Genomic DNA, 57,457 nt, shown 5'->3' with positions numbered 1-57,457 from the left:
CCGTTCGTGAGGAGTACCAGTGCTCAAAGGCTTCAAAGACTTCCTGATGCGCGGCAACGTCGTCGACCTGGCCGTCGCCGTGGTCATCGGGTCCGCGTTCACCACGATCGTCACCGCGTTCACCAACGGCCTGATCAAGCCGCTGATCAGCACGATCGGCGGCACGGAAGCCGCGAAGGGCCTCGGCTACCAGATCTTCGCCAACAACCAGGCCACGTTCCTCGACTTCGGCAGCGTGATCAACGCGGCGATCAACTTCGTGCTGGTCGCGGCGGTCGTCTACTTCGTGATCGTGTTGCCGGTGAAGAAGGTCCAGGAGCGGCGCAAGCGCGGCCAGGAACCGGGCCCGTCGGAGCCGACGGACGTCGAGCTGCTCATCGAGATCCGCGACCTGCTGCGGGCCCAGGCCCGCCGCGACTGACCCCGTCAGCGGTCGTGGTGCGGCGGCCGGTTCTCCCGGTACCAGTCGTCCGGGAGCCCGGTGCGCCGCTCGGGGTCGCGTTCGTCCGAGGTGGTCTCGGGCAGGACGTCCCCGAAGATCTCATCGACCCGGCGGCGTCGCTCGCTGCTGGCCTGGGGGTCGCGTTCATGGCCCGGCATGCCCCCAGTCTCCCACGCCGGTTGTTTGACAACTCCAGAGCGAACGCCAATGGCGGCGCCTCGAGCGGCTCGCGCTCGCCGAACACACCAAGCCCGGCGATCAGCCAGCCACCGCGATCTACTCCTCGCGGTACGGCAACCCGTGCCCGGCCCGGTCAGCTCGCCTCAGGCCCCAGGCATGTCTCAGGCCGGGAGCGACAAAATCGTCACCCCCGGCCCGAGCGGAGAAGGATCAGACCTCTTCGAGGCCGGAAAGCTCGTCGATGACGTGCGGCACCAGCGACGTAAGCGTCGCCATCCCGTCGCGGACCGCGGACCGCGACCCGGCGAGGTTGACCACGAGCGTGCTGCCCGACACCCCGGCGAGCCCGCGCGAGATCCCGGCGTCCACCGCGCCGGCGGCCAGCCCGGACGCGCGGATCGCCTCGCTGATGCCCGGGATGGGGCGGTCGAGCACGCCTGCGGTGGCGTCCGGCGTGCGGTCACGCGGCAGCACCCCGGTGCCGCCGACGGTGATCACCAGGTCGGCGCCGCCGATCACGGCGGTGTTGAGCGCGTTGCGGATACCCGCGGTCTCGGCCTCGACGACCACGACACCGTCGACGATGAAGCCCGCTTCTTCGAGCAGCTCCGTGACCAGCGGGCCGCTGGTGTCCTCGTGCTCGCCGTGCGCCACGCGATCGTCCACGATGACCACGAGGGCCCGGCCCAGCCGTTGTGCACTCCGTTCCATGGCGCCCACCGTAGTCGGTTTCGGGCGTACGGCGGCGGGAGGTGCCGGGTGAGTTCTGACGATTCCGTGACGTGACGGCGCGAGCCCCGGCAGGCCCGATCCCACGCCCCTAGCGTGTCCGGTGTGCGCGTACTGGTCACCGGCGGAGCCGGGTTCATCGGGTCACACATCGCCGATCTGCTGGCCGACGGGGGTGACGAGGTCGTGGTGCTGGACAACCTGATCCCCACGGCCCACGGCTCCCGCACGCCGCCGTCGTACACGGGCAGGCACCGGTTCCTGCGCGGCGACGTCACGGACACCGAAATCGTCGCGGAACTGCTGGACGGCGTCGACGCGGTGTGCCACCAGGCGGCGGTGGTGGGGCACGGGATCGACCCGTCGGACGCGCCGTCGTACGCCCTGCACAACGACTACGGCACGGCGGTGCTCCTGGCCGGGATGCACGCGGCGGGCGTACGGAAGCTGGTGCTGGCGTCGTCGATGGTCGTCTACGGCGAAGGCCGCTACTCCTGTCCGGACCACGGGGTGGTGCCCCCGCCGCCGCGTCGCGCGTCCGATGTGGACGCCGGGCGCTTCGAGCCGCGGTGCCCCTCGTGCGGCACCGAGCTGAGCTGGCAGCTCGTGCCCGAGGACGCGCCGCTCAACCCCCGCAGCACCTACGCGGCGACGAAGCTCGCGCAGGAGCACCTGGCGGGCGCCTGGGCCCGCCAGACGGGCGGCAGCGTGTGGGCGATGCGCTACCACAACGTCTACGGCCCCCGGATGCCTCAGAACACCCCGTACGCGGGGGTGGCGTCGCTGTTCCGCTCGGCCCTGGAGCGCGGCGAGGCACCCCAGGTCCTCGAGGACGGCGGCCAGCAGCGCGACTTCGTCCACGTCCACGACGTCGCCAGGGCGAACGTCCTGGCCATCCGGACGGCCGGCCCGGCGGGCGACATCACCCCGGTGAACGTCTGCTCCGGCACCCCGCACACGGTGGGCGAGCTGGCTTCGGAGCTTCGCCCACGCGTGCGACGGCCCGGCACCCCGGGTGGTCGGCGGCGCCCGCCCGGCGGACGTGCGTCACGTGGTGGCCGACCCCGCCCGCGCCCGCGAACTCCTGGGCTTCACGGCGGAAATCGGCTTCGAGAAAGGGATCGCCGACTTCGCGACAGCGGAGTTGCGCGCCCCGGTCTGAGCTCAGGCGCCGAACGCTCGCGCGACCGTGAGGCTGTCTTCGTAGACGTGGTACCGCGTGATCACGCCACTGTCGACGGTGAGGTGGAGTGCGCAGCGCGCGGCGTACGCCCGGCCGGTGGCCTTCACCGTGTTGCGGATGTCGCCCAGCACCACGGCGTCCCGGCCGTCGACCAGGATCTTCGGCGTCACCCCGCCCCGCTCCCCGTGGAAGGCGGCCAGCGCGCGGAAGTGGTCGGCGACGTCGGCGCGCGTCGACCGCGCGCGGATCCACGGCACCGCCGGGTCGCCCGCGTCCGGCCAGTCGAGCTGCCAGTCGACGCTCTCCGCGAACAGGTCGGCGATCCGGTCCGGGTCGCCGTCGGTCAACCGGGCGAGGAACTCGGCCACGACCACCCGGGTGCTCGCCTCCGCCCCGGTGAACTGGTAGTCCCGCCGGATCCGGCCGTCCTGGTCGAGCAGCACGAAGACGGTGCCGCTCCACACCGGAAGGCCGCCCGTCGCGGGAACCATGTGGGTGGTGAAGGTGACCGCGTCGTGGTGGCTCACGACCTCGCCCGCCGCGACGAAGGCGAACTCCCCCGTCGCGACGAACTGGTCGTGCGCGGCGGTGATCCGCGCCTGGATGGCCTCGTGGCCGCGGTGTTCGGCGCTCTCGGTGTACTCGACACCGTCGTCGGCCCACAGCTCGGTGACGGCCCGGCGCCGCGCGGCCGGGTCCGGTTCGTTCCACACCGCCACGTAGCGGTCCAGCAAGGTTTCGGTCATGGCCGGACGCTAACGCCGGTTCCCTGACACCTGCTGTCAGTGGATCCCGGCAGACTCACGGCATGCGTGCGACCCGGCTGGTGTCCCTGCTGTTGCTGCTGCAGTCCCGGGACCGGATGACCGCCCGGGAGCTGGCGGACGCCCTGAAGGTCTCGGTCCGGACGATCTACCGGGACGTCGACTCGCTCGGCGCCGCGGGCGTGCCGGTGTACGGCGAGCCCGGGCACGAAGGCGGTTACCGATTGCTCGACGGCTACCGGACCCGGCTCACCGGACTGACGGCGGCCGAGGCCGAAGCGTTGTTCCTCACCGGGCTCCCCGCCGCGGCGGCTCAGCTGGGCCTGGCCGCCGAGACGACCACCGCGCAGCTCAAGCTGATGGCCGCGTTGCCCGCCGAACTCCGCGAGCGCGCCGGGCGCGTGGCCGACCGGTTCCACCTCGACCTTCCGCCGTGGTACCTCGGCGCCGAGCGCACGCCCCACCTGGCGCCGATCGCGGCCGCCACGTGGGACCAGCACGCCCTGCGGATCCGCTACCTGCGCTGGGCGGAGCCGCACGAGATCACCCGCACCGTGCACCCGCACGGGCTGGTCCTCAAGGCCGGGAACTGGTACCTCGTGGCGCGCGGCGACGGGCGGTTCCGCACCTACCGGGTCTCGCGGATCCTCGACGTGGACGTCCTCCCCCAGGCCTTCGACCGCGCCGAAGGGTTCGACCTGGCCGCCCACTGGGCGGACTACCTCGCCCACTTCGACCAGCGCCGGCACCGGGAGACCGCGGTGCTCCGGCTGTCCCGGCGCGGCCTCGAGCGGCTGCCCCGGCTGCTCGAACCGGCCGTCGTCGCGGCCCGGAAGACGACCTCCGGACCGGACGCGGCGGGCTGGACCGAGGTCGAGATCCCGATCGAGTCGGTCGAGGCGGCCGTGCCCGAACTGCTCAAGTTCGGCGGTGACGTCGAAGTCGTCGCCCCCGAGGCCCTCCGAGCGGAGGTGATCACCGCACTGAAGGCGATGAACCGCACCTACGGCGGCTAGGACATCGCCAGCGGCAGGCGGACCTCGAACCGGCACCCCGGCCCGTGGTTGTGCACCCCGATCCGCCCGCGGTGCGCCTCGACCAGCCCCTTGGCGATGGCCAGCCCGAGGCCGCCCCCGCTGGTCGTCCCCTCGCGCTCCGGGGTCCGCGCCTGCGTCCCGCGGAAGGCGACGTCGAAGACGCGGTTGATCTCATCGTCCGGGATGCCGCCGCAGGAGTCGTCGACGGCGAGCAGGGCTTCGTCGCCGTCGACACCGATCTGGACGGCGACCGTGCCGTCCGGCGGGGTGTGGCGGATCGCGTTGGACACCAGGTTCCGGACGATCCGGGCCAGTTCCGGGTCGCTGCCGGTGACCACCGGCCACGTCGACGCGTTGGCGAGCACCCGGACCCGCTTCCGCTCGGCGACCGGGGCCTGGGCCGCGACGGCGTCGCTGACGACGTCCCGCAACGGCACCGCGGACATGGTCAGCTCGAGGGCACCCGCGGTGATGCGCGACAGCTCGAACAGGTCGCCGACCATCGCGGACAGCCGCTTGGTCTCACCGCCGATGCGCTGGGCGTAGTCGGCGACCTCGTCTCGTTCGGACACCACGCCGTCGGCGAGCGCTTCGGCCATCGCCTGGATTCCGGCCAGCGGGCTGCGCAGGTCGTGGCTGATCCAGGCGACCAGCTCGCGCCGGGACGCCTCGGCCGCGCGTTCCCGCTCGCGCGCCTCCCGCTCCCAGACGCTGCGGCGCGCGATGGCCCGGCCGAGGATGATCGCCGCGGGCACCGTGACCACCGCGACGAGCAGGCAGACCAGCAGCATCGTGGTCAGCGCCGGGGTGAACATGAACCCGCTGACGCCCAGGACGCCCACCAGCGTGGCGAGCACCGGGATCAGCACCAGCACCGTGAGCGTGGTGGCCAGCGAGCCGCGGCGCAGGACGTACAGCACCACGCCGCCCAGCGCCGCGACCGGCAGCGAGAACAGCAGCGCGAACGGCAGGATGTGCCAGAGGTGCGTCAGCATCTCCGAAAAGGACTCGCCAGAGCCGATCACGGCTGCTCCCGGTCGTAGCGGTAGCCGACGCCCCACACGGTCGCCACCCGGGTCGGCTTGGCCGGATCGCGCTCGATCTTCTCGCGCAACCGTCGCACGTGGACGGTCACCGTGGACTGGTCGCCGAAGTCCCAGCCCCACACCTTCTCGAGCAGGTCGGCGCGCGAGTAGGCGACGCCGGGGTGGGCGAGGAAAAACGCCAGCAGGTCGAACTCCCGGCTCGTGAGCGGCAGTTCGCGGCCGCCGAGGGTCGCGGTGCGGGCGGTCATCTGCAGGCGCAGGTCCCCGTCGGCGAGCTCGGCCGCGGCCGGCTCCGGGCGGGGCATCCGCGCGCGGCGCAGCACGGAGGCGACGCGGAGGGCGAGCTCCTTGGGGCTGAAGGGTTTCGTGACGTAGTCGTCGGCGCCCAGCTGGAGCCCGGCGATCCGGTTCTCCTCCTCGCCGAGGGCGGTGAGCATGACGATCGGCACCTGGCTGACCTGGCGCAGCCGCTTGCACACCTCGAGGCCGTTGATCCCCGGCATCATGACGTCGAGGACCACGAGGTCCGGCTCGTGGGCGGCGAACTTGGCCAGCCCCTCGGCACCGTCGCCGGCCATGTCGACGGTGAACCCGGCGACCTCGAGGTAGCGGCGGACGACGTCGCGGACCGTCTCGTCGTCGTCGACCACGAGCACACGCCCGGCCTGATCGTTCATCACGTCTCCCTCACCAGCCGGTCAGCAGCAGGTGGTTGACCGCCAGTGCCGTGCCCGCCTGCGCGGCGAGCCACCACCGGCGCCCCGGCCGCGGCAGCAGGGCCGTCAGCGGCAGCAACCACACCCCGAACGGTAGCCAGATCCGTTCGGTCTCGGCCTTCGACAGGCCCGAGAGGTCGGCGAAGAGGATGGTCAGCAGGGCCGCGACGCCGAGGAGCAGCACCGGATCGGCGAACACCGTGCGGCGTGGAGGCAGGAAGGCGTCGGCGAGGCCGCGCCGCAGGGCGGCCACCACCGCGGGGCCGAGGGCGACGGTGACCGCGGCCAGGTCCGCCCAGACCCAGTACGAGTAGGGCCGGACCAAGGCGACGCCCTGGTAGTAGCGCTCGACGACGAGGTGGTAGCCGTCGAGCCACCAGAACCCCGTCCAGGCGAACACCCCGACGACGGCCAGCGCCGCGGCGATCGCCAGCGCCGCCGCCCGCCACTGCTTGCCCAGCACCGCCACGGCCACGGCGAGCAGGCCGAGCAGCACCAGGCCGTAGGACAGGAAGATGCCGAAGCCGAGCAGCACCCCGGCGGCCAGCCCGGCCGGGACGGCGTACCGGCGGCTGCCGGCGAACCCCTTCGCGGACAGGGCGAGCAGGGCCAGCCCGGTGGCGGTCACCCCGGCGAACAGGCCGTCCGCCGACACGCCGATCCACACCGCACCGGGGGTGAGGACGGCGAAGGGCAGCACCGCGCGAGCCGCGTCGGCCCGGCCGAGCAGGGCCACCGTGGCGGGCACGGCCACGGCGACCAGGCTGCCCACGAGCACGACGGCGGTCGCGGCCCACGCGCCGCCGTGCAGGCCGAGCCGGTCCAGCCAGACGAAGACGAGCGTCGCGCCCGGCGGGTGCCCGGACACGTGCGTCGTCCAGGAGTTCGGCTGGAAGTCGAGGATCCGCGAGGAGAACTCGCGCAGCATCCGGGGGATGTCCGTGATCCCGGGGACCTCGTGGAGGTACTCCTGCGGAATGGTGAGGTGCCCGGCGAACCCGCGGGACCAGCCGTCCACCATCGCGAGTGAGAAGATCCAGGCGAGCGAGGCCAGGTAACCGGCGGCGAGCGCGCGGCGCCACGGCAGGCGGACGGCCAGCGCCGGGCCCTGGACCACCACCGCGACGGCGATCAGCACGGCGAACACCGAGCCCGGGCCGACGTGCGGCAGCCAGTCGGCGAACAGCGGCGGCGAGTTGACGAAGATGACCACGCCGGAGTTCGGCCGGTTGTAGTACAGGCCGACCGCGGTGGCCGCGGCCACGAGCACCGCGGCCACCGCGACGGCGAGGAGATCGGCCCGGTTGGTGCGGCGCGCGGGCCGATCGAGTGCCGGGTGCTCGGGTTCGCGGGCAGGCGGCTCGGCGAGCCGGGCTGCCGGGTTCGGCTCGCTCATCGCTGCCAACCATAAGCCCGCGCGCGGGCTCGCGCGCCCCCGGAGCGGGAGCCGTAACGTCGCGGTAAGAACTCCTCACTCGTCATGATTCAGTAAGGAGCGCAAGGGTTTTCCACAGTCCAAGACGGACTTACGGTCGGCGCCGTGACTGATACAGGAGTGGACGTCGTCCTCCCTTGCCTCGACGAAGCGGGGGCGCTCCCCGGTGTGCTGGCCGGCCTGCCGCCGGGTTACCGCGCGATCGTGGTCGACAACGGCTCGGCCGACGGCTCGCCCGAAGTGGCGGCCTCGCTCGGCGCGAAGGTCGTCCACGAACCGCGTCGCGGCTACGGCGCGGCCGTGCACGCGGGGCTGGAAGCCGCCACCGCGGACATCGTGTGCTTCGCCGACGCCGACGGTTCCCTGGACCTCGGCGACCTGCCGCGGCTGGTGACCGCGGTCGAGGACGGCGCCGACCTGGCCGTCGGGCGGCGGGTGCCGACCGGGCCCGGCGTGTGGCCGTGGCACGCGCGAGCGGGCAACGTCGTGCTCGCGCAGCTGCTGCGAAGCCGCGGGCTGCCGGTGCGCGACATCGCGCCCCTGCGCGCCGCGGACCGCCGGGCGCTGCTCGGCCTCGGCGTCGCCGACCGGGCGTTCGGCTACCCGCTCGAGCTGCTGATCAAGGCGCAGCGTGCCGGGTGGCGGGTCCGCGAGTTCGACGTCCGCTACGGCGAACGCGCCAAGGGCACGAAGTCGAAGGTGTCCGGCTCGATGCGGGGCACGCTGCGCGCGGTCCGCGACTTCGGGCGGGTGCTGGCGCGATGACGAACCCGTTCATCCTGCTGGTCGTGGCCAAGGCGCCGGTGCCGGGACTCGCCAAGACCCGGCTCTGCCCGCCGGCGTCACCGGCCCAGGCGGCGGAGATCGCCGCGGCGGCGCTGCTCGACACGCTCGACGCCGTCTGCGCGGTGCCCGGCGCCGCGCCCGTCGTCGCGATGACCGGCGACCTCGGCGCCGCCGCCCGGTCCGCCGAGATCGGCCGCGCGCTGCGCCGCGTCACCGTGATCGCCCAGCGTGGCTGGGACTTCGGCGCCCGGCTGGCGAACGCCCACGCGGACGCCGCCGCCGTCCACGCCGGTCTCCCGGTCCTGCAGATCGGTATGGACACTCCGCAGGTCACGCCGTCGTCCCTCGCCTCGGCGGCCGCGCCGGTCGTGCACGGCGGGCAGGACGCGGTCCTCGGCCCGGCCCTCGACGGCGGCTGGTGGGCGCTGGGCCTCGCCGACCCGAGGCACGCGCAGGTCCTCGCGGGGGTCCCGATGTCCCGCGACGACACCGGCGAGCGCACGCTGCGGGCGCTCACCGCGTGCGGGCTGCGGCCACGGCGCACTCTTGAACTGTCCGATGTGGACACGATGGCCGACGCCCGGGTCGTGGCGGCGACGTGCCCTCGCGGCCGGTTCGCCCGCGCCGTCGCGGCGGTCGACGGACGGGCGGTCGCGTGATGACGGCCCCGGCGACCACCGGCCACGAGTTCGACCACGGCCTGCTCGGCCACCGGTGCTGGCTCGAACTGGCGACCGGTGAACGGATCGAGCTGCCGGTCGAGCGGTGGAGCAAGCCGTCCGACGGTGACGAAGTTCTGCTCGGCGCCTGCACCGGCCCGACGATCGACATCGGCTGCGGCCCGGGCCGGCTCACCGCGGCGCTGGCCGAGCGCGGCGTCCTCGCGCTGGGCGTGGACACCTCTCGCACAGCCGTCGCCCTGACCCACCGACGCGGCGGAAATGCGTTGCACCGCAACGTCTTCAACCGCCTTCCCGGCGAAGGTCGGTGGCGGCACGCGCTGCTCGCCGACGGCAACATCGGCATCGGCGGTGACCCGGCGGCGCTCCTGCGCCGCACCGCGCAGCTGATCGCCGCCGACGGCGACGTCCTCGTCGAGCTCGAGCCGCCCGGCCACGGCCTGCGGCACGAGCGCGTCCGGCTGCGCCCCGGCCACGCCGACGTCGCCTGGTTCGGCTGGGCGTGGGTCGGCGTGGACGCGATCGCCGAAGTCGCCGTGCGGGCCGGGCTGCGCGTCGACTGGACCACCCGGCACGGTCACCGCTGGTTCGCGCGATTGGAGCGGTCGTGAAGCTGCCCGTCCCTGATGAGAAACAGTTCACGGCACCGGCGCACAACGAGCGCGTGACGTCGAAGATCGGGCTCGCGCTCGCGGTGACGTTCACGACGTGCTTCGTGACCGGCCTGATCAGCCACCTGATCCAGCACCCGCCGTCGTGGTTCTTCTGGCCCAGCCGTCCGGTCGGGCTCTACCGCGTCACGCAGGGGCTGCACGTGATCTCCGGCGTGGCGTCGATCCCGTTGCTGCTGGCGAAGCTGTGGAGCGTCTACCCGAAGCTGTTCGGCAGGCCGCTGGTCCGGTCGCTGCCGCACGCCGTGGAGCGGCTCTCGATCCTGGTGCTTTCGGGTTCGGCGTTCTTCGAGCTGACGACGGGGTTGCTGAACGTCGCGCAGAACTACCCGTGGGGCTTCTACTTCCCGCAGGTGCACTACGCGGTGGCGTGGCTGGCGATCGGGTCGATCCTGGTGCACGTCGCGGTGAAGCTGCCGATCATCCGCCGGGCACTGACCCGAGTAACCGCCGAGGAAGAACCACCACCGGCGGCGGGCCTGTCCCGGCGCGGGTTCCTGCTGACGACGGGGCTCACGACGGGCGTGGCGGTCGTCGCGACGGCCGGGGCGACGGTCCCGTTCCTGCGCGGCGTGTCGGGCCTGGCGTGGAAGACGAGCAAGGGAACGCAGAACCTCCCGGTGAACCGCACGGCGGCGGCCGCGGGAGTCACGCAGTCGGCGCGGGCCGCATCGTGGCGCCTCGCGGTGGTGACCCCACGCGGCACGGCGACGTTCTCCTTGGACGAACTGCGCGCGCTCCCGCAGACGACGGCCGAGTTGCCGATCGCGTGCGTCGAGGGCTGGAGCCAGTCGGCGACGTGGCGCGGGATCTCACTGCCGACGCTGCTGAAAGCGACGGGCGCGCAACCGGGTACGACGGTTCGAGTGTCCTCTTTGGAGCGTTCGGGATTGTACGGCTCGAGCGTCCTGCCGGGCGAGCACACGGCCGACGAGCTGACGCTGCTGGCACTCGAGCTGAACGGCGAGGTGCTGGACATCGACCACGGCTTCCCGTGCCGGATCATCGCCCCGAACCGGCCGGGCGTGCTGCAGACGAAGTGGGTCACGAAGCTGGAGGCGCTGTGAAGACGGCCCGAGTGATCCTCGCGTTGCCGGGGTTGGCGGCACTGGCGTGGGGCGTGGTGCTGTTCGCCGAGTACGCGCTGCCGTTGCGCCCGGACGTGTACGGCACGATCGGCTGGATCATCGGCGGCCCGGTGCTGAACGACGGGGTGATCGCCCCGCTGACGGCGGTGCTCGGCCTCATCCTGGCGCGCGTCCTGCCGAAGCCGTGGCGAGCGCCGGTGGTGACGGGCACGGTGATCACGGGAGTGCTGGCGATAGTGGCGTTCCCGCTCCTGTGGCGCCCGTACGGAAACCCACCGATGCCCGGCCTCCACGACGGCAACCCAGCGCTCGGCCTGGGCCTCACGGTCGCGGCGGTTTGGCTGCTGGTGGTCCTGTGGGCGGTCGCGCTCCAGGTGGCCCGCAAGGGCGACCCAGCGGCCGCACCAGCCGACCGCTCCAGCACGCGGACGGCTCAGCCGAGCCCACCGGGCGGGCCGCAGGAGACCCAAACCGACTCGCCGAGCCGCCCGGCCGACCCGCGCGGTGGACAACCCGGCACCCAGGCCGCTCCACCCGCCACGCAGGCCAGCCCGGCGGCCGTCGAGCCGGTCTCCCAGCGGGAGACCCAAGCCGACTCGCCGGGCCCGCAGGCCGCCCCAGGCACGCAGGCCGACCCACCGGCCACGCGAGCCGACCACCCCGGCACGTAAGCACCCACCCGCACAAATGCGGCCACGCGCGACCGGCATCGAGTGCCTGGTCGCGCGTGGCCTTGTGGGTCCGGCCCCGAGATGCGGGGGTCGAGCCGATGCTGGTCTCGGCCGCGCCGAGGCGGCCGAGCGTCTTAAACCTCAGTTCGCCGGGACCGGCTGGCCGCCGAGGGTCACCTCGACCGTGCGGCCGTCCGACAGCGTGAACTTCGCCTTCTCGTCCGGGGCTCGCGTGCGGACCGCCGCCACCAGGGTGTCGGCCTTGTCGATCGTGCGGTCGTCGATCTTGGTGACGATGTCGCCCGCCTTCAGGCCGGCCTTCTCCGCCGGGCTGCCCGCGGTGATCGCGCCGAGCTCGGCGCCGCCCTGCGGGGCGTCCTTCACCTGGGCGCCGATGTACGTCTGGATCGCCTGGCCGGTCTTGATGATCGTGTCCGCGGTGCGGCGTGCCTGGTCGATCGGGATCGCGAACCCGATGCCGACGTTGCCGCTCTCGGAACCGCCCTGGCCCTGGCCGGACGCCGACTGCGGGCTGTAGATCGCCGAGTTGATGCCGATCACCTGGCCGGACATGTTCGCGAGCGGACCGCCCGAGTTGCCCGGGTTGATCGCCGCGTCGGTCTGGACCGCGTCCATCACCGTCTCCTGGCCGCCCTGGCCGCCGCCCGCGCGCACCGGCCGGTGCAGCGAGCTGACGATGCCCGACGTGACCGTGCCCGCCAGCTCGAACGGCGAGCCGATGGCGACGACCGACTGGCCGACGCGCAGGTCGTCGGACCGGCCGAGCTCCACCGGGGTCAGGTTGCTGGCGCCGTCGACCTTGACCACGGCGATGTCCGTCGTCGGGTCGCGGCCGATGATCTTCGCCGCGGCCTTCTTGCCGTCCTGGAACACCGCCTGGATCTGGCCGCCGTTCGCGGCGACCTCGACGACGTGGTTGTTGGTCAGGATGTAGCCGTCGGTGCTGATGACGAACCCGGAGCCTTCGCCCGCGCCCTGCTGCCCGGCCACCTGCAGCTCGACGACGCTCGGCGACAGCTTCTGCGCGACCGCCTCGACCGAACCCGCCGGCGCGTTGCCGGTCTGCTGGGCCGGCTTCGGCGCGTCGAGCGCGTTGCCGACCGGACCGGACGACCCGCCGGTCAGGTAGCCCACCGTGCCGCCGGCAATCCCGCCGACCAGCAGCGCGACCAGCGCGACGCCGGCGAGCAGCTTGCCGCCGGAGCGCTTCGCCGGCGGAGGGGGCGGGGCGTACCCGGGCTGCGCGTACGGGTTCGGCGGCGGGTAGACGCTCTGCTGCTGGGTCTGGCCGGCCGTGGCGCCCTGCGCGGACCAGGGGTTCGGCGTCGCGTAGGACGGATCGGCCCCGGTCACCGCGTGGTAGGTCGGCTCCGGCGCCGAGTACTGCGGCGTGCCGCCGGACTCGGGCGCGGCGGCCTGCTCACCGTACGGGCTCCCCGCCCAGCCGCCCGGCCTGCCGGATTCGGGCTGGCGCGGCGCCGCGGGGTCGTGCGCGCTGGGGTCGTTCTCGGTCATGTCATCACCTTGCGGGACGGTCCTGAGAGGTTCCTGAGCCGAACCTGTGCATCGGAGATGAGTATGGCCGCTCAGCCCGCGGCGCGGAGCCGTTCCGCGATCTGCTCGGGCGTCGCGTCGTTGACCCACACCGCCATGCCCGATTCGGACCCAGCCAGGTACTTTAGCTTGTCCTTCGCGCGCAGCACGGAGAACAGTTCCAGGTGGAGCCAGCCGAGGTCGCGGTCGCGGTGCACCGGCGCCTGGTGCCACGCCGCGATGTAGGGCAGCGGCCGGTCGTACAGGGCGTCGCAGCGGCGCAGGACGTCGAGGTAGACGTCGGCGAAGTCGTCGCGCTCGGCGTCGGTCAGCGCGGGGATGTCCGGGACCTGCCGGTGCGGCACGACGTGCACCTCGATCGGCCAGCGGGCCGCCGGCGGCACGTACGCCGTCCAGTGCTCGCCGGACGCCACCACGCGCGCGCCGGACTTCCGCTCCGCGGCCAGCACGTCGCCGAGCACCGGGCGGCCGTGTTCGGCCTGGTAGGCGCGGGCGACGTCGAGCATGCGCTCGGTCTTCGGCGTGACGAACGGGTAGCCGTAGATCTGCCCGTGCGGGTGCGACAGCGTGACGCCGATCTCCTCGCCGCGGTTCTCGAACGGGAAAACCTGCTCGACACCGGGCACTTCGGACAGTCCGGCCGTGCGGTCCGCCCAGGCGTCCACCACGGCACGCACCTGCTTCGCGCTCAGCCGCGAAAAAGCGCCGTCGTGGTCGCTGGTGAAGCAGACGACCTCGCACCGACCGCGCCCGGGCCGCACCGGCACCAGCCCGAGACCATCCACAGTGGACGGTTCGCCGACGACATCCTCGGCGAAGGACGGGAAGCGGTTCTCGAAGACGACGACGTCGTAGTCGCTTTCGGGGATCTCACTCGGTTTGCCCGGCTTGCTCGGGCACAGCGGGCAGAGGTCGGCGGGCGGCTTGTAGGTGCGCGTCTGCCGGTGCGCGGCCATCGCGACCCATTCGCCGGTCAGCGGGTCGAGGCGGATCTCCGACGCCGCCGAGACCGGCGGCAGGTCGCGGGTGTCCTCGGCGACGCGCTCGGGCGCGCCGGGCTGGTCGAAATAGATGATCTCCCGGCCGTCGGCCAGGTGTCGTACGGTGCGCTTCACGCTTCTTGGGCCTCGTCCGTCTCCGCCGTCTCGGCGATCATGAGTTCTCCCGCCCGTTCGGCGAGGATTTCCTTGGCCTCGTCGGGGATCCCGTCGTCGGTGACGACGACGTCGGCCTCGTCCAGGTCGGCGATCGTGGAGATCCCGACCGTGCCCCACTTGGTGTGGTCGGCGAGCACGACCAGCTTTCGCCCGGCCTCGACCAGCGCGCGGTCGGTCTCGCTCTCGGTGAGGTTCGGCGTGGTGAACCCCGGTCCCTCGGCCATCCCGTGCACGCCGAGGAAGACGACGTCGAGGTGCAGCGACCGCAGGCTGTGCACGGCGACGGGCCCGACCAGCGCGTCGGACGGCGTGCGCACCCCGCCGGTGAGCACGACGGTGCGGTCCGGCTGCGTCGACCCGCGCAGGACGTCGGCGACCTGGATCGAGTTGGTGACGATGGTGAGCCCGGGGATGGCGTCGAGCGCGCGGGCGAGCGTCCACGTGGTGGTGCCGGCGGAGATGCCGATCGCGGTGCCGGGCCGGACGAGCGTCGCGGCGAGCTCGGCGATGGCTTCCTTCTGCGCGCGCTGGCGGACGGACTTGGCCTCGAACCCGGGTTCGTCGGTGCTCTTGCCGATGACGGAGGTGGCGCCGCCGTAGACCTTCTCGACGAGCCCGCGGCCGGCGAGGACGTCGAGGTCGCGGCGCACCGTCATGTCGGACACGCCCAGCCTGGTCACGAGATCACTGACCCGGACCGCGCCGGTCCGGCGTGCCTCTTCCAGGATCACCGCCTGTCGCTGACGCGCCAGCACCGTTCACTCCGTCCCCGTCGAGCCCCAACCACACAAAATCCTACACGATTCAACACGGGATTCGCAGGGCAGGCGAGGGTGAACTTTCGAAAGAGCAGGTCACGGCGCGATCGACGGAACCACGCCCCAGCCGAACACCACCACCACCGGCGGGGAGCGCGCAACCCACCTGAGGGCGATCAGCCGGGCGCCCCCGGCAACCGGATCGTCATCAGCGCGCCGCCTTCGGGCGCCCGTGACGCGTACACCGCGCCGCCGTGGCGCTCGGCCGCGTGCTTCACGATCGCCAGGCCGAGGCCCGATCCGGGCAGCGTCCGCGCCTCCGACGAGCGGTAGAACCGGTCGAACACCTTGGGCAGGTCCTCCTCGGCGATGCCCGGGCCGGCGTCGGCCACCTCGACCACCGCCGTGCCGTCGCCGAGCGGGTACAGGCGCACCCAGACCGTCGCGTCCGGCGGCGAGAACTTGACCGCGTTGTCCAGCAGGTTCAGCACCGCGCGTTCGAGCGAGCTGTTGTCGCCGGTGAGCACCCACGGCTGCAGCGAGACGTCGAAGTTGATCTCGCCCGCGCGGCGCCGCGCCCGGTCGAGCGCGCGCTCCACGACGTCCAGCAGCTCCACGCGCTCGAACCGCTCGCGCGGCTCGTCCTGGCGCGCGAGCTCGACCAGGTCGCCGATGAGCTGGGTGAGCTCGTCGAGCTGGCCGCTGATGTCGGCGACGATGTCGATCCGGTCTTCGTCCGGCAGCGGCGGCGCGCCCGGCTTGCTCGCGGCGAGCAGCAGCTCGAGGTTGGTGCGCAGCGACGTCAACGGCGTCCGCAGCTCGTGGCCGGCGTCCGCGACGAGCTGGCGCTGCCGCTCCTGCGAGTCCGCGACCGTGCCGAGCATGGTGTTGAAGCTCTGGGTGAGCCGCGCGAGCTCGTCGTCGCCGCTGACCGGGATCGGGCGCAGGTCGCCCGTCTTCGCGACGCGCTCGGCGGCCGAGGTCAGCCGGTCGACCGGGCGCAGGCCGGCGCGCGCGACCGCCGTGCCCGCCGCGGCCGCGACCAGGATGCCCGCCCCGCCGATCAGGAACAGCACCAGCGCGAGCTCGTTCAGCGTGCGCTTGGTCGGGCCCATCGACTGGGCCAGCACGATGGCCTCGCCGTGCGAGGTCGGCAGCGCGACCACGCGGCTGTCGGTGCGGAAGTCCGTCCGCAGCGACTCCGCCGAATCACCGTTCGCGACGGCCAGCTCGTCCGCCCCGAACGGCGGCGGCGAGCTCGACAGCGGGTACGTCATCACGGCGTGCTGGACGTCGGGCGCGGCGTCGAGCTGGCCGATCTGCAGGTCGGCGCTGGCGAGGAACGCACCGGGGACCTGCTGCAGCTGGGTGTGCACCTGCGGCGACTTGACCGCGGCCTGCGCGCGCGCCAGCAGGCTGTCGTCCAGCTGCTCGTAGAGGTTGCTGCGCACGACCATGTAGGCGCCGAGCGAAACCAGCGCCACGGCACCGGCGACACACGCGGCGGCGAGCAGCGTCACCCGGCCGCGCAGCGAGAACCGGCGCGTTCCCCACCGGGTCCCGCGGGGATCGCCGGGATCGGTCACGGCGGGGTTTCCCGCAGGACGTAGCCCACCCCCCGGACCGTGTGGATCAGCCTCGGCTCCCCCTCGGCCTCCGTCTTGCGGCGCAAGTAGCCGACGTAGACCTCCAGCGCGTTGCCCGACGTCGGGAAGTCGTAACCCCATACTTCCTCCAGGATCCGGCCCCGCGTGAGGACGTGCTTCGGGTAGGAGAGGAACAGTTCCAGCAGTGCGAACTCGGTCCGGGTCAGGCTGATCTCGCGTCCGCCTCGGCGGACCTCCCGCGTGCCGGGGTCGAGCGTCAGGTCCGCGAAGGACAGAACCTCCGAGGCCTGGCCGTTCTGGGCTTCCGGCGAGGCCCGGCGCAGCAGCGCCCGCAGCCGGGCGAGCAGCTCTTCCAGCGCGAACGGCTTCGGCAGGTAGTCGTCGGCGCCGGCGTCCAGACCGGACACCCGGTCGGAGACGGTGTCGCGGGCGGTGAGCACGAGGATCGGCAGGTCGTCGCCGGTGCTGCGCAGGCGGCGCGCGACCTCCAAGCCGTCGAGCCGCGGCATCATGACGTCGAGGACCATCGCGTCCGGCCGGTCGGCGATGATCGCCTCCAGCGCCTGCGCACCGTCGCTGGCCAGCTCGACCTGGTATCCGTTGAACTCCAGGGACCGGCGGAGCGACTCACGGACGGCGCGGTCGTCGTCCACCACAAGGATGCGCATGGCTGTAGTTTTACGCAGCGTGCTGAGACCCGCCTAAGAACACACACAGAACACACAAAGAGAATCCTCACTCCGGTGCCCGCGCGACCGGCGCGTTCCAGTGCCGCCAGAGCGCGACCATCCGCACGGCGACGACGACCGCGGCCGAGACGACGGTCACCGGCCCGGCGGGCAGTCGCAGAGCGTGACCGGCGGCGACGAGCACCGAGCCGGCCAGCGCGGCCACGGCGTAGATCTCCTTCCGCAGGACGAGCGGGATTTCCCGAAGCAGCAGATCGCGCACGGCGCCGCCGCCGATCCCGGTCGTCATGCCGATCAGACACGCGGCGTAGACGGTCGCGCCGGCGTTCAGCGCGATGGTCGTCCCGGCGGTGGCGAAGACGCCGAGCCCGAGCGCGTCGGCGAGCAGCACGCCGCGCCGCAGCCGGGCGACCTGCGGGTGGAAGGCGAAGACGACCAGGGCGGTCACCGCGCAGACGGCGAGGTAGGGCCAGTTCCGCAGCGTCGTCGGCGGGTGGATGCCGAGCAGGACGTCCCGGATGACCCCGCCGCCGAGCGCGGTGGTGAGCCCGACCACGACGACGCCGAAGACGTCGAGCCGAGCCCGCACGGCGGCGAGCGCCCCGGACGCCGCGAAGGCGACGAGCCCGAGGAACTCCAGCGCCGTGAGCAGCATGTTCTACTGGTCGAGCAGCCCGCCGCGGTAGGCCAGCAGCGCGGCCTGCACCCGGTTCGCCGCGCCGATCTTCGAGAGCACGGCGGAGACGTACCCCTTGACGGTGGCTTCGGACAGGTGGAGCCGCCCCCCGATCTCGGCGTTGCTGAGGCCTTGGCCGATGAGCGCGACGACCTCCCGTTCGCGTTCGGACAGTGAGGCGAGCAGCTTCCGCGCGGGCTGGGCGGCGCGCTGTTCGTCCCGATGCGACTGAACCATCCGAGCGGCGACCCCGGGATCGAGCACGGCCCCGCCGCGCGCGAGGTCCCGGACGGCCCGCAGGAGAGCGGCGGGGTCGATGTCCTTGAGGAGGAAGCCGTTGGCCCCGAGCCGCAGGGCGAGGCTGACGTACTCGTCGATGTCGAAGGTGGTCAGCATGGCGACGGTGGGCGGATCGGGCAGGGCGAGGATGGCCCGGAGGGCGCGGATGCCGTCATCGGGAGCCCGCATCTTGATGTCGAGCAGGGCGACGTCCGGGTGGTACCGCCGCGCGACCTCGACCGCGGATCTGCCATCGCTCGCCTCGCCCACGATCTCGATGTCCTGGGCCCCGGACATCATCGCGCGCAACCCCGAGCGCACCAGTTCCTCGTCGTCGGCGAACATGAGCTTGATCAACGAAGCCCTCCGCAACAGCCGGTGGAGGCGGCTCCCCGCATCCCGTTAACGAAGGTTACCTACTGTTGTTCAGCAGTTCGAAACCAGACACGACCAGGTGACCCACTGGTCCGTCCAGGTCAGGTGCGGTCCGCCGTCCGGCTGGGTGTATCCGCCATGTGGGAGGACGGTGAGAACCACTCACCTGGGTGACGACGAGAGTCGGGTTGTCCCAGGGCTCACCCACGACGTCGGCTCGCGCCTCGTTCCCACCAGTCGATTGTCTCGCCCTCGTCAGCCATGCGCCGGATGGTGTGCGCGGTGATCTCGACGTGCGAACCGGACAACTCGCAGAACGTCCACAGCTTCTGTGTCGCGCGGTGGTACTGGTGGATCACTTCGTCGACCTCGAAAGCGTCGAGTTCGCCGGCCCGATGGCGGTCGACCGCGTCCGCGACTCGCGCGACCAGCTCGGCGAGCCGCGCCTCGTGGTAAGCCGCCACAGCGTCACGAGCTGCCCGGCGTTCACTCTTCGGCCCCACAGCGGCACGATATCCGCCAGTACCGTGAATGCGTCAGTGGCGGCGCTTCTTGCTCTTCCCCTTACTGATGCGGGATCGGGTCACCCCACCGAGCGGATGCGCGTTGCGGGCGGGCCGAACCTGCTCGAACACTTCGGCCAGCTCGTCGAGTCCGACCCGATCCGGATGGCCCGACGCGGGGATCGCTTCCGCGAGGGGCGCGCGTTCGCCGTCCGGTATCTCCGACAGCGTCGAAGCCGTCGCTTCCAGTCCGGCGGTCTCGAGCAGGACGAGGAACTGCTCGGCCATGCAGAGCAGGCTTTCGCGCGGTTCGAGTTCTTCGAGCGCGAGGTTTCCCCGCTCGACCAGCAGCTGCGTCGCGATCGGACCCAAACCCGGGTCAGCGCGCAGGCCATCCAGCACAGAGTCGCCGTCCGGGAGGGAATCGACGAGGATCTGGAGCATCACGGACGCTCGCGTGCGGAACGGGCACCGGCGCACGGCGTCCAACAGGAGTGGCAGGCCCGCGTCCCGGCCACCGTGCACCGCCAGCCAGCCGCCGATCTCCACCGCGGCCGCGTCTTCAGTGAAATGCTCGGCGACCACGCCCAGCATGGCGGCGGGAGCGGCGGCAGCGAGCTCGCCCACCACTGGTGCGAACCGCCCTTCCCGCACCAGCCGCTCCCGGACCGCCCAGGTCGCCAGCGGCGTGAGGGCGACCCGGTCGAGCGACGACGCCTCGAGCGCGTCCCGCAAGCGGCCCTGGACTTCCGATGGGAGTTCGGGGTTCTCCGGCACCAGATCCATGGTGTACATCGGGTCGGCGGGCCCCGTGGTCAGCTCGGCCGCACCGAATTCGGCCAGCCTGGCGAGCAACCGGCGGAACTCACCCACGAATCCGTCCCGCCAGACCGGCTCGATCGACGGATCGAGGTCGACGTACGCACTTTCCACACAGGCCAGCCACGCAGTTTCGGCGAGCCGGACCACGGGTACCGGCTCCGGCATCCCGTAAACCGTGTTGAGCACGTCCGGCAGCACGAAGTCGAGACAGTCGTCGAGCAGCAGGGCGTAGCCGAGGCCCCAGCCGGTGTCCTTGACCAGCAGCCCCCGCTCGGGGAGCGCGTCGAAAGCCGCAGCCCACAACGCGAGGGCATCCTCCACCAGTCGCGTCGCCTTCGCTACGCGAACCAGCTTGCCCTTGACCACCCGCACGATTCGCGCGCGCTTGGCGAGTTCGAACAAAATGGCGAGGTTGGGCAGGTCGGCGCTGCTGCGGACGCGCTGCACCTCGCCACCGAGGTCCCGCTCGAGCTCGTCACCGGTGTCCAGCAAGGCGACGAGCTCCCGGGCGTCGGCGAGCTTCAGGGTGCCCGTGCCGGTCAGGGTCCGTCCGTCACCCACCCACTCGACGAACTTCCGCAGCTTGACCACGAGCGAGGAGCGCTCTGCGGCGTCCACGAGCTCCGCCGTGTCGGCAGGGCGACGGGCAGTTGCGGAAGCGCCTGCCCGGGCTGTTCGATCGCATGCCGAGCCGCGATGTCCGCGAGGAGTTCGGCGTCATAGGCGTGCTTCCCCTCCCGCACCTCGGCGAGGAAGGCGTTCATGGCGTCGGAGTCCGAAGGATCGACTCCGTTCCGGACAGCGGTCATCACCCAGTACTTGCCCACGCCGAAGTTGCGCTCATCGGCCATCGCGGCCGGAAACTCGGCCGACGCCTTCGCCACGGCGTCCTCGAGGTCGGGCAGCGGATCACCCATGGGGTCGGCCAGCTCGGTCTCGTGCAGGTACCGAAGGAACAACCGCAACGTGCCGGGCACGAGCACGGCGTCCTCAGCAGTGGCCGACAACGTGCGCGGCACATAGGAGAGAAGGAAGTCCCGGACCAGTGCGGCGGTCCAGTAGGCAAGCCGCCCGTCGACCGACGTGTGCCGGAACTGAAGTGCCGAGACGACGGCGTAGGGATCGCAATCCTGGGTGTCCGCCCAGGTGATGAAGCGCCGGACCAGGAGGTCTTGTCCAGCCTCGTAGCCCTCGTAGTCGTCCTCGGGGTAGTAAGTACGCACTCCGGCTCCGTCCTGTCAGCCCGCGGAAGAGGGTAGTGCCGGGAACCGGACCGCCCGCATCCGGCCACCGGCGCCTCATGCGTCCTTGTCACCACTGATAAACTACAATGAGTGACATAAAAGTCACTGAATGTGACTTATCTGCCCGAGTGCACGCGCCCAGACCCCGAATCTTCAGGCCTCACCACCCCGTCGCCGACTGTCGGGTAACCTATCCGGGATACGCAAGCCCTCGTAGCTCAGGGGATAGAGCACCGCTCTCCTAATGTAAGCGTCGCAGCCTCGAACCTCGGCCGTCGACGCAGGTCAGCGAGGTACGTCGGAGCCCCCTGGCCCCGCCATGACCCGAAACGTGACCCGAAATTTCAATATCATCGGGACATGAGCACGGCAGAGACGACGGCGGTATCGACCCGGGGGAAGCGCACTCGCGGTGGTCGGGGCGCCCGACGCAACCGGTCGCGCGGGTCCATCGATCGCCTGTCCAGCGGATCGCTGCGAGTGCGCGTCGACGCCGGAGTGGACCCGATCACCGGCAAGCGACACCGGCCGACCGTCATCGTCCCGCCGGGCCCCGACGACGAGCACCAGGCCGAAGTCGCCCTCACTCGCCTGCTCAACGAAGTCGACGAACAACGGCACCCGAAAACGAAAGTCGACATCGCCCATCTGGTGCTCAAGTATCAGGACGAGCGCGACGCTGCGCGCACTACCGTTGAAAAAGACGGCAGCCTGATCAACCGTCACGTTATTCCCTACATCGGCACCAAAAACGCCACCAAGGACGCGAGGAAAACGATCCGCGCACTCTATAAGGATTGCCAACGGTGCCGCCACCATTGCACGAACACGAATTGGATCGAGCACCGGACGCCTCGCAAACACGAGTGCGATGCCCGGTGCCGGAAACACCAGTGCAAGGGCCTCGCCAACAACACGGTCCGCAAGATCCACGCCATACTGTCCGGCGCGTACACCATGGCAATGGCGGAATGGGAATGGTGGTCGGTCAACCCGATCGACGGACTTGCGCCGCCGTCGTTCGAGAAAACCGACCCGGTCCCGCCGAGCACCACCGAAGCCGCAGCAATCGTGAACGAGGCATTCCGCCGGGAACTCGCCTGGGGCGTGCTCATCTTCATCGCCATGATCTCCGGCGCCCGCCGCGGCGAGGTCGTGGCACTGCGCCGTCGCCACCACGATCCGATCAAGAAGGTCCTGTACCTGCGGGAGGCCATCGCCCAGCTCGACGAAACCAACGAGCTCCTCGAGAAAGGCATCAAGAACGAGATCGCCCGCCACATCGTCCTGGACGACGCCTCGAACCAGCTGCTCATCGACTACTGGTCAGCGCTCGACACCGCAGCGTCCGAGGCCGGACACAACCTGGACGACGACGCGTTCTTCTTCTCGCTAATGCCGGACCACAGCACGCCGCTGCGGCCGCGTTCGGTCACTCAGCGCTACCGCCGGATGACCCGGGCCATGGGTCTCGACACCCAGCTCAAGTGCCTGCGGCACTTCAACGCCACGGAACTGATCGCCGCCGGCGTGGACATCCGGACCGTGGCCGGACGGCTCGGCCACAGCGGCGGCGGCAGCACGACCCTACGCTTCTACGCTGCCTGGGCCTCCGAGGCCCACCAGCGCGCAGCCGGCGACCTGGCCGCCCGACTCCCCGAACACCCCGCGTTGCTCGACCAGATCCAGCGAGCCAAGTCCGCGCCGGAGGCACCCTTCGAACGCGTCGCTGCGCGTATCCGCAGCCGCATCCTCGCGGGTGAGCTGGCGGACGGCTCGATCGCCCCCTCGATCAAGGAGATCGCCGCCACCTACGAGGTCGCCGTCGGCACTGCCCACCGCGCTGCGGACCTCCTCCGACAGTGGGGCATGCTTTCCGCAGGTGGAAGGGGCAAACGACCGCTGATCCTGCTCCCCGACCCACAACCGCCCACGGCCGAGCAGGCCGAGGACGAACAGCCTTTAGCCACAGCTGCGCTCGAACCAGTGCCACGTCCCCTCGACCTTGAACTGCTGCACCTCGGCAGGACGGTCAAGGCGTTCACCGCCGAAGCGGACCCCGCAGATGCCAGGCAGCTCGCCCGGCTCTTGCGAAGCTCGGTCAGGCGGCACACCGCCGGAGCCGACGCCGACATCGGCGACTTCGAGCTGATCGTCCGCAACTCAGGCGAGCCAGCTGTCGTCACGGTGTTCGCAAGCCTTTGACGTACGCTCAATCATGAAGCCACCGATCAGCTTCAGAAGGCCGGGTCCTCGGCATTTTGCCTGGTCAGAGTGCCCCCGGCAGGAATCGAACCTGCGACACCGGCTTTAGGAGAGCCGTGCTCTATCCCCTGAGCTACGAGGGCTAACTCCGAAATCCTAGCATTCGCAGATCGATCCGAGTCAGCATGTTCGATCACGTGCGCGACGAAACGCTCGTCCCGATCGATCGGTGCAGCCTGAACGTCGAACCCCGGCACTGCCTCCGTCGCGTCAGTCTCGAACGAGCACCACATGTAACCGCGGCGACCTACCCGACGATCTTCAGTCAGGCAGGGTCGCAGCAAGCCGAGCACCCTGGAACGTAGGCGGGCACACTCTCGGGGAGGTCGCTTTGTCGGAGCCTGGCTTGGACGGATCGGGCGAGGGTCGCCCTCAGGCGACGCGCATGCAGCACGCGATACGGCTCTTGGTGATCCTCGGATCGTGCGGGGAGGCCGTCGCGCCCGGGGACCCGGCCGGTGCCGTAAAGGTCGTCCGGAGTGAAATGCGCCTCCAAGCCCTCGACTTCTGGCTCCGGAATCCCGACTACCTCGCGGGCGAACTCGTGACCAAAGTCGAAGCCGGCGAGCTGGCGACCAGCTACCTGGACACCGCAGACCACCTGCTCAAATCTCCAGAGCCGGATCTGCGGTGGTACCCGATGCCCCGCTGGCACTTCGGAGCGTACGAAGCCATCGACGACGCGTTCGCCGTCCTCGACGCCTACGGACTCGCCCTGGTGAGCCGATTGGGCGGGGTCGTCAAGACGGCCAGGAGCCAGTTCTTCCTCACCACGAAGGGCCAGACCGCCGTGAACGACCTCGCCCACGAGCCGCATTTGTCTTGGTACACCGAGCAGGTGAAACTCGTCGCACTGGCCGCCGGGACCGACTCCGGCAGCGTGCTCAAGCAACGCCAGTACCGGCAGGCCGAATACGCGCGGACGAAGCTCGGCACGATCATCGCCCCTATCGCCGACGGGGTCGCCGCGAGGCTGAGGACACTCCGAACCGGAGTCGGCCCTGACAACGGCGGGAGTGAAGAATGAGCGCCCTCGGAGAAGCAATTCACGCCGACTTAGCCGCGAAAGACATCGTGATCGCCGGCGAGCGAGTCGATCAGATCCTGGCCGATGCCGGGATCGCAAGCGGCGCCACCACCGGCGTTCCGGTCCGGCTCAGGGTCCGCCGGATCCAGGTGTCGGGGACAAAACTCCTGCGGGGCGATCGAGACGACGAAGTCGCCGATGACTTGGCCAGTACCCCCGTTCCCTTTGACTTGACCTGGTCACCGTCGGACGGGATCAACGGCGTCGGGAGCGAGCGGAACCTCAGGGGCAAGTCGTCGGTGCTCCACTTCATCTCCTGGGCGCTCACCGGCCGTTGTCCCCTACAGCCCGACGTCCGGTCCTGGATTCGTTCCGCCGAAGTGGAGTTCCGGATCGACGACCTTCCGATCGTCGTCTCCTTCCAGACCACCGGCGGCGTCCCCGCCGGGACGGTGCGCCAGGTATCGAACGGTCGCAACACCACCCTGGCGGCTTTCGCCAACGAGACTGAGTTCGAATCCGCCATGGGCACGTTGATGCTCGAACGGCTACGCCTGGAGCCCATCGCGATGTGGGCCAACGAGCAGGAGATCTCGCACGCGTGGCCCGCTTACGCGTCCGCGTTGGCGGTCCACGCCGACCGTCTCGACCCGGTCGTCGGCAACGAGAGCGTCCTCGGGACGCGCATGCTGCAGATGTTCGTCGGCACCTCGTGGGCACCGGCGCGGGCGCAGGCCGCTACTGCACTGAAGGCCGCACAGTTCGAGCGCAAACGGAACGCAGGCAGGTCTGATGTTCTCCTCCAGGTCGCGGACACCTCGGTCGAAGCCGCCGAAGCACGAGTGGCCGAGGCTCGGGAGCTCGTCGCTTCGTTCGGCGACGCCGCGCCGGACGTGGACACCGTCTACGCGCTGGCGGCTGCGGCGAACGATCAGGCGCAGGCCACGCAGGAGCTGACTTTCCAGCTGCTGACCGCGCGATCAGCTGCGGCCCACGTCCACGACCAGCTCCGCACCGAGCAGCTGCGGCGCAACACCACCGTCGAAGACGCGCTCGCGCGACGCTTCTTCAACGCGATGACCCCGACTGTGTGCCCTCGATGTTCGGCCTCGGTGACGCAGGAGCGGCGCGACGCCGAAGGACACGATCACGCGTGCTCGCTGTGCGCCTCTCAGCTGGATCTGGACGCGTACACCGGCAACGTCGTGGTCGCCTCCGAACTGTCCGAAGACACGCGCGGTGATCTGGTCAGTGCGACAGCGGCTCTCTCGGAACGAGACGAAGCCGGCGGTGTCGGCAACGAACCGGCCGTCGATGTCCTCGATGCTCTGCGTCAAGCCGCGGACGAAGCCGATGCGGCAGTTGCACGGCTTGAGGAAGCAGTCGCCACCGCCGACCGAGACCGGCTCGCCGCCGAGGCCGCGGTCCAGAACAGCCGGAAAACTTTCGCGCAGGCTCGTGAGCGGCTCCAGGCCGAGATCGAGCTCGCGCGAGCCGAAGGCGCCCTCGAAAGCCACCGGCAGGCCCGGCACTCGATCCCTTCACCGCGCCCTGAGGACCCCGAAAAGCTTCTTGTCCTGGAAGCCGCGGATGCCATCACGGCGCGTTGGCTGAAGGGCGACCAAGATCCTCTGCTGGCCGAGGTCTCCCGAGAGATCACTGCAGCTCGCCCGCAAATTCGGCGCGGACAACATCACCAGCGTGTCCCTCAAGGGGAACGCGAACATGGACGTCCACAAAGGCGGCGCCCGCAGCGGGTACGGGGTGCTGACCAACGGCGAGAAGCTCCGGATCAAGCTGGCCACGGCAATCGCACTGATCTCCCACGGTCACAAGGCCGGCGTCGGCCGCCACCCCGGGCTGCTTTTCATCGACTCGCCCGCGGCCGAGGAGATCCCCGCAGGTGACCTGGAAACCATGCTGGCGGCGATGGCGGCGGTCGCCGAAGACACCAGCATGCAGGTGATCGTCGCCACGACCCACGGTCCGATGCTGACCGCTCTGCTGCCGCCGGGCAACACGCTGGTGGCGACAGGCGACAACTTCGTCTGGTGACGCCAGACTGCGAGATGCTGTCCGGCCTGGCGCCGGCAGGCAGGCCATGTTCGGGTTCCGGAAGGAGGAGCAGGTGACCGCGAATCCCGACGCGGAGTCGATCGAAGCGCGGTTGATCGGCTCTCTGACCGATACAGAACCACCGGCGAACCTTCTCCAGGAGCTTGGAGGCTGGCTCGCCATCGAGGCCGTCGCACCACGACTCGTCGACAGCCAGTTGCTGACGCCAGTGTTGGCCATGGTGAGCCGCGACATCGCGAACTCGGCTCCAGGGTCCGCGGAGGTCCAAGCAGCGGTTTCGGCTCTCGTGCAAGCCGTGACGGCGACGGAAGACCCGCTGCAGTTCGCACAAGGCCTCGACGAGTTCTGCGCCAATCAGCGGCTCCTGGCCTTCGGCGCCACTGATCTTGCCACCCGGTGCCTGGCGCTCGCCCATCCTCCCGAACCCGCGACCGGTCAAGCCGTTCCCACCGCCGCGCAGGTTTCCCGGCACGCGGATGCCCTGGAAACGTACGTCCGTCTGTCGATCTCGGGGCGCGCGTCGGAATACAAGCTGCTCGGGGTGCTCGAGGACGTCACCGCTCCGCAACCGCGCCGCTATGCCCAGGCAGTGCTCCGGTCGATCGGCGCGGCACACGACCACTGGAACGTCGACGACCGGATCATCGAGGTCATCGACGTGCTCTCCGGGGTCAAATCACCCGGGTCGCCCAGTGCACCGGACGACGTGACGCTTGCCCGCAACCGTGAGTACGGTGCGGAGATCGCCTCGGACGTCTCCTGGACCAGCGCGAACGTCGAACTGGTCCGAGGTTTTCGGTCGTCGACAGCGGCCGAAGCGAGCACGCATTTCGGCGCGGCGATCGAGGCGCTGAGCTTCGCGAGAACACACGACGAGCGGGGCGACGTCACGGTGCTTGACAGCGCGCTGCGGTTGCTTCGGTCGTTCATCGACGATCAGGTCGGACACGGAGCAGCAGCTCGGTCCGCAGCAGAATGGGACCTCGACCTACCGGAGATCGAGACCCTGGCTGACGACGTGCGACGGTTCGCTGTGGCCGGGCACGGGCTGAACCACTGGAGCGGTGATCGCAAGCAGCTGGTCTTCGCCGGTTGGGAACGCCTCATGACCGACCTCGCGTGGCTCCGCGCCAAACTCGATCGCGACAGCCTCTACGACGCCGCGGTCATCCTGGACGACCTGCTTCAGCTCTACTCGGCCTCCCACGCCTACGACCTCACCGACTACGAGGACGGCATCGAGGTCGTCCGCGACGTCGTCCGCCCCGCGATCGCAAGTGGCTTCGCTGCTCGCGCCGGCCTCATGCGGCACCTCCTCGATCACATCGATGCCCTCCGAGAGCGCGTCCGCACCGAGGACACCGAGGAGCACAGACTCCAGCTCGAAACCGCTCTCGCGCTCGAGGCCGCAGCTCGTGACAGTCTCGCGGCCGCGCAGGAGCCGCCGGGAAAAGGCCCAGAGCAGGCAGCGGCGTCGATGCCGCCCCTGCTCGCGGAACTCTTCGGGCGGTACGGCGCCGCTGAAGCGCTCAGCGGGCTTGACGCCGACGTACTGCGGAGCCTGAACACCGAGATCGCCGACCTGCGGGAGGCGCACGCGCTCGATCAGGAGCTCGTGATCACCGACGTCCGCAAAGCCATGCTCAACGCTCTCGCGCCGTGCGCCGACTTCAAGGGCGAGGTCGCCCACGGTGTGCGGACGGTGCTCGACCAGCTCATCCGGTTCGTCTCCCGCCGGATGAACACGCAGGAGTCCTCGGAGGAGTACCTCTTCAAGGCCGACGCCGACGAACACGACCTGCACAAGGACCTGTACGACTGGCTGTCCGGCGGGCAGCTGAGCGGCATCACGAACGTCGAAGTCCAAGAGGTCGGAGCGGGCCGCGTGGACATCCAGATCTCCTTTCCCGGCTTCCAGCTGTACTTGGAGCTGAAGGCCGACTCGACGATGGTGCCTGTCGCGCAGAAGAGCACGTATATCAAACAGACCGTCACCTACCAGGCGACCGGAGTCCGGATCGGGTTCTTGGTCGTGCTCAGGTTGGCTCCACCACGCGACAAAGGCCCGACACAGCACCTGCGCGAATACGTTAGCCACACGACACTCGAGATACCGGGCAGCGAAGACGAGCGGCACATCGTGATGCTAGAAATTCCCGGCGGACGAACCAAGCCGTCCCTCGTCCTCTGACCCAGCCCCGACAGATACCTCGACGAGGCGATCCGCGACCGACAGAGCTGGGCGACCGCTTACCTGGTGACTTCTCAGACCCTTCCACCGCGATATAACGAACGTTCAACGACCTCAGGCCGGCTGAGAACATCGAGAAGGTACAAGTACCCGAGCAGCGGCAAATCCTGCGGAATTTCACCGTTGTGATGCGCGAGCAACGTGTTCGTGATGCCGTTCCGGCCGCTCTTGTTGCTACCGAAGCCATGGGTCGCATTCCTGAGGACCTTGACGTACTCCGCCGCGGCCCGCTCCGGCTTCAACGAACCGACAACTTGACCGTTGTCGAGGATGTCGATCTCCGTCGCGCCGGACTGCTGTAGCAGGAAGAAGCCGTTTTGGAGTTCCGCGAGCGCGGCGACCGCTCGGCGCGCTGCTGGCAGGAGGATCTCCGCAGCCGCGAGTGGGATATCGCGCTCCAGCCGATCCAGGGTGTCGCGCGCGAACTGCAGGCCGCAGTGGGTCTCAAGGTTGCGGCTGGTCATCCTTTCCAGGGTGTCAAGAATAGAAAAGAAGATGACGTTGCGGGCAGTCGTGTCCCGGTGAGACGACAGGATCGACGTGACCCGCTTGAATAGCTGTTCGGCGGTGGAGGTGCCCTGGATGTGCTTGACCGGGACGTACCGTTGTTTCGAATCGCTGAAGACCGCCGGGTTCGTGAGGACGCCGAACAACGCGTTGAGCCGGGCGGCCCACCAGTCGAGCGCCTCTCGCGCGGCGCGAGGCTGGAAACTCGAAAACCTCGTGGCAACCAAAGGGGATTTCCCCGGCAGGAGGTGCAGCATCTCGGCGGCATCGCCCTTCGAACCGCTCAACGGGCTACCGATGCTGTACAGCATGGTGCCGACCTCGTGCGCCGTGTGGAACCCCCAGACCGCCGGCGACAGAGCACCCAGGAGCGGACCGAAGTAGAGGTCCAGGAAGACCACCCCGTTGATCAGCTCTTCCGATGCCGAGAAAACCAGGCTGCCGGTATTCGCTGCCGCCTTGGTGGGGCCGAGGTTGCCGGCGGCCAACGCCGGATCGTGTTCGATCCTGATCAGGAAACTGGCCAGCTTGATCCGATGGACCAGTTCCGCGCGCCGCCTCACCACATGCACACTGCTGTCGGGAAATGCGACCGCTGATGTCTCTTCCATCCTGAACGCTAAGAGCTCGGCGTAGATGTTCTCGGCGATCTGCGGGAGCTCGTGGTGACCCGCCAGAGACGTCTGCAGGCTGAAGAACGTGAACGCGTCAACCACCTCTCCGGTGGCCGAGGCCCGTTCGGCGCGCTTTTTCAGTTCATCCAGCTCACGCTGGGTGACCGGGCCGCGGAGGTTCGGCGCAGGGAAGGCTTCGAGGTCGGCGAAGCGCTGCCGAGCGACACCGGGCCCCGCGAGGTGGTGCACATCGAGCAGGCTGGGAGCCGTTCGGAAGTGCTTCTCGAAGGGGCGGACGCGCCAGGCGTTGCTGGCGGCTCCCGTACTGCGCGCGTGGAGCATCGCTGCCTTGAAGAATGCCTCCGGCGCGTTGTTCCAGAGCCATTGCGGGACCTCGACGATCGCCGAGTCGGGTACACCACTACTCATTCCGGGAGACTAGACGGGGCGGCCAGCGACTTCACCTCAATTGCACTTCGGCTTCGAAGTTGAGCGTCAATCCTGCCGGGTGCACCTCCCCGACAGCCGCCCGGTCGGGGCACGTTGTCCAGTGGGCACCGGCTCTGTGCGCAGACGAAGCGCATGAACCACCCCGCGCAGCCTAATGGTCACTATAGGTAGCAGTTGTGCCGTATGCCTCGCCCAGCAGAAGTCAAGACTCTGGAAGTCACACACTTAGGTGACGATCAACGCGATGCGGTGATTACCTGATACCGCCGCTCTGGTACGCCAGTTGCGGCACCGACCCCCGTAAGCGACCACGTCTCCTGTCAGGATGCGAACATGCTGCGCGAGTTCCACCTCACCGGCGACCCGGCCGCCGACAAGCTGCTCAACGACGACCCCTTCGCCCTGCTCACGGGCATGCTTCTAGATCAGCAATATCCCATGGACCACGCCTTCGCGGGCCCACGGAAGATCGCCGACCGGATGGACGGCTTCTCCCTCGCGAAGATCGCCGCCACCGACGTCGACACCTTCGTCGAAATGTGCGTCGTGCCGCCCGCCATCCACCGCTGCGGCGGCTCCATGGCCCGCCGCGTCCACGCACTCGCCCAGCACATCATCGAAAACTACGACGGCCGCACCGAAGGCATCTGGCTCGACGGCCGCCCGAAACCCGACGGCACCGAAGTCCTCAAGCGCCTGAAGGCCCTGCCCGGGTTCGGCGAGCAGAAGGCCAAGATCTTCCTGGCCCTGCTCGGCAAGCAGCGCGGCATCACCCCGAAGGGCTGGCGCGAAGCCGCCGGCGCGTACGGCGACCGCGGCTCCCGACGGTCCATAGCCGACGTCACCAACAGCGAGACCCTCGCCGAGGTCCGCGCGTTCAGAAAGGCCACCAAGGCCGCCGCCAAGGCTGACTAGCGGACGAGCCGAGCGCTCTGCGACCGCCACGGGTGGCCACCCAGTGCGCAGAGGCCGGCAACGCGATCCCCCTTCAGGGCGCGGCGATCCGGGAACGCACGGATCCGTCGGTGGCGGCCTTGTCCGCAGAACTGACCACCGCCTCGTCGACCGGCTTCGGATTGGCTCGAGCGGGGTAGCCCGGCACCGCTGTAGGCGCGCCTTCGGTCACGTCAGGGGCGACGCGCCCCCTCAAGGTGCCACCACGTTCGTGCTGGTGAAGCCAGGTGCTGTGCCTTCCGGAAAGAAATTTCGGACGCTTTGCCGTTCTAATACTCCAGCTGTAGTTCGTGATCGGGTGCTGGGTTTTCGTGTCGTCGCTGGTAGTGGCTTTGCCGGGCGTGATGTTGGTGTCGTCGGCGCCAGGTGGACCAGGCCAGGATGTCGGCGACGCGGCGGGCTGGCTTGAGGATGAGCTGGGCGTAGAGGTGCCTGATCTCGTTGCGTGTCAACGGGATCAGGCCCTCATGCGGTTTTGTGTGGCGGGCATGGGCGGCGGCGATGGCGAGGAAGGCGTGGGCCAGCATGACCAGCGTGGTCCAGCGATACCAGGAGGTCCAGGTGCGGACCTGGTGCTCGTCCAGGCCGGTGAGTTCTTTGCCGGTCTGGAAGGTTTCCTCGATCGTCCAGCGACGCCCGGCAACGCGGGCGAGCTTGGCCAGCGAGACGCGGCGGGGGCTGTAACAGCGGTAGAACGCAGTCTCCCCGGTGCGCCGGTTGCGGCGCATCAGGATCCAGTGATAACCGGTGGTGCCCGCGGGGTGCAGCCGGATGCGGGCCCACAGGTAGTAGCGCCGGCCTTTCGCGCCCGCTCCGGCGGAGAGCTTCTGCCAGGCCCGTTTCGGCAGCGCGGCCGCCCGCTCATCAGCTCGCACGCTCTGCCTGCCGGGCCCGGGAATGCGATGGTCGCAGGCCACGGCCAGCACATAGGCCTGTCCGCGTTGTTCGAGCGGATCACGCAGGCCGGCAGCGTCTTTGCCGTAAGCCTCGTCCCCGGTCACCCACCCCACCCGCACGCCCGCGTCCAGCGCCCGGGTGATCATGGCCAACGCGAGCCGGGATTTCGTGGTGAACCGGGTCCCGGCGGGCACTCCGGCCCGGTCCCGGCGCCGGGGGTCCTCGGCCCAGCTTTCAGGCAGGTAGAGCTGCACGGTCGATGAACGTATGCCCGGCCGGGGTGGAATACGTCAGGAACACCGACATCTGCGAGTTCTCGATCCGGCCCGCCGTGCCCGTGTACTGCCGCTGGACTCCGACCGACTCGGTGCCCTTCTTCAGGTCGCCGGTCTCGTCGATGACCAGCATCGCATCCTGATCACCCAGCTGCTCGACCACGACCTCGCGCAGGTCGTCACGAACCCCGTCCACGTCCCAGCTCGCGCGCGAGAGCAGGTTCTGCATCCCATGCGGGGTCGTGTCCCCGACAGCCTCGGCGATGGTCCAGCAGTTCACCCGAACCAGCCCGGCCAGCAGCCCCTGCACGAACCGCCCCGCGCGGCGACGCGACTCCACCCGCGCGAACCGGTGCCCCACCCGCACGAACATCTCACCCAGCAGCGACTGCCACCCCGCAGGGTCTACGCTGGCAGCCGCGGCCACCACATGATCTTGAGTTGTCTTCACAAACACCATGATCACGTGGTGGCCGCACCCATCTCACCGGCCCCCTCCAGCAAGATCACGAACTACAGCTGGAGTACTAACACCTACAACGACTCGTAGGCGTTACAACCAGGACGGGTCGGCCGCGCATCGGTCGGGCGCGAGGGAGAGATATGGCCCGCATCAGGCAAAGGTACACCGAACAGCGCAGCGCCGGGCTCGGCGACTTGCTCGAGGCCGCCCAGGCCGCCGGGGTGTACAGCAAGAAGAGGAAGACCCCGGCCGGCGACCGGATGTACACGCCCCAGGCGCAGCGGCTGTTCGAGGAGCTGTGGACCTACAGCTACCCGGTGCTCAAGGCTCAGCTGGGGGTCGACGCAGGCTTCACCGCAGCACTGCGCGTCGTGCGCGGAATGCCCTATGTGTCGGACGAGGCACGCGAGGCGATCATGGAGACCGAGTACCACCGGGACGACCTGGCTGCCGACATGATCCTGACGGCGCTCCCGCGGTTCTTCGGCAAGGTGATCGAGCGACGCGAGTGGGACAGCACCAAGTCGAAGCTGACAACCTTCTTCGTCAACGCGTGCTGGCTCGCCTACCCGGAAGTCCTCAAGCGGTGGCTGAAGGAACGCACCGAACTGACGGGGACGGTCGACGACTCCTCCGTGAAGACCGTCAAGGCGGTGGACTTGCAGGTCCCCAACCAGGAGCTCGTCCGCATGATCGTGCTCAAGGCGGACCACACCCGGGTGCGGCCGATCTTGGCACTGCTGTGGGAGGGCTACACGATCGCCGAAGCCGCGGAGAAGCTCGAACTCAATCCCAGCACCGTGCGCAGCCGACTGTTCGAGTTCCGGAAGAAGAAGCTCCTCCCGCAGATCGCCCAAGGCAACATCTTCCCGCCCAGGGGTCACGCCCTGCAGTCGCCCTACCCCGACCCGTTCGACACCGAGCCGGACTGGGAGCCGGACTGGTCGGCTTTCGACATCGAGGACCTGGCATGACCGCGACGCCCCCGAAGGAGCCGGCCACTTCGCCGTCCACCCTCCTTCCGGCCCAGCCCGTGCAGGCTGACGCCACCCGTCTCGACCGGCCACCGGTCTCAGAAGGAGTTCCCTCCCCCATGTCCAGCCATGACGAGCACAGCTCGCTCCTGACCATCCGGACCGCGCTGATCCTGCTGTGCGCGGTCCTCTCCGGTGCCGCCATCGGCATCCTGACCGGGCTGGCCAGGCACTCGCCGTATGAGGGCGTCGTCGTCGGCATCGTCACGATGGCCGGAGCCATCAGGTTCTTTCACTGGTTGATCAAGTGACCGCGAGGGTCAGAAGAGGAGCCCGGCGGGGCTCCTCCTCTGGCCCCGGCCTCGTGCCGCATCCCGCATTCAGGACGGGCCGGGCCACGACCGCTCGCGCCGGCGGGGCGAGGAGATCGGCAGAGCGGACCTGGCACGGCATGCGATGACACGATGAGAGCATGTGCAAGAAGCCGAAGGCGACGCCCGCACCGGACAACGTCGTGTGGAGGGGAGGGCTGCGCTGGGTCGAGGGAGCCCAGATGCAGGCAGAGCGTTTCGAAACGGTCTTTGTCGAGCTGCAAGCAGCTCTGGAAGACGCGCGGATGCGTGCACTTCTCGATGACAGCAGTGAGAACAGAGCGTCGTTGATGGCGCAGTACGACAAGGACTACGAACCTTTCGACCCACGGCGGCCGGTGAAAGTCCCCACTCCGGCGCTGTTGATGCAGGCGATGACGGAGCTCGATTTGCTGATCGTCGCGGTTCGGAACGTCCTGCGCGCCCAGGTCCGGCTCCCGGAGCAGCTGAAGACCTCTATGACCGACGATGACGTGCTGGAGCTACTGCGCAACGTCGCCGAGCACTGGGACGAAGACGGTGGACGGTCCATCACCACGCTTACGGAAAAGCATCCTGACGTGCTAGTGGACGGCATTTCCTTCACCAACAAAGAGATTTGGATTGGTGGCAAGGTCCCCCTGTCGCGCATCCGGGCGTGGCTGGCTCGCGTGCATCACGCCCTTGTTTCGTCCCTTGAGTCCGCAGGCGAATCGGTGCTCGACGACATGGCTTCGCTGGTGGCAGGTGACGATGCGCTGAGTTGGCCTCCCGACCGTCTCCGGTACCGCTACTGGAGCCTGCCCGTGGTCGACGAAAAGGATTGGCCGACTACCGCGATGCCGCCGGAGGTTGCGCACCTGATCCGAGAACGGTTCCGGGGACTTCGAGAGCGCGACGCAGCCGACTAGATGTGCGGCGCTTCGTGCCGCCGACGAGCACCGGCAGCAAGGCGAGTCGGATCTCCCGCGCCCCATCGCCGTTGGCGTGCAGGACGAAGTCGATGCGATCCTCGGTCTGGATCGCGCCAGCGCGCTTGTGGTTCGGGTGCTCCTTGATCTTCTGCACAGCCTTGGCCGTGACGGTGGTGACGTCGGAGTCGCGGATGAACAACAGCAGTGCTGCCTTGGTGTCGCGCCAGGCGAGGTAGCCGAGCAGTTGGTCGAGCGCGCTGGCGACGACCTCGGGGCCGTCGTAGAACTTGCACTCGCCGATGAACACGTTGCGGTCGTCGACGCGGATGAGGATGTCGGTCTTGCCCGCGCGGTTGAACACCTCGCCGGCAGCCGCGCCCTCGAACTGCGCGTTGAGCAAGAGCAGCAGCAGGTCGCGGATCTGCTCCTCGTACAGCGTGGCGGTCATCGACGGGGTGCGCTCGAAAGCGTTGCGCGCGTTGCACAGAACGGCCAGGGCCGCCTCGTAGTCGTCGTCGGCCAGCGCCGGTTCCGGCGTGAACCGCCGCTCAGGAGTCTTCGGCGCGGCGTGGACGGCCAGCCTGGTGCGGCGGATCGGGATCTTGTAGGTGTCGGCGTCACCGCGATGCTTGACCGGGAAGCCGATGCTGGCATTGAGCTGTCGGTCGGACAGCAGTTGGGCCCGGCGATCGGCGACCAGCCCGGGAACGGTGGCTTCGATCTCCTCCTGGTGGGCGCGGATGTCGCCCCTGGCGAACTCCAAGTACTGCTCGACCTTGCCCAGCTCGGCGCGTAGCCCCGCCTTGATCTGCTCGGCGGCCGGCGTGGTGATGCCGTCAGTCGTGTAGAACACACGGAAGCTCACCTGGGCGAACAAGGCCGCGGGGTGGCGCGGATGTTTTGCCGTTGGGGCAGAGCTCGAACACCTGCTCGTCGCCTACGAACGGGACGGCCAGTGTGAAGCGCGTGACCCGGCGATCCACGGTCTCGCCGAACTCCGTGAACGGTCGGACCAGCTCAGCGGGGTGGTCGTCCATGTAGGCCGCCCCTCGGTCAAGGACGGGGCACTCGATCAGCGCGTCGGCCTTGAGCATCTCGATGATGTCGGCCTCGGACTGGAGCAGCAGGTCGTCGTGATCCCAGCACTGTAGCCGCTGGTGCACAGCACAACGTCGTTCCCACAGCAGGGAGGCGAGCTCCCCGGGGCCGAACAACTGCGCGGTCATCCAACAATGATGCCCCGTGCGGCTGAGACGGGCGCCGACCGGGCGTGGTCAGTCCTCGGCGAGCAGGATGCAGGAACCGCTCCGGGCTGGCCAGGAACTCGCGGGTCAGGGTGACCGGCTCGGCCTCGTCGTGACCAACCTGTTCGATGTCGCCGTCGCCGTCGATCTGCAGGATCCGCGCGCCGGGCACGGCGAGCGGGATCGGTGAGTGCGTGGCCACCACGAACTGGCAGCCCGCCGCGGTGAGCTCGGCGATCCGGGCGACCAGAGCCACACAGGCGCGCGGGGACAGCGCCGCCTCCGCACGTCGAGCAGGTAGGTACCACAGCATGCGCGACCACCTCCGAGCCCTCGGGATTCCGCTGCGCCTCGCCCGCGCCGGCGCTGCGCGTGACCTCGTCCTGGAGATCCCCGCGCCGGTCATGGCGGCCGCGCGCTCGGCTTCTATCGCACCACCACGAACTGGCAAATCCGCAACGCCGGCGGTACCTGGAACCGCTACGGCACCACCCACGCATGACGAGCGGCAGCGGCCTCGGCTCTCAGGCGGAGGCGCTGTGAGCTGGCACAATGGGCCGGTGAGCGACCTCGCAGACTCTTCCGACGCTACGACCCAGTCCACTCCAGGCCGGGGCATGAGCGGACGCACCCGCATCGTCGGCAGCGTCCCTTTCCACTTCGCCGACCAGAACATCGCCGGGCCGGGTGCGCGACGGCAGTAGCCTTGCTCGGTGAATAACGACGAGCCCGAGCCCGAGCGAATCAGCCAGTTCATTGTCTACGCCGCGTATGGCGAGATCATGCACAAGTTTCAGGTCCTCGAACTGGTTCTGTGGGGATTCCTCGCCCGCAGCATCAAGGACGGCACCACTCTCGAACAAGGCATGGCTCGCGTCGAGCGATGGGACGGCACGACCTTCGGAAAGCTGTGGCGCGGCCTGCGCACTCAGACTCATTGGCCGGATGGCGTGGTCGTGGAGGGCGACCACGCTGTGGACGCGCGCAACTACCTAGCGCACCACTTTCTGCGTGAGTACTTTCTGGTCGCGCCGTCGGAAGCGCACCGCGAGAACGCCGTCGCCATGCTCGCCAGGATCGCCGACCGCCTGGACGCTCTGCTGGCCCAGCTCGACGACCACGGCCGCGCCCAAGGCATGCCCGACGTCGAGGACCTCGATGAGCAGGCACGCAAGGAGATCGAGGCCCTCCGACCGACCACGTGGTTCACGGACGCCACCAGCTAGAATCGAGCCGGCCGACACTGGCCGCTGCCGAATAGGTGCCATTTGAATACGCAAGCCTGACAGTAGATGAGTCCGAGAGCATCTGCACGCCGCCGGGGAAGTCGCCACTCAGCACGCGAATGGGACCTGGCCGCGTAGCCCGTCCCGCTCGACGACGCACGGAAGGTCCCCGGTTCTCACACCGGGGACCCTCCGGGGTCCTGCGATGCAACGGGCTGCTGCCTGGGGCGTCTGCGGGGCGCGCGGGTGCCTGCAACGGTTCCCGCGGCTCGTGGCATCCCACCGACGCGCCGAGCCGGGAGCAGTGCCTCCCAGCGCCGAAGGTGTACAACGCCACCATGGTCAGGAGCAGAGGACGGCGCCGCTTCAAGGGGCTCGTCGGCACACCGATGGGCGGACCCGGTAACCGGCGCCGGTCACCGGCGGCCCAACGGAACGACCTCGCCTGTCCCGACTGCTTCTCGGTGCCGGGACAGCCCTGCCGCACGATCACCTCGGCGCCCGGCGCGTCCGTACTCAAGCTGGGGAAGGTCCAGCCGACGATGCACACGAGCCGGGCCAGCAGCACCACAGCCACGTCCAAGAAGCCGATGTCCGCGAAACCACCCCCTCGGCGCCCGCCCAAGACGGTCGAGCCCGTCGACATCAGCAAAATCGACCCGGACCGCGCGGCGTTCGTACCACGCAACCAACGTCCCAACGCCGAGCTCGGCCGCACCGACCGACTCGGTCAGGACGCCCTCCCACGCGGCCAACGCAGAGACACGACGCCGCGCAACTTCTACTGACCGCCGAGAGGCGCCGACCGGACCCTGGCGATGCCCAGGCCGAACAGTTAGGAGAGGTCTGCTCGCGCCCGCTCAGCGCGGTGAGCAATTTACGGTGACCGGCTCGATCAGCTGGAGAGTTCTCTGGTGTCGCCCCGCGGGGTGCGGGGCTGGAGCCGGAAGGAGCCGTGAACATGAGGACCGAGATTCGTCGTAGCGACTGGACACTGCGCGGCATGCTGGTTCGAGCGGGTGGCGCGGCGGCCGGCGCCACGATCGCATTCGGCACGCCGCCTCGTAGCCTTTGCGGCCCCGGTGGCGCCGTCCGCCGCGGCGGTGTCCGCGCCCGGCGTCGTCGACGTCGACGGGCACTTCACGCCCCAGCAGCAGGCTGCTCTGAAGGCTGTGATGTATTCAAGGCCGAGCTGTATTCAAGGCCGACTGACCGGTCTGCGTCGAATTCGGCACCGGTCCCGAGATGCTCTATAGCACCTTTCACCCCGAGGTGGCGCCCAGCGTTTTCAGTGGAATGAGTCAGCGATAGACGGAGCAGGCGAGCGGCGCAGTCCAACTGTTTCTGTGAAGTGCGGGAAGTCACGACGGCTTCTGGTCGTTCGCACCTCACACCTCATCGCAACCCGATTTGATTCACTCATTCGATTGTTTCGCAATCGGCGCGCCTCGCCTCCCTCGGTTGCGGGCGCCCCAGCCCTCTATCCGTCGCTGGACTTGTCGTCGCGCACCGGCGGATGAATCATCTGTACATTCGAGACACCACCCTGATTCAAGCAGTCTTCAGCGAGGTCATGCACGCGCCAGAAGAAGTCCTCAGGCGACTCCCGAGCGTTCACCGTCATCTCGACAGGCGTGTACCGGTAAAGCGGAATCGCTACACCGTCGTAGTCGAATCCCATGGTGTCCGTCGTAAGGATCTTCAGCGGCGTGCCGCCTCCACATTCGATCCCAACCCGAATGTCGTACTCGTCATTACCCGTCACTTCGGCGGTCGTGCGTATGAGAGCCATCAGATCTGCGATCGCACACTCGATAGCAGCGGATTTGATCTGACGGCCGTCGAGCATTTCGGCGCGGCCCGCTGGGTGCCCTCCGACCGCGGCAGCGACAGTCGCCGACCCATCATGATGGATGCTAATCCACGATTCTCGCCAGCTCATGCGGTCTTCGGTCGCAGTGTTCACCGCGACCCACCTACGCAAACCGGGACGAGGATTGAGATAATCCACACTCTCCAACGGATGAACCCCAGTACTCGCCGAATACACCAATGCCAGGCCTCTAGTGTCCGTTAGCGCCTTCCGGGCTTGGTCGCGCGTGAGACGCGTGCGGAGGTTTGGCGTACGCGGGTGTGCGACACCGATAAACCATGCTCGTGCCTCGCTGTCACGGCCAGCAGCTGCATCTGCGAACAGGGTGTCAAGCGCCTCCGTCGCATGCCTGCGCTCGTCAAACCGAGCCCGGTACGCAGCCTCGATTTGACGCTCTTTCATCCACACGGTGTCGGCGTCGTTTCGAACCGGCGCACCGAAGTATTCATTCCTGTAGATCAAATGCGGCCCGTCGACGCTCGCAGGAACCTCGACCACCACGGCCCGTGCGCCCACAGCGCCAAGGCAGTACACGTTCAAGCCGAAGACCGGTGGAGAGATCGCAGTGATCGCCACACTACGCAACGAACGCTCGTAGGCCTCATCAAAGTCACCCACATCGACCCGGCTGACCGCTGACTTTTGCGACTCACGTACGCCGAACACGATCACGCCACCACCGCTATTAGCCATCGCCGCAACGTCTTTGGGGAAGTCGGTTTGCGCCATGCCTTTCGCCGGCGGCAGTTCGGACTTCCAGTCCAAGTCGCCTGACTCCGTGATCCCTGCGGTCACGGCTTGGTTGAGGAGATCGTCGGTCAGCGGCCCAGGATCCGCCCCAACCGCGCGGTGAAGAGCTGTGAAGGTCATGCGGCAAGCGTAGAGACGAAGCCTGGTTTGAGTACGGCATGGACGAAGGCGAGTCCTTCTGACGGGCGGGTCTCGCGCCGGGCCTATTCGCATTTAGGCCGTGGCAAGCGCCCGAGACGGTGCTCCGCCACTCCAGCCAGCGCGAACCCTTCGTTCTCCCACAACTCGGCGACCTTGGCCTGCGGGATGTCCGTAGCGACGCTGCGGAAGGCGTTGCGGGTGCCACGCCGGATCAACTCGTGACTCATGGCAGCCGACCGTAACCTCCTGGTCGCCAACCTGGCCGTTCCGATGGTCCCGGTCGGGTGGATCAAAGCCGCGTTCGAGCGAAAGCTGCGCCCGGCGACTCGTCCGCGTAGAGCGATGGCGGTACAAGGTCCCGGTCGGTGCTCGGTTGTCCGGCAGGTTCGGGGGGCCGATGCCTTGCCGGGCTCCGGGCACCGCCGCGTCACCCGCCTCGGTGATCTCCGGCGCCGGACGTCATTGCCGGCGCTGCGCGGCCTCTTGTCTGGTGCTGAGGTGATCGGTCCGGCACGCCCCCCGACCGTCCCGATCACCGGCAGTCTGGCTCGGCGGCACAACGCCCCCCGATGTGCCGCCGAGCCCTAACCCCTTCGCGCCCTCAGCGGAGTTATTACCGTCACGCGACGGCACGTAAGAGCCCGGGGCGACAAGCCGACACAAGTCCGTCCACATCTTGTCGTCGCAGCCCAGCCATGCTGTCGTGTTACAGAACATCGCCGGTAAACGACGGCTCTGTGGAGTATTGGGGAGCGTGAGGATGAAACTCGACCGGCACGTGCGACTACACGCCAGTAGCCGCACCATCCGCATCGGGGACGAGGTGCTGCGATACGCCGGGGTCACGGTGCTGCGCGTCGAGAACGGCAAGCTGATCGGGCAATCGTGGGTCCCGCTCGGCGCGAACCCGAGCTACGCCGACGACGAGGCCCTCGTCGCGACCTGGCACGCGGCACTGCAGTGGAGCCACGTTGACGACATCGCATCCAGTCCCGTGACGCCTCCGCTTGACAGTTGACATCCGGTCTCGCAGGATACGAACAAACGTTCGATAGTTCGGGTTCGCCTACGCCTCGCCGCTAGGTGTCTCCGGTACGCGCACCTGGTGCTGGAGGTGATCATGGTGCTGTGGCACGCGTCGCGCTCCCTCCTTGACGAGCGCAAGGCCCCCGCCCGCGGGTGCCGGCCCGGAGTCCGGTCGTGAGCGGCGACGCGCCGCGACTGTTGGTGCTGTGGTGCCCGGACTGGCCAGTCGTCGCTGCGGGTGCAGCGGCCGGAACGCCGCCGCTGGTCCCGGCTGCGGTCTTCTTCGCGAACCGGGTCGTGGCCTGCTCCGCCGCCGCGCGCCGCGACGGTGTCGGGCGCGGCATGCGCCGCCGGGACGCGCAGTCCCGCTGTCCCAGCTTGGTCGTGCACCAGCACGACCCCGACCGCGACGCCCGGCTATTCGAACCGGTCGCCGCAGCGGTCGAAGCCCACGCCGTCGGAGTCGAGGTGGTCCGTCCCGGCATCGTCGCCGTACCCACCGCCGGCGCCTCGAGCTACTTCGGCGGTGAAGAACCCCTCGCCGAACTCCTGATGGACGAGGTCTCCGCCAAGGCCGGCGTCGAGTGCCAGATCGGGATCGCCGACGGCCTGTTCGCCGCCACCCTCGCCGCCCGACGCGGCACCGTCGTCCCCGCCGGCGGATCGGCTGCCTTCCTGGCGCCGCTGCCCGTCTCGGAGCTCGACCAGCCCGGCGACGACCGCGGCGAGCTGGTCGGGCTCCTCACCCGCCTCGGCCTGCGAACCCTCGGTGACTTCGCCGCACTCACCGAACGCGACGTCGCCGGTCGCTTCTCGAAGGACACGATCACCGCGCACCGCTTGGCCCGCGGCCTGTCGCAGCGGGCCGCCGCTGCGCCGGGCGCTGCCGCCCGAGCTGGCGGTCACTGAACGATTCGAGCTCCCCGTCGCCCGCGTCGATGAAGCGGCGTTCATCGCCAAGACGCTCGGCGAGCGGTTCTTCACCGGGCTCGCACGCCACGGCCTGGCCTGCACCCGCCTCGCCATTCACGCCCTCACCGAAGCCGGCGAGGAACGAACGCGTGTGTGGCGCTGCGCCGAACCGCTCACCGCGCGTGCAACTGCGGACCGGGTGCGGTGGCAGTGTGAAGGCTGGCTGACCCGCCCCGACGACCGGCCCACGGCCGGGATCGTGCAGCTACGGCTCGAACCCGAGGAGGTCATCGGGGGGCAATCGCTGCAACTGCAGCTCGACTCGATCGGCCAGGACGTCGACGCCACGGAACGCGCTGCCCGCGCTTTCGTCCGGATCCAGGGTCAGCTCGGGCCCGACGCCGTTCTCATGCCGGTTCTCGACGGCGGCCGCGGCCCGGGTGAACGTGTCCGGCTCGTTCCGTGGGGCGAGCCTCACGAGGCGACGCAGGAGGACCAGCCCTGGCCGGGTCGGCTGCCGGCCCCCTCACCCGCGCTGGTGCCGCCTCAGCGGCGGCCTGTACAGGTCCGCGACGCCGTCGGAGACGTCGTCTGCTGCGACGATCGCGGCGAACTGACCTACCCACCCGCTGTGGTCGTTGTAGGCGACAAACCCGGCCGTCGGGTCATCGGCTGGGCCGGCCCCTGGGTCTACCGCGCATCGGCCACCGATCCGCAGCGCCACAGCCGGCTCCAGGTCAGCCTCGAACCCGGCAGTGCCGGTGAAGGCGATGTCGCTCTGTTGCTCAATGGCACGGTGGGAACTCGGCCAGACTGGTACGTCGAGGGAATCTACGACTAGCGAACCTGATTGACGTACCGCCCAGACGACGCGCCTCGCCGAAGCGCCTGGCTTGCAGAACGTTGATCGAGAACCGAGCTACAGTGCTTTTGACATGTAAACGGTAAAACGTTAAAACAGCAAAGCCCCCAAAGCGGAACCCGGCGGGGCTCGCCACCATGAACGAACCCCGCCGAGCGATGCATACGGGTTGACCGATCAGTGCGGGTACAGGTTTCTCAGGCCTGTCAGTACCAGCACCAGCAGGGTCAGCCGGGTTGCCGTCACGGTCATCGTCCCCGAGACCGTGACGGTGATCCGGTTCTTGTGTGCATCATCTTGCTGGTCCCGGTCGAAACCCAAGGTCAGTTCACCTCCCTTCCGAACACCGCCGAACTGATGCTCGACGTGGAGTTAGCCAGGTTCGGAGTGCTTCGCGGCTAAAGCACGAAGCACCACGGGTTGGCCGATTCAAGTAGACCTGTCCCGGCCGAGTGACAGGCGGTGCGACACGCCCTCGTTTCGGTTCTTACCCGACAAGCACCAGCGCTTTTAGGCCACACCGAGGCCGTCTCGACCTGCGGCTCTGCTCCGATCGGCCCTCGTGCGCACGAGAACGTGTGCCGACACCGTCGAGAAACCGCATTAGTCACCCATTGTTCACCTGATCCGGGCTCCAATATCCCCCACGCGGGCGACTTCACCAGGATGGCGGGTAAGTACTTGTCGCGCGCAATTTCACTCGTTGAGGGCACGCGAGCCATGTCGTCGCAGTGGCACAATTATTAACGCTGCCGGCCACGCAATCCTTGGAGGGAGGGGACACTCTAACGGGAAACCGGCAGGCTACGTGCTGGATCACCGCCGCAGGCGTGGTCACTAGGGTGAACGTAGTCGCCGCGCCGACTCGGGCGGCGACGGTCCACTCAGCTGCGGCCACAATCGTGCCATACTTCTCCTGCATTGCAGGGTTCAACCTGCTCTTCTGTTCGGTGCCTCTACGGCTCGGGTCGCGTTTTGAGTCGAGACATGGAATAGCAGCGGTTCTTTCGCCGCCGCGCCGTTCCACGGCGGCCCGAGCGTCGGCCGCGGCACAGCCGCGGTCGCGACAGCGCCGCAAACACCGGTTCGCAAGGCGGTGAACGTGATCTGCATCCTGGACGCGCACTGACCCGCAGCCGGTATTCCGTATTCGGGTTCGGCCGGGGTCCGCGCGAAAGCCGACATAGGGGGAATGAGAATGGAGCAGCCGATCACGCTCGACGTCACCGCCTCCGACGTGCACGCCGAAGGCGCCCGCCTGCGGGAACGGGGGCCGGTCACCCGGATCGAACTGCCCGGCGGCGTTCCGGCCTGGGCCGCTACCGGGAACGATGTCCTGCGTCGGCTGCTGGCCGACCCCCGGGTGTCCAAGGACGCGGTGCAGCACTGGCCCGCGTTCACCAACGGGGAAATCGCCGACGACTGGCCGCTGCGAATCTGGGTGTCCATCCGGAACATGTTCACCGCCTACGGCGCCGACCACCGGCGGCTGCGTTCGCTGATGGCCGCCGCCTTCACCGTCCGCCGCACCGAGGCGCTCCGCCCGGAAGTCGAAGGAACCACCCGGCACCTGCTCGACGCCATCGAGGCGGAATCCGGTGACGCGCCCGTCGACCTGCGGGCGCGCTACGCCTACCCGCTGCCGATCGAGGTCATCTGCCGGCTCTTCGGCGTCCCGCGGGACAACCAGGCCGGGATCCGCGAAGTGGTCGACGGCTTCTTCGACAGCGCGATCACCGAGACCCAGGCACAGGCCAACGTCGCATCGGCGTACGCCCTGTTCACCGAACTGATCGCGCAGAAGCGCGCAGCGCCCGGCGACGACCTGACCAGCGCCCTGATCGCTGCGCGCGACGACCGGGACGGCGCGCTGACCGAAACCGAGCTGGTTGACACGCTGATGCTGATGATGACCGCCGGCCACGAGACCACGGTGAACCTGCTCGACCACGCCGTCACCGCGCTGCTGACCCACCCTGATCAGCTCGCCCTGGTCCGGTCCGGGCAAGCGTCCTGGACCGCCGTGGTCGAGGAGACGCTGCGCTGGCAAGCGCCGATCCCGTACACGCCGCTGCGGTACGCGGTCGAGGACATCGAGGTGGCGGGCACGGTGATCCGGCGCGGCGACGCGATCCTGGTCGGCTTCGGCGCCGCCGGGCGCGACCCTGTCCAGCACGGCGACGCCGCCGACGAGTTCGACATCACCCGCGCGGCCGCACCGCACCTCGCCTTCGGCTACGGCGTGCACCGCTGCCCGGGCGCGCCGCTGGCCCGGCTCGAAGCCGAAGTGGCGCTCCCGGCGCTGTTCGACCGCTTCCCGCAGCTGTCCCTCGCCGTGCCGCCAGACGACCTGACCACCCTGCCCACGTTCCTGTCCAACGGGCACACCAGCCTGCCCGTCCACCTCCGGCCTACACCTCGCTGACACCGGAACAGTGCACTCGGGCGCCTAACGGTTTCCGGTCGAAGACGACGTCACCTGCCGGCGCGAATGGCGCTTTCCACTCCGTCCCGTGGTCGCCGCCGTCAGCGGTCTCATACTGGCCGGATCATCCCCGGTCCGAGCCCCGAGGACCGCTCAGGCATCGCCACCCGGGTCGAGCATGCCTGGATTGTCGGGAGCGTCGAACCAGCTGCCGTTCTCGGCAAGGTCGCGAAATCGAACAGCGACACCGGCCGCGACCCTCCACCGTAGCGGAGCGACGTCCGGTGGCGCGGGACTGGAGGTAACGCTGGCCGGGAGTAGCCATGATCAGCCTTGCGAAAGGGTGGCGGCGCCGTCGAAGGCGGCGGGCGTCTGTTCGGCGTCCGACGCAGCGGTCATTTCGGCATCGTGTCCACCGGTGGTGGTACAAGCTCAAGGGTGTACAAGGCCGATTTCAGCTCAGGGTAGTTGTACTGCTCAATCTCGCCGGGCACCGCCTCGCACTTGGCGACGAACTCGCTAAACAACGGTCCACGAGCGGCGCCGAGGTGCGCGGTGGCATGCACCAGCTGGACGGCCAAACCGGGCATGTCCCCAGCGTCCCGGCACTGACCGTTCGCGAACCAGGCCCCGAGCGCTTCGCCCAGCGTGCTGAGCGTGAGGAACGCCGCGTGCTGTACCAGCAGCCGACCAACAGCCTCACCGGAGCGAAAGCTGCCCGCGGTCCGCAGCATCTCGATCACCGTCGGCACGAAGAACTCGCCCGGTCCGAGCGCGATGACCTGCCTACGCTGGAAGTCACTGAGCTGCTTGAAACGAACCGTCAGGTTGGGGAGCCGCTCACGCGCATAATTGCTGCTGACCAGCGCCAGCACGGATACGGCCGCCGGCGGCAACGTGCCGTTTGGTCCCGAGGTTGTCGAGCTGTCCAGCAACGCCTCGAACCGCGTCGCCATCGTCTGGTCGACCGAGGCCCAGAAGTAGTCGTCGTCGCCCATGCGGACCAGCGTGCGCAGCTGGATCTCGCCACCGAGGACCTGGAACCGCTCGCGTGTTGCGCCCACGGCGTCGCGGACGGCGTCCCGGTTCACCTCGGCGAAGGCGCGCAACGCGAACGCCATCCGGTCGGCGTGCGCCGCGGCCGGCATCCGGCCGTCCGGGTCGACCTCGAGCATCGCGGCCAACGCCGCGAGCTTGATGATGCTCCTGCAGGTCGCGGTCCGGGCTCGGTCGTGAAACGCGGCTTGGATGTGCGACGGAGACGAGGCGAACAGCGGATCGCAGATGAAGTTCTTGAACTCATCTACTAGCTTGCGGCCCTGCGTAGGCGGGTGAACCAGCAGGGTGGACAGCGCGATCGCCAGGTGTGCCCGGGCTGCCTCCGGACGCGGGCTGTAGACCTCGCCTTCCATGCGCAGTGACGGGTGCGAGCAGAGGTGGCGGTCTTCGCGGATGCGGTCCAGCTCGCGCTGGCCGATGCTGTCGATCAGCTCAAAATCCACGGCCTTATCGACCAGCGAGCCCTCGATCTTCTGCATGGCGCTCACCCCGCCGGAATTCAGGCCCTTATCCTGCGCGTCGACGACCTGCTGGCGAAACACCTGGGCACCCGGGTCTCCTTCGTCGGCGAGGTGGATCAGCTTCACGATGATGTCCGCACTCACCGCCGACCAGGTTGCCGCGATGCTGGCGCGGATCGCGCCGGCGTTGTAGCAGCGCCACGCCTCCTCAGCCAGCGGCCGCACGTCCGGACTCCAGACCTGCGCCAACAGCGTCTCCAGATCGACCGCCACGTCCGCCCCTTCCACCGCTTCCAACCCAGCAGGAGCATCACCCTACGAGCACCGCGACGAATGCGGATTGGCGCCTGAGCAGCGGACGGTGTCGACTATCGCTGGAAGATGCCGACTAGCACGTGTTGCCACAGCCTGTTCAGCTGGTGCAGTGCACATATTCGATCGTGCGATGTTCGCCGACGACTCATCACGTCGATGTCGACTGGCGCCCGCGGCTGCTCTGTGCACGCGCTGTCCGTCTAACCGTGTCCTTGTCAGTCTCCGGCGGGGCGTGTAGCAAGTCGTGCGGGAGCTGCGACCGTACTGGGTATGGAGATTGAGTTGGCGGACGCGGTGGCCTCGGTGCGGGATGAGCTGATGGCGGCCGCGGCGCGGGGAGCCGGCAGCGATGTCGAGTTCGTGGTGGGGCCGATCGAGCTGGAGTTTGCGGTGGAAATGCGCCGGGACGCCAAGGTGAAGGCGGGGTTCAAGGCCTGGTTGGTCTCGGCCGATGTCGAGGGCGGCGTCGCGCGGGGCCGCACGCACAAGGTCAAGCTGACCCTCACCCCGAAGAAGGCGGGCGGCGGGGATCTGCTGGTCGCCGGGGACCAGGACCGACCAGCGGGCCCCGGTGACGTTTCCAGCCACGTCGAACGCTAAGGACCGCATGGTGTGGGAACGAGTCACTGCGGTCACCGGCTCGGGCGGCCCCGGCTCAGGCTACGAGGTGGCGCCGCGACTGCTGCTGACCTCGGCGCATGTTGTGCTTGAAGCCGCAGCGTCGGTGTCGGTGTTCCACCCAGGCCGGCTGGGCGCGTTCACCGGGAGGGTCCTCTGGTGCGGCACCCCAGGCGAGACGGACGACGCGGCGTTGGTTGCGGTCGACGACGAGGCCTGGGAACCTGTGCCAGCTACCGTCGGGTGGGGCCGGTCGGTCACCCACCGAGCGGGGATCGCTTGTGCGCTGCCGGCCCGACCTTCAATTCGCACAGAAGGTGCATCGCGTCGTAAGCGCCGTTCAAGCGGTGAGCTCGTTGGATAGCTGGGTAAGACCTGCCGAGTGCGTTGCAGATGCCAGCTGTGGCGCAGCCACATCGGCACCGAGCGTCAACCGGGCAGATGCGCCAGACCGTGCGTAGCGACTGCGCTAGCAGCCCACAGCGCGTGGCGCCGGACCTAGATCAACGTGCTCGATGCCCCGGCGGGTCCGGGACCTCGATCGACGGCCGCTCGGCAGCCTCGTACACCTTTGCCCCGGGTGTCGGACGGCGCTGAAGTTGGCCCACACTCGCATGCCGACCCGCGGCGATGCCAGCTTCGATGACCGCTCTGGCGCGGCGGAGGTCGTTCTGTCTGGCCCTTTTCGAGGTAGCCGGTTTAGGTGGCAGCTGACCTCGAGCTTGGCGTGGATGAGAGAAGGTCACGCGGACCCAGATTCCTCGTAGTCAACCTTCGTCAGTACCGCTGCTACGCGGCGTTCGCGCCCTCGCCGAAGTGGGCACCTGGTTCTGCTCGCCGTCACCGAACTCCCGCCGTCGGTTCGAACCTGGTCAAGAATGCTTCGCGCCGCTCAGGTTCGCGCCGCTCAGGTCCGCGTAGTCCAGGTTCGCGCCTTCCAGGTTCGCCAAGCTTAGGTTCGCGCCGCTCAGGCTCGCGCCGCTCAGGCTCGTGAAGCTCAGGTCCGCGAAGCTCAGGTTCGCGCCGCTCAGGTCCGCAAGGTGCAGGTCCGCGAGGGGCAGGGACGCGTTTTGCAGGTCCGTGCCGCGTACGCGCGCGCGTGACAGGACCGCGTCGCGCAGGTCGGCGTGTCTCAGGTACCCGCTGTCCAGGTTCGCACTGCTCAGGTTCGCGCCGCTCAGGTCCGCGTCGCTCAGGTTCGCGCCGCTCAGGTCTGCGCTCTTAAGGTTGGTGTCGTGCAGGTCGATGTGAGTGATGCTGTCATGGCTGGGGTCGCGTCGGCCTAGGACGGTGAGGGCAGCCTGGGTATCAGTAGTCGGTGGGGGAGCAGCGAGGGCAAGCTCGGCGGCAGTAGTCGGTTCGGGAGAGTCTGTGTCGTGGGCCATGCGGGGGTTGTTGGTGCGCACGAAGGCGGAGAGGACTTCGATAATGGTGGGCTGGTCGCGAGGAGAGTCGCGGGAGAGGCGTTCGAGCGCGTAGATCCCGCCAAGGCGGATCTGCAGCCGGTCGGCGCCCTGCTGGCCGAGTTGATCGACCGCTTTGGTGTAGCGGTCGGTGTACTGGCTCTGGGCGGCCAGGTCGTTCTGGGCCTCGTTCTGGCTCCGGGTCACGATCAGCGACACCCCGGTGAAGACGAGGGCACCAAGGGCCGCGAGCGCCGTGGCGGTCTGAGTGAAGATGCCGAGCCTGCCGCCCTCACGACGGGGCCGGGGCGCGCGGCGCCGATCCGGAGGCCGCAGCAATTTCACACGCGGCCGACGCTGGGACACACTGCCGGAGGGTCGGACACGAGAACGAGGTTTACGCACACCAGGAGATCGCTGTTGAAGGACTCCTTGTCACAGACATCACCGACGACCGAGTCGGGCCAAGTTAAATGACCTTGGGCCAACTGCGGGCCAAGTCAAGTGACCGCGGGCCAGATCCGCTGACCGCTGACAACCCGGTCAGGTCTGGCTCCTCCACCACGCGCACCCCCCAGATCATTCGTTCGGCCTAATGAACCCGCCATGCAGTCAACCACGCGGAGTACGTTCTACCACGCATCTCCATACGCCGTGTCGGGTGTTTCACCTGCGGTTACCGGGGTCACGTCGGTTTGACAGCTCCGGCTCCATCACTCAGGATCAGGCACGTAGTCGTACCTGTGTTCGATATGTTGTCGCTGACTTCCCACAGCGATCCTGGCGTGGTGTGGGAGCTTGTCGTGGCGTTCAACAACCCGAGCGTGCCGTGGTCGGAAGTCGAGCGGATCGCCTCCGGGCGCGCGCCCGTCCTCGGCGACGGCAACGACTCGCCCGCCTGGTCACGCAAGCGTGAGGGCTACGCCGGCGCCCCCGCCGACCTGCGCGACCGCCGTAGCCGGGACGACAGCGGCGACCGGCTCCGAGCGCCGTATGCCGAGTTGCACGTCCACTCCAACTTCAGCTTCCTCGACGGCGCCTCCCATCCCGAGGCGCTCGTGGAGGAGGCTGCCCGGCTGGAGCTGGACGCGCTGGTGCTCACCGACCACGACGGCATGTACGGGGCGGTCCGCTTCAACGACGCCGCCCGCGAACTCGGCGTCCGGGTCGGGTTCGGCGCCGAGCTCTCGCTCGACCTGCCCGCCCCGCAGGCCGGCGAACCCGACCCGGCCGGGTCGCACCTGTTGGTGCTGGCCCGGCAGCAGGAGGGCTACCACCGGCTCTGCCGCGTCATCTCCCACGCCCAGATCGCCGGCGGCGAGAAAGGGCGCCCGGTCTATGATCTCGAGGAGGTGGTCGAGGAGCTGGCCGGGCACGTCGTGGTCCTCACCGGCTGCCGCAAGGGCCCGGTCCGGCGCGCGCTCGCCGAGCACGGTCCGGCCGCGGCGCGGGCCGAGCTGGCGCGGCTGGTCGACTGGTTCGGGCACTCCCACGTCGCCGTCGAGCTGATCAACCACCGCCAGCCCCTCGACGACGCGGCCAACGACCTGCTCGACGAGCTGGCCCGCGATCTGCGGTTGCCGACGGTCGTGTCGAACAACGTCCACTACGCCACCCCCGCCGACGTCCCGGTCGCCGACGCCGTCGCCGCAGTCCGCGCCCGCCGGTCGACCGAGGAGCTGGAGGGGTGGCGCCCGCCGTCGGGGCAGGCGTTCCTGCGCTCGGGCATGGAGCAACGGCGCCGGTTCGAGCGCCGCTACCCCGGCGCCGTCGGCCGCGCCGCCGTGCTCGGCGTCGAGGTGGCGTTCGACCTGCAGCTGGTGGCGCCGGATCTGCCGCCGTTCGACGTGCCGGCTGGGCATGACGAGATGTCGTTCCTGGCCGAGCTGACCTGGGCCGGTGCCGCCACCCGCTACGGCGCCCGAGAGGAATCGCCGCGGGCGTACGCGCAGCTGGAACACGAGCTGGACGTGATCAAGGCCCTCGACTTCCCCGGCTACTTCCTCGTCGTGTGGGACATCGTCCGGTTCTGCAAGGAAGCCAACATCCTCTGCCAGGGCCGCGGCTCTGCCGCGAACTCGGCGGTCTGCTACGCGCTTGGGATCTGTCACGCCGACCCGGTGAAGTGGAACCTGCTGTTCGAACGCTTCCTCGCCCCGGAACGCGACGGGCCGCCAGACATCGACATCGACATCGAGTCCGACCGGCGCGAGGAGGCCATCCAGTACGTCTACGAGAAACACGGCCGGTTCCACGCCGCGCAGGTCGCCAATGTCATCACCTACCGGGCGCCGTCGGCGGTGCGGGACGCGGCGAAAGCGCTCGGGCACAGCCCCGGGCAGCAGGACGCCTACGGGAAATTGGTCGACCGCTGGGGCGGCGTCGCCGCGACCAAGCAGCAGACGTCCGGGGAGATACCGGCCGACGTGCTCGAGCTGGCCGGCCGGATCGAGGACTTCCCGCGCCACCTCGGCATCCACTCCGGCGGCATGGTGATCTCCAAGCAGCCGGTGTCGGAGATCGTCCCGGTCGAGTGGGCGGCCATGGCCGACCGGTCGATCCTGCAGTGGGACAAGGACGACTGCGCCACCGTCGGCCTGGTCAAGTTCGACCTGCTCGGCCTCGGCATGCTGTCGGCGCTGCACTACATGATCGACCTCGTCGCCGAGCACCACGACACCGCCGTGGACATCGGGAAGCTCGACTTGGCCGACCCGAAGGTGTACGACATGCTGTGCGAGGCCGACGCGGTCGGGGTGTTCCAGGTCGAGTCCCGCGCGCAGCTGGCGACGTTGCCGCGGTTGCGGCCGCGGAAGTTCTACGACCTCGTCGTCGAAGTCGCCCTGATCCGGCCCGGCCCGATCCAGGGCGGATCGGTACACCCCTACATCCGGCGCCGCCGCGGCGAGGAGCAGTGGCAGCACGCCCACCCGCTGCTGGCCGGGTCCTTGGACCGGACGCTCGGGGTGCCGCTGTTTCAGGAGCAGGTGATGCAGATGGCCGTCGACGTCGCCTCCTTCACCGGCGCCGAAGCCGACCAGCTGCGCCGCGCCATGGGTGCCAAGCGCTCCAGCGCGAAGATGAAGGCGTTGATGGTGCGGTTCTTCGACGGCTGCGCGCGCAACGGTCTCGACCGGGAGCTGGCGACGCGGATCTTCGAGCAGATCCACGCCTTCTCCGGCTACGGCTTCCCCGAAGCGCACTCGATGTCGTTCGCGCTGCTGGTGTACGCGTCGGCGTGGGTCAAGCGCTACTACCCGGCCGCGTTCTGCGCCGGGCTGCTGCGCGCGCAGCCGATGGGCTTCTACTCCCCGCAGTCGCTGGTCGCCGACGCCCGCCGCCACGGCGTCCTGGTGCGGGAGCCGGACATCAACGCCAGCCTCGCTCACGCCACCCTTGAACCCGACCCCGACAGCACCGGCGGTGTCGCCATCCGGCTCGGCCTCGCCGGCATCCGCCACCTCGGCGGCGCCGTCGCCGAGCAGATCGTCACCGAACGCCAAGCCCGCGGCCCCTACACCGGGATCGGGGACCTCACCGGCCGCGTCCAGCTCAAGAAGACCGCCGCCGAAGCCCTCGCCACCGCCGGCGCGTTCACCCGCTTCGGCCGCGACCGCCGCCAGGACGTTTGGGCCGCCGGCGCGGCCGCCACCACCCGGCCCGGGCACCTGCCCGGCCTCGTTCCCGGCCTGGATGCTCCCGCCCTGCCCGGCATGACCCGCTTCGAGGTCACCGCCGCCGACCTGTGGGCCACCAGCGTCTCTCCCGACTCCCATCCCGTGCAGTTCCTACGGGAGCTGCTCGACGCGCGCGGCGCGATCACCACCGCCGCCCTCGCCGGCGTCGAGGACGGCACCCGAGTCTGGGTCGGCGGAGCGGTTACCCACCGACAACGGCCGGCAACGGCCGGCGGGATCACGTTCCTCAACCTCGAGGACGAAACCGGCATGGCCAACGTCCTGGTCTCACCCGGGCTGTGGCAGCGCCAGCGCGTGGTCGCCCGTGCCAGCGCCGCGCTGCTGATCCGCGGGCAGGTCCAGGCCGCCGACGGAGTCGTCACCCTCGTCGCCGACCGGATCGAAGCGCTCGACCTGTCCATGGCGACCGCACCGTCGCGCGACTTCCGGTGACCACTGGGCAGCCCGCCGTCGGCGGCCCACGCTCCGGCGCCCGCGGCGAGTACGGCGATCTTCTGCCGATCCGGCCCGCCGCAGGCGTCCCCGTCCAGTGCCTGCGCGGGGAGTACCTCACCCACTACGGCATGACCCAGACCTACAGCCACCGGTACCGCCTGCATGGCACCCTCTGCGAAACCTGCCGCCTCATCGAAGCCCGCGACCAGGCCGAACGACGCCTGTCCGAATGGGCTCACCTCGACACCGCGATCCAGTACCCGCCCGACGCCGCGCCGCAGCAGGGACTCGTGCTGGTCGTGCGGCCGCCCGGCGCCGACACCCTCACCGGACACATCGAACTGCGCCTCGACGGCGCCGTCACCGGCACCGCCACCATCACTTGCTGCACCTCCTGCCGGAGTGCCACGCTCGACTACGTCCAGGTCGCCGCCGGGTACCGCCGGCTTGGCTACGGTCGCACCCTCGTCGCTGTCGCCCGCGCGCGCATGCCCGGCTACACCTGGACCGCGCCGCTGCCGGAGGGCGGTGTCGCCCAGGCCTTCCGCGCGCGTCTGCCGTACCCACGAGCAGCACCAGCGTGTGTCCACCGGCGGGACGGCAGCGTCGACTGACCAGTCGTTCCCCTCCAGACACCCGTGCGCCCTGGCGCAGGTCGGCCCGAGCGGATTCGCGTGAGCGCAGGTCAGAGCCGATGGTTCAGCCGATCGGGTGCTTTTCTTCCAGGTCGCACAGATCGGGCGACCTGGCCGCTTGGCGTCTTTCCGCTGACAGCGTCCGCGCACCTCGGTGTCCACCCATGGCGACACCAATTCCAGCGCCTTGAGGAATCGGCTACGATGCGGATGTCCCACTCCGGGACGCCTCATCGGTCACCTTGGGCTCACTCAGGGCGACCTCGCACACTCAGATGGAGGGATCGTTTGCCCTGGTCAGAGCGGCTATCAAACCCGCGAGGCAAGTTCTTAAGACTCTACCGAAGCTTAGAGCGAAGGATTACCGGAACGAAGTTAAGCCGGAAAGTAACGCCGGAAAGTAACAGCAGCAAGGAACAGCTAATCCGATGAGTAAACGAATGAAGTTACCGAACTTATCCGCGAATCTAACTTCGGCGGATGCAGCGAACATAGAAGCGCCCGAACTGCGGGAACAGTCCGGGCGCGGTGGACCGAACTCTTATCAACCAGCAAGTCTCCAAGGGGAACGATCCGTAATGGATTCTAACAGTCGAAGCGGTAGTGAGCCCAGCGACCGAGACGGGCATCGCCGCAGTTCAGCGGCTTGGCGGCGCGTGTGCGCGGTCGTCCTGGCACTCGTCACGCGCTCACAGGGCAGGGGTGCGGGCCTGCCGAGGGCGATGCCGAGCCTCGTTGTCGGCCTCTTCGCCGACCGCGAGTCGGCCGACCGGCTGCACCGGACCATCCGCCTTGTCGTGGTGGGTGCGGTGCTGGTCGTCGCGATGCCGAGCAGCGTGCTGATGGTGCACCCGGAGGTGTTGACGGCGATCGTCAACGCGAGATGACAGGTTGACGACGACGTCGAGGAGAGTCAGCCGGCGCGCATGCCCGGGGGCGCGCCGGCTGCTCCGTGCGTACCCGTGTTGAGCTGTTCGAGCAACAGCGCCGAGGGAAGCGTAGGTCGCGACAGACCGCGATGCGCGGCCCCAGGCGCTGAAGCGGGGCATCGGCCGCAGCACGCAAAACCCGAAGAGAGCCGAGAGAAGCCGTACACGAGGCACGTCGGCGCACGCACTGTCGCTCACCACGAAGCATCGTCGGCCGCGCGAGTATCGGCGAAGTCGATGAGCGCCTGGTGTAGTTCGGCGACGTGGACGTAGCGCAGCTCCACCGTGCGGTCATGGACCCGTGTCGCGGCCTCGACGACGGGCCCTGCGATCGTGACCCAGCCGTCCTCGGTCCGCGGGTGACTCCATCGGCCGAGGTCGCTGTTCACCCGGCCGATGAAGTCGCAGTACAGGGCATCGCCGAGCACCTGGTCGAGGGTGGCGACCACCGGGTCGAGGTCGATGATCTCGAACCCGAATCCACGGTCGGCCGACGCCTCCTCGACGTCCAGCTGCGGCAGCGTCACATCGTCCGACACGGCACGGGCGGATCTGGGTGCGCGTGCGGTGGGTGCGCTGTCTGCGGGCGCGGTCCGGCGAAGACGGGCGCTGTCGGTGAACATCTCGACCGCCCAGTGACCCATCTGCGAGGTCGGTTTCAGCAGCACGCCCACGATGTCCCCCGGTTCCCGAGCTGGCTGGATGCGTCCTTCCCGTCAGTGTGGGAAAGACCGGCCGGGTAGCGGCGCGCAAACCGAGGCAACCACCCGAAAGGACGGAGCCCTTCAAGCGCTCCGGTCAGTCGTAGATCCCCTCGACCGTCCACTGCGGGTTCTGGCCGATCGTGACGGCCAGGATCAGCGCTCTGGTGCGGTCAGCGGCCGAGTCGGCGAGGACCACCTGTACCCGCGCTGCTCCTGGCGGGTTTCCCGCCTGCACGGTCGGACGGTGCAGCCAGGGACCGGCCCAGCTGATCACCAGCAGCACCGGCGCGCCCTCGACCGCGATCGCCACCGGTAGGTCCGTCAGCTCCCCACGCATCGTGCACCCGACCTCGCGCCCGCCGGCACCGAGCACCGCCGCCGGGACCGTCCGGCGCGGGACCGTCGCCGGGGATGGTGCCGGCAGCCGGCCCGGCCACGGCGCATCCGCGGTCACCGTGGCCCGGGGATCGCCCCACGGGATCAGACGAACCCGCTCGGCTGGACTCCTGCCGCCGTCCAGCAGCGGCGTGAGCACCGCCTCGGGACCGAGCAGGCCCTGGATGCGCACCATCGCCCGGCCGGCGCGCTCGGCGGCGTCGGCGTCGCGGCCCATCGCGCCCAGCTGAAGCTGCAGCGCCTCACCCCCGACCAGCTCCTCCGGCACCAGCCGCAGCCGGATGATCCCGGAGGACGGCCGGTCACCCGCGGTCGCTGTGAGCCAGCCTTCGCACTGCCAGCGCACCCGGTCCGCGGTCGCGCGGGCGGTCAGCGGTTCGGCGCACCGCCACACCCGCAGCCGTTCCTCACCCGACTCGGTCACTGCCACGATCGCCAACCGCGTGCACGCCATCCCGTGGCGGGCCAGTCCGGCGAAGAAGCGCTCGCCCAGCGTTTTCGCGATAAACACGGCCTCGTCGATCCGCTCCAGCGGGGTCTCGAACTCCTGGATCACTTCCAGCTCCGGCGGCGGGGCGCGGCGCAGCGGTGGCCGCTGCGACAAGCCGCGGGCGAGCCGGTGCGCGAGGATCGCATCGCGCCCGAAGCGGCCGGCGACGTCTCGCTCCGCGATCGCGGCGAACGCGCCCAGCGTCCGCAGCCCCAGCCGCGTCAGCAACCCGACCAGTTCGCCGCGGTCGTCCCCCGGCTGATCCAGCTCGGTGATCGGCAACGGCGCCAGGAATCGCGCGGATCCACCCGGCACGACGAAAACGGCACGACGAGCAGCGAGGGTCGCGGCGAACAGCCCGTCGGCGATCCCAACCTGACACTCCACGCCGGCGTTCGCGGACACCTCGTCCAGCAGCCGCTCTGCCAGCGCCTCTTCGCCGCCGAAATAGCCGGCCGCCCCGCCGACCGGGACCGCGACGACCCCAGGACGCACGACTTCGACGCCCACCGCGTGCTGCTCCACCGCGGCGGCGACCGGCTCGAACACCCTGGCATCGCGATCGGGATCGTGCTGGTGCACCACCAGGCCCGGGCACCGCGACTGGGCGTCGCGGCGGCGCATCCCGCGCCCCACCCCGCTGCGGCGCGCGGCTGCGGAGCACGCCACAACCCGGTTCGCCGAAAACACCGCAGCAGGTGCCAGCAGCGGTGTTCCCGCGGCGG

General features: G+C 69.2%; 51 protein-coding genes, 1 tRNA gene and 3 pseudogenes (1 of these 55 cut by a window edge). 28 read left to right on the top strand and 27 right to left on the bottom strand.

Annotated elements, in window-relative coordinates; genetic code table 11:
- Positions 1-19 precede the first annotated feature (19 nt).
- The gene (gene mscL / locus QP939_RS20220; protein ID WP_285458380.1) at positions 20-421 is read left to right on the top strand and encodes a large-conductance mechanosensitive channel protein MscL; all 402 of its coding nucleotides are present in this window, start codon (positions 20-22) and stop codon (positions 419-421) included.
- Positions 422-426: 5 nt separating this feature from the next.
- Here the strand turns inward: mscL and QP939_RS20215 are convergent, their stop codons facing one another.
- Both QP939_RS20215 and QP939_RS20210 read right to left on the bottom strand, forming a co-directional pair.
- Positions 427-600: a hypothetical protein gene (locus tag QP939_RS20215; protein ID WP_285458379.1), complete on the bottom strand. Its 174-nt coding sequence runs from the start codon at positions 598-600 to the stop codon at positions 427-429.
- 232 nt (positions 601-832) lie between these two features.
- Complete coding sequence (locus QP939_RS20210; protein ID WP_072476233.1) at positions 833-1,333, bottom strand: MogA/MoaB family molybdenum cofactor biosynthesis protein; 501 nt, start codon at positions 1,331-1,333, stop codon at positions 833-835.
- Positions 1,334-1,456: 123 nt separating this feature from the next.
- Between QP939_RS20210 and QP939_RS20205 the strand changes: the two are divergent.
- Positions 1,457-2,513 (top strand): annotated as a pseudogene (locus QP939_RS20205) (NAD-dependent epimerase/dehydratase family protein).
- Between the two features lie 2 nt (positions 2,514-2,515).
- On the opposite strand, the gene QP939_RS20200 reads toward QP939_RS20205, so the two are convergent.
- A complete protein-coding gene (locus QP939_RS20200; protein WP_285458377.1) occupies positions 2,516-3,280 on the bottom strand; it encodes a nuclear transport factor 2 family protein in 765 nt (254 codons plus the stop codon).
- A 62-nt stretch (positions 3,281-3,342) separates the two neighbouring features.
- Between QP939_RS20200 and QP939_RS20195 the strand changes: the two genes are divergently transcribed.
- Entirely contained in the window at positions 3,343-4,314 is a 972-nt protein-coding gene (locus tag QP939_RS20195) for a helix-turn-helix transcriptional regulator (protein ID WP_285458376.1), read from the top strand.
- On the opposite strand, the gene QP939_RS20190 is transcribed toward QP939_RS20195, so the two are convergent.
- Genes QP939_RS20190 through QP939_RS20180 form a run of 3 tightly spaced genes read right to left on the bottom strand, consistent with a single transcriptional unit; the run spans position 4,311 to position 7,493 of the window.
- A complete protein-coding gene (locus tag QP939_RS20190) occupies positions 4,311-5,360 on the bottom strand; it encodes a sensor histidine kinase (RefSeq protein ID WP_285458375.1) in 1,050 nt (349 codons plus the stop codon). The two genes, QP939_RS20195 and QP939_RS20190, sit on opposite strands and share 4 nt — an antisense overlap.
- Positions 5,357-6,058, bottom strand: a complete 702-nt coding sequence (locus QP939_RS20185; protein WP_285458374.1) for a response regulator transcription factor — start codon at positions 6,056-6,058, stop codon at positions 5,357-5,359. Before QP939_RS20185 ends, QP939_RS20190 begins: the two co-directional genes overlap by 4 nt.
- A 10-nt stretch (positions 6,059-6,068) precedes the next feature.
- Positions 6,069-7,493 carry a hypothetical protein gene (locus QP939_RS20180; RefSeq protein ID WP_285458373.1) on the bottom strand — a complete coding sequence of 475 codons (1,425 nt, stop codon included), beginning with the start codon at positions 7,491-7,493 and terminating at the stop codon, positions 6,069-6,071.
- Positions 7,494-7,652: 159 nt separating this feature from the next.
- Between QP939_RS20180 and QP939_RS20175 the strand changes: the two genes are divergently transcribed.
- The 5 genes from QP939_RS20175 to QP939_RS20155 are packed head-to-tail and all read left to right on the top strand — an operon-like array spanning position 7,653 to position 11,428.
- Complete coding sequence (locus QP939_RS20175) at positions 7,653-8,297, top strand: glycosyltransferase family 2 protein (protein ID WP_285459797.1); 645 nt, start codon at positions 7,653-7,655, stop codon at positions 8,295-8,297.
- Positions 8,294-8,977: a TIGR04282 family arsenosugar biosynthesis glycosyltransferase gene (locus QP939_RS20170; protein ID WP_285458372.1), complete on the top strand. Its 684-nt coding sequence runs from the start codon at positions 8,294-8,296 to the stop codon at positions 8,975-8,977. The genes QP939_RS20175 and QP939_RS20170 overlap by 4 nt, the downstream gene beginning before the upstream one ends.
- Entirely contained in the window at positions 8,977-9,609 is a 633-nt protein-coding gene (locus QP939_RS20165; RefSeq protein WP_285458370.1) for a methyltransferase domain-containing protein, read from the top strand. The genes QP939_RS20170 and QP939_RS20165 overlap by 1 nt, the downstream gene beginning before the upstream one ends.
- Positions 9,606-10,736, top strand: coding sequence for a molybdopterin-dependent oxidoreductase (locus QP939_RS20160; RefSeq protein ID WP_285458368.1), 1,131 nt, complete (start codon positions 9,606-9,608; stop codon positions 10,734-10,736). The genes QP939_RS20165 and QP939_RS20160 overlap by 4 nt, the downstream gene beginning before the upstream one ends.
- A complete protein-coding gene (locus tag QP939_RS20155) occupies positions 10,733-11,428 on the top strand; it encodes a hypothetical protein (protein ID WP_285458367.1) in 696 nt (231 codons plus the stop codon). Before QP939_RS20160 ends, QP939_RS20155 begins: the two co-directional genes overlap by 4 nt.
- 141 nt (positions 11,429-11,569) lie before the next feature.
- Here the strand turns inward: QP939_RS20155 and QP939_RS20150 are convergent, their stop codons facing one another.
- From QP939_RS20150 to QP939_RS20105, 10 genes are all read right to left on the bottom strand, one after another.
- The gene (locus QP939_RS20150) at positions 11,570-12,964 is read right to left on the bottom strand and encodes a S1C family serine protease (RefSeq protein WP_285458366.1); all 1,395 of its coding nucleotides are present in this window, start codon (positions 12,962-12,964) and stop codon (positions 11,570-11,572) included.
- Positions 12,965-13,035: 71 nt separating this feature from the next.
- Positions 13,036-14,118 carry a galactose-1-phosphate uridylyltransferase gene (gene galT, locus QP939_RS20145; RefSeq protein WP_285458365.1) on the bottom strand — a complete coding sequence of 361 codons (1,083 nt, stop codon included), beginning with the start codon at positions 14,116-14,118 and terminating at the stop codon, positions 13,036-13,038.
- Positions 14,115-14,915, bottom strand: a complete 801-nt coding sequence (locus tag QP939_RS20140) for a DeoR/GlpR family DNA-binding transcription regulator (protein ID WP_285458364.1) — start codon at positions 14,913-14,915, stop codon at positions 14,115-14,117. The genes galT and QP939_RS20140 overlap by 4 nt, the downstream gene beginning before the upstream one ends.
- Before the next feature lie 179 nt (positions 14,916-15,094).
- Positions 15,095-16,504, bottom strand: coding sequence for a HAMP domain-containing sensor histidine kinase (locus tag QP939_RS20135; RefSeq protein WP_285458363.1), 1,410 nt, complete (start codon positions 16,502-16,504; stop codon positions 15,095-15,097).
- Positions 16,501-17,193 carry a response regulator transcription factor gene (locus QP939_RS20130; protein ID WP_285458362.1) on the bottom strand — a complete coding sequence of 231 codons (693 nt, stop codon included), beginning with the start codon at positions 17,191-17,193 and terminating at the stop codon, positions 16,501-16,503. Before QP939_RS20130 ends, QP939_RS20135 begins: the two co-directional genes overlap by 4 nt.
- A 67-nt stretch (positions 17,194-17,260) precedes the next feature.
- Entirely contained in the window at positions 17,261-17,869 is a 609-nt protein-coding gene (locus tag QP939_RS20125) for a trimeric intracellular cation channel family protein (RefSeq protein WP_285458360.1), read from the bottom strand.
- Between the two features lie 3 nt (positions 17,870-17,872).
- Complete coding sequence (locus QP939_RS20120; RefSeq protein WP_003087851.1) at positions 17,873-18,526, bottom strand: response regulator; 654 nt, start codon at positions 18,524-18,526, stop codon at positions 17,873-17,875.
- A 218-nt stretch (positions 18,527-18,744) separates the two neighbouring features.
- The gene (locus tag QP939_RS20115) at positions 18,745-19,047 is read right to left on the bottom strand and encodes a hypothetical protein (RefSeq protein ID WP_285458359.1); all 303 of its coding nucleotides are present in this window, start codon (positions 19,045-19,047) and stop codon (positions 18,745-18,747) included.
- 33 nt (positions 19,048-19,080) lie between these two features.
- A complete protein-coding gene (locus tag QP939_RS20110; RefSeq protein ID WP_285458358.1) occupies positions 19,081-20,487 on the bottom strand; it encodes a hypothetical protein in 1,407 nt (468 codons plus the stop codon).
- Positions 20,409-21,092 carry a hypothetical protein gene (locus QP939_RS20105; protein WP_285458357.1) on the bottom strand — a complete coding sequence of 228 codons (684 nt, stop codon included), beginning with the start codon at positions 21,090-21,092 and terminating at the stop codon, positions 20,409-20,411. The genes QP939_RS20110 and QP939_RS20105 overlap by 79 nt, the downstream gene beginning before the upstream one ends.
- A gap of 381 nt (positions 21,093-21,473) precedes the next feature.
- On the opposite strand from QP939_RS20105, the gene QP939_RS20100 reads away from it, so the two are divergent.
- On the top strand, positions 21,474-23,318 hold the full coding sequence (locus QP939_RS20100; protein WP_285458356.1) for a site-specific integrase: 1,845 nt from the start codon (positions 21,474-21,476) through the stop codon (positions 23,316-23,318).
- A 70-nt stretch (positions 23,319-23,388) separates the two neighbouring features.
- Here QP939_RS20100 and QP939_RS20095 read toward each other — a convergent pair.
- Positions 23,389-23,461: transfer RNA gene (locus QP939_RS20095), tRNA-Arg, on the bottom strand.
- Between the two features lie 401 nt (positions 23,462-23,862).
- Here QP939_RS20095 and QP939_RS20090 point away from each other — a divergent pair.
- The 4 genes from QP939_RS20090 to QP939_RS20075 all read left to right on the top strand — a co-directional run bounded on the left by QP939_RS20090 (position 23,863) and on the right by QP939_RS20075 (position 28,672).
- Positions 23,863-24,405 carry a hypothetical protein gene (locus QP939_RS20090; protein ID WP_285458355.1) on the top strand — a complete coding sequence of 181 codons (543 nt, stop codon included), beginning with the start codon at positions 23,863-23,865 and terminating at the stop codon, positions 24,403-24,405.
- On the top strand, positions 24,402-26,312 hold the full coding sequence (locus QP939_RS20085) for a hypothetical protein (RefSeq protein WP_285458354.1): 1,911 nt from the start codon (positions 24,402-24,404) through the stop codon (positions 26,310-26,312). Before QP939_RS20090 ends, QP939_RS20085 begins: the two co-directional genes overlap by 4 nt.
- A gap of 10 nt (positions 26,313-26,322) precedes the next feature.
- Positions 26,323-26,460 carry a hypothetical protein gene (locus tag QP939_RS20080; protein ID WP_285458353.1) on the top strand — a complete coding sequence of 46 codons (138 nt, stop codon included), beginning with the start codon at positions 26,323-26,325 and terminating at the stop codon, positions 26,458-26,460.
- Between the two features lie 73 nt (positions 26,461-26,533).
- Positions 26,534-28,672, top strand: coding sequence for a hypothetical protein (locus QP939_RS20075; protein ID WP_285458352.1), 2,139 nt, complete (start codon positions 26,534-26,536; stop codon positions 28,670-28,672).
- A gap of 74 nt (positions 28,673-28,746) precedes the next feature.
- On the opposite strand, the gene QP939_RS20070 is transcribed toward QP939_RS20075, so the two are convergent.
- On the bottom strand, positions 28,747-30,282 hold the full coding sequence (locus QP939_RS20070; RefSeq protein WP_285458351.1) for a hypothetical protein: 1,536 nt from the start codon (positions 30,280-30,282) through the stop codon (positions 28,747-28,749).
- A gap of 354 nt (positions 30,283-30,636) precedes the next feature.
- Here QP939_RS20070 and QP939_RS20065 point away from each other — a divergent pair, with 354 nt between their 5' ends.
- On the top strand, positions 30,637-31,218 hold the full coding sequence (locus tag QP939_RS20065; protein ID WP_285458350.1) for an HhH-GPD-type base excision DNA repair protein: 582 nt from the start codon (positions 30,637-30,639) through the stop codon (positions 31,216-31,218).
- A gap of 308 nt (positions 31,219-31,526) precedes the next feature.
- Here QP939_RS20065 and QP939_RS20060 read toward each other — a convergent pair.
- Positions 31,527-32,802, bottom strand: a pseudogene (locus QP939_RS20060) (IS701 family transposase).
- A 230-nt stretch (positions 32,803-33,032) separates the two neighbouring features.
- Between QP939_RS20060 and QP939_RS20055 the strand changes: the two are divergent.
- From QP939_RS20055 to QP939_RS20045, 3 genes are all read left to right on the top strand, one after another.
- Positions 33,033-33,866: a sigma factor-like helix-turn-helix DNA-binding protein gene (locus tag QP939_RS20055; protein WP_285458349.1), complete on the top strand. Its 834-nt coding sequence runs from the start codon at positions 33,033-33,035 to the stop codon at positions 33,864-33,866.
- 119 nt (positions 33,867-33,985) lie between these two features.
- On the top strand, positions 33,986-34,177 hold the full coding sequence (locus tag QP939_RS20050; RefSeq protein WP_285458348.1) for a hypothetical protein: 192 nt from the start codon (positions 33,986-33,988) through the stop codon (positions 34,175-34,177).
- A gap of 161 nt (positions 34,178-34,338) precedes the next feature.
- Positions 34,339-35,127 carry a hypothetical protein gene (locus tag QP939_RS20045; RefSeq protein WP_285458347.1) on the top strand — a complete coding sequence of 263 codons (789 nt, stop codon included), beginning with the start codon at positions 34,339-34,341 and terminating at the stop codon, positions 35,125-35,127.
- Here QP939_RS20045 and QP939_RS20040 read toward each other — a convergent pair.
- Positions 35,048-36,007: a hypothetical protein gene (locus tag QP939_RS20040; RefSeq protein ID WP_285458346.1), complete on the bottom strand. Its 960-nt coding sequence runs from the start codon at positions 36,005-36,007 to the stop codon at positions 35,048-35,050. The genes QP939_RS20045 and QP939_RS20040 overlap by 80 nt on opposite strands.
- The gene (locus QP939_RS20035) at positions 35,967-36,356 is read right to left on the bottom strand and encodes a hypothetical protein (protein WP_285458345.1); all 390 of its coding nucleotides are present in this window, start codon (positions 36,354-36,356) and stop codon (positions 35,967-35,969) included. The genes QP939_RS20040 and QP939_RS20035 overlap by 41 nt, the downstream gene beginning before the upstream one ends.
- Positions 36,357-36,423: 67 nt before the next feature.
- Between QP939_RS20035 and QP939_RS20030 the strand changes: the two genes are divergently transcribed.
- From QP939_RS20030 to QP939_RS20015, 4 genes are all read left to right on the top strand, one after another.
- Entirely contained in the window at positions 36,424-36,564 is a 141-nt protein-coding gene (locus QP939_RS20030; RefSeq protein WP_285458344.1) for a hypothetical protein, read from the top strand.
- Positions 36,565-36,934: 370 nt separating this feature from the next.
- Positions 36,935-37,078, top strand: a complete 144-nt coding sequence (locus tag QP939_RS20025) for a hypothetical protein (RefSeq protein WP_285458343.1) — start codon at positions 36,935-36,937, stop codon at positions 37,076-37,078.
- A gap of 9 nt (positions 37,079-37,087) precedes the next feature.
- Positions 37,088-37,600 carry a hypothetical protein gene (locus tag QP939_RS20020; RefSeq protein WP_285458342.1) on the top strand — a complete coding sequence of 171 codons (513 nt, stop codon included), beginning with the start codon at positions 37,088-37,090 and terminating at the stop codon, positions 37,598-37,600.
- Between the two features lie 323 nt (positions 37,601-37,923).
- Positions 37,924-38,388: a zinc finger domain-containing protein gene (locus QP939_RS20015; protein ID WP_285458341.1), complete on the top strand. Its 465-nt coding sequence runs from the start codon at positions 37,924-37,926 to the stop codon at positions 38,386-38,388.
- Positions 38,389-39,080: 692 nt separating this feature from the next.
- Here QP939_RS20015 and QP939_RS20010 read toward each other — a convergent pair.
- A complete protein-coding gene (locus tag QP939_RS20010) occupies positions 39,081-40,343 on the bottom strand; it encodes an AlbA family DNA-binding domain-containing protein (RefSeq protein WP_285458340.1) in 1,263 nt (420 codons plus the stop codon).
- A 781-nt stretch (positions 40,344-41,124) separates the two neighbouring features.
- Here QP939_RS20010 and QP939_RS20005 point away from each other — a divergent pair.
- Together QP939_RS20005 and QP939_RS52390 are read left to right on the top strand one after the other, a co-directional pair.
- Complete coding sequence (locus tag QP939_RS20005; protein ID WP_285458339.1) at positions 41,125-41,382, top strand: hypothetical protein; 258 nt, start codon at positions 41,125-41,127, stop codon at positions 41,380-41,382.
- Positions 41,383-41,585: 203 nt separating this feature from the next.
- Positions 41,586-43,143, top strand: a pseudogene (locus QP939_RS52390) (DNA polymerase Y family protein).
- A 198-nt stretch (positions 43,144-43,341) separates the two neighbouring features.
- On the opposite strand, the gene QP939_RS19995 reads toward QP939_RS52390, so the two are convergent.
- Positions 43,342-43,485 carry a hypothetical protein gene (locus QP939_RS19995; RefSeq protein WP_285458338.1) on the bottom strand — a complete coding sequence of 48 codons (144 nt, stop codon included), beginning with the start codon at positions 43,483-43,485 and terminating at the stop codon, positions 43,342-43,344.
- An 877-nt stretch (positions 43,486-44,362) separates the two neighbouring features.
- Between QP939_RS19995 and QP939_RS19990 the strand changes: the two genes are divergently transcribed.
- Positions 44,363-45,589, top strand: coding sequence for a cytochrome P450 family protein (locus tag QP939_RS19990; RefSeq protein ID WP_285458337.1), 1,227 nt, complete (start codon positions 44,363-44,365; stop codon positions 45,587-45,589).
- Positions 45,590-45,984: 395 nt separating this feature from the next.
- Here QP939_RS19990 and QP939_RS19985 read toward each other — a convergent pair whose 3' ends face one another.
- Positions 45,985-47,382: a hypothetical protein gene (locus QP939_RS19985; RefSeq protein WP_285458336.1), complete on the bottom strand. Its 1,398-nt coding sequence runs from the start codon at positions 47,380-47,382 to the stop codon at positions 45,985-45,987.
- Between the two features lie 324 nt (positions 47,383-47,706).
- Between QP939_RS19985 and QP939_RS19980 the strand changes: the two genes are divergently transcribed.
- Positions 47,707-48,024, top strand: coding sequence for a trypco2 family protein (locus tag QP939_RS19980; RefSeq protein ID WP_285458335.1), 318 nt, complete (start codon positions 47,707-47,709; stop codon positions 48,022-48,024).
- Between the two features lie 890 nt (positions 48,025-48,914).
- Here QP939_RS19980 and QP939_RS19975 read toward each other — a convergent pair.
- Entirely contained in the window at positions 48,915-49,790 is an 876-nt protein-coding gene (locus tag QP939_RS19975) for a pentapeptide repeat-containing protein (RefSeq protein ID WP_285458334.1), read from the bottom strand.
- 458 nt (positions 49,791-50,248) lie between these two features.
- Here QP939_RS19975 and QP939_RS19970 point away from each other — a divergent pair, with 458 nt between their 5' ends.
- From QP939_RS19970 to QP939_RS19960, 3 genes are all read left to right on the top strand, one after another.
- Complete coding sequence (locus QP939_RS19970; RefSeq protein ID WP_285459796.1) at positions 50,249-53,575, top strand: error-prone DNA polymerase; 3,327 nt, start codon at positions 50,249-50,251, stop codon at positions 53,573-53,575.
- A complete protein-coding gene (locus QP939_RS19965) occupies positions 53,572-54,192 on the top strand; it encodes a GNAT family N-acetyltransferase (protein WP_285458333.1) in 621 nt (206 codons plus the stop codon). Before QP939_RS19970 ends, QP939_RS19965 begins: the two co-directional genes overlap by 4 nt.
- Positions 54,193-54,935: 743 nt before the next feature.
- Positions 54,936-55,100: a hypothetical protein gene (locus QP939_RS19960; RefSeq protein WP_285458332.1), complete on the top strand. Its 165-nt coding sequence runs from the start codon at positions 54,936-54,938 to the stop codon at positions 55,098-55,100.
- Positions 55,101-55,336: 236 nt separating this feature from the next.
- Here the strand turns inward: QP939_RS19960 and QP939_RS19955 are convergent, their stop codons facing one another.
- Together QP939_RS19955 and QP939_RS19950 are read right to left on the bottom strand one after the other, a co-directional pair.
- Entirely contained in the window at positions 55,337-55,816 is a 480-nt protein-coding gene (locus QP939_RS19955; protein WP_285458331.1) for a hypothetical protein, read from the bottom strand.
- Positions 55,817-55,940: 124 nt separating this feature from the next.
- A protein-coding gene (locus tag QP939_RS19950; RefSeq protein ID WP_285458330.1) for a DNA polymerase Y family protein crosses the window boundary here: on the bottom strand, positions 55,941-57,457 show its 3' portion. Its footprint extends 70 nt past the window's final position; the window shows 1,517 of its 1,587 coding nt (coding positions 71-1,587); the start codon falls outside the window, past its right edge; its stop codon occupies positions 55,941-55,943.

The organism is Amycolatopsis nalaikhensis, from assembly GCF_030264295.1.
Lineage (GTDB): Bacteria > Actinomycetota > Actinomycetes > Mycobacteriales > Pseudonocardiaceae > Amycolatopsis > Amycolatopsis nalaikhensis.
Note: the sequence above shows the minus strand (reverse complement) of the source record. Positions and strands in the feature narration are given on the sequence as shown.

Coding starts and splice junctions, on each gene's coding strand:
- QP939_RS20215 (WP_285458379.1), bottom strand. CDS start 600: ATGCCGGGCCATGAACGCGACCCCCAGGCCAGCAGCGAGCGACGCCGC.
- QP939_RS20210 (WP_072476233.1), bottom strand. CDS start 1,333: ATGGAACGGAGTGCACAACGGCTGGGCCGGGCCCTCGTGGTCATCGTG.
- QP939_RS20200 (WP_285458377.1), bottom strand. CDS start 3,280: ATGACCGAAACCTTGCTGGACCGCTACGTGGCGGTGTGGAACGAACCG.
- QP939_RS20195 (WP_285458376.1), top strand. CDS start 3,343: ATGCGTGCGACCCGGCTGGTGTCCCTGCTGTTGCTGCTGCAGTCCCGG.
- QP939_RS20185 (WP_285458374.1), bottom strand. CDS start 6,058: ATGAACGATCAGGCCGGGCGTGTGCTCGTGGTCGACGACGACGAGACG.
- QP939_RS20180 (WP_285458373.1), bottom strand. CDS start 7,493: ATGAGCGAGCCGAACCCGGCAGCCCGGCTCGCCGAGCCGCCTGCCCGC.
- QP939_RS20170 (WP_285458372.1), top strand. CDS start 8,294: ATGACGAACCCGTTCATCCTGCTGGTCGTGGCCAAGGCGCCGGTGCCG.
- QP939_RS20165 (WP_285458370.1), top strand. CDS start 8,977: ATGACGGCCCCGGCGACCACCGGCCACGAGTTCGACCACGGCCTGCTC.
- QP939_RS20150 (WP_285458366.1), bottom strand. CDS start 12,964: ATGACCGAGAACGACCCCAGCGCGCACGACCCCGCGGCGCCGCGCCAG.
- QP939_RS20130 (WP_285458362.1), bottom strand. CDS start 17,193: ATGCGCATCCTTGTGGTGGACGACGACCGCGCCGTCCGTGAGTCGCTC.
- QP939_RS20125 (WP_285458360.1), bottom strand. CDS start 17,869: ATGCTGCTCACGGCGCTGGAGTTCCTCGGGCTCGTCGCCTTCGCGGCG.
- QP939_RS20100 (WP_285458356.1), top strand. CDS start 21,474: ATGAGCACGGCAGAGACGACGGCGGTATCGACCCGGGGGAAGCGCACT.
- QP939_RS20090 (WP_285458355.1), top strand. CDS start 23,863: ATGCGCCTCCAAGCCCTCGACTTCTGGCTCCGGAATCCCGACTACCTC.
- QP939_RS20085 (WP_285458354.1), top strand. CDS start 24,402: ATGAGCGCCCTCGGAGAAGCAATTCACGCCGACTTAGCCGCGAAAGAC.
- QP939_RS20080 (WP_285458353.1), top strand. CDS start 26,323: ATGCTGGCGGCGATGGCGGCGGTCGCCGAAGACACCAGCATGCAGGTG.
- QP939_RS20070 (WP_285458351.1), bottom strand. CDS start 30,282: ATGAGTAGTGGTGTACCCGACTCGGCGATCGTCGAGGTCCCGCAATGG.
- QP939_RS20065 (WP_285458350.1), top strand. CDS start 30,637: ATGCTGCGCGAGTTCCACCTCACCGGCGACCCGGCCGCCGACAAGCTG.
- QP939_RS20055 (WP_285458349.1), top strand. CDS start 33,033: ATGGCCCGCATCAGGCAAAGGTACACCGAACAGCGCAGCGCCGGGCTC.
- QP939_RS20050 (WP_285458348.1), top strand. CDS start 33,986: ATGTCCAGCCATGACGAGCACAGCTCGCTCCTGACCATCCGGACCGCG.
- QP939_RS20045 (WP_285458347.1), top strand. CDS start 34,339: ATGTGCAAGAAGCCGAAGGCGACGCCCGCACCGGACAACGTCGTGTGG.
- QP939_RS20035 (WP_285458345.1), bottom strand. CDS start 36,356: ATGACCGCGCAGTTGTTCGGCCCCGGGGAGCTCGCCTCCCTGCTGTGG.
- QP939_RS20030 (WP_285458344.1), top strand. CDS start 36,424: ATGCAGGAACCGCTCCGGGCTGGCCAGGAACTCGCGGGTCAGGGTGAC.
- QP939_RS20010 (WP_285458340.1), bottom strand. CDS start 40,343: ATGACCTTCACAGCTCTTCACCGCGCGGTTGGGGCGGATCCTGGGCCG.
- QP939_RS20005 (WP_285458339.1), top strand. CDS start 41,125: ATGAAACTCGACCGGCACGTGCGACTACACGCCAGTAGCCGCACCATC.
- QP939_RS19990 (WP_285458337.1), top strand. CDS start 44,363: ATGGAGCAGCCGATCACGCTCGACGTCACCGCCTCCGACGTGCACGCC.
- QP939_RS19960 (WP_285458332.1), top strand. CDS start 54,936: ATGCCGAGCCTCGTTGTCGGCCTCTTCGCCGACCGCGAGTCGGCCGAC.